This window comes from Streptococcus sp. oral taxon 431, assembly GCF_023115445.1.
Lineage (GTDB): Bacteria > Bacillota > Bacilli > Lactobacillales > Streptococcaceae > Streptococcus.
This window is the reverse complement of the sequence record NZ_JALDUI010000001.1, coordinates 312,238-369,908: the sequence shown is the minus strand read 5'-3', so window position 1 is coordinate 369,908 and position 57,671 is coordinate 312,238. Positions and strand designations below refer to the sequence as shown.

The following is a 57,671-nucleotide window of genomic DNA, read 5'->3' as shown; positions in this document are numbered from 1 at the left end:
CAAGTTATCTGAACGTCAAAGTCAAGCAATTCTCGATATGCGTCTTCGTCGTTTGACTGGTTTGGAACGTGATAAGATTCAGTCAGAGTATGATGAGCTTATTGCTTTGATTGCTGACTTGGCAGACATTCTTGCAAAACCAGAACGCGTAGCGCAAATCATCAAGGAAGAATTGGATGAGGTCAAACGTAAGTTTGGCGATCCACGTCGTACTGAGTTGATGGTTGGTGAAGTCTTGACTCTTGAAGATGAAGACTTGATTGAAGAGTCTGATGTTCTCATCACTCTATCAAATAAAGGTTACATCAAACGTTTGGACCAAGACGAATTTACAGCTCAAAAACGTGGTGGACGTGGCGTTCAAGGAACTGGAGTTAAGGACGATGACTTTGTGCGTGAATTGGTTTCAACCAGCACTCACGATCATTTGCTATTCTTCACCAATAAAGGACGTGTTTATCGTCTTAAGGGATATGAAATTCCAGAATACGGTCGTACAGCCAAAGGGTTGCCAGTTGTCAATCTTTTGAAACTGGATGAAGGTGAAAGCATTCAAACCATTATCAATGTTGAATCAGAACGTAGTGATGATGCCTATCTCTTCTTTACAACTAGAGCAGGTATTGTCAAAAGAACCAGTGTCAAAGAATTTGCCAACATTCGCCAAAATGGGCTTAAAGCCTTAAATCTGAAGGATGAGGATGAGTTGATTAATGTCTTACTAACTGAAAAAGACACAGATATCATCATCGGAACTAGATTAGGTTATGCAGTTCGTTTCAATCAGTCTTCAGTTCGTAGTATGAGTCGTATCGCCACTGGTGTTAAAGGGGTAAACCTTCGTGAAGGTGATGCTGTAGTTGGAGCAAGGGTGATTACTGACCAAGATGAAGTCCTTATCATTACTGAGAAAGGATACGGTAAGCGCACAGTTGCGACTGAATATCCAACAAAAGGGCGTGCCGGTAAGGGAATGAAAACAGCCAATGTTACTGAAAAAAATGGTCCTCTGGCTGGTCTCTTAACAGTAAAAGGGGATGAAGATCTGATGATTATCACTGACACAGGTGTCATGATTCGAACCAATGTTGCCAATATTTCACAAACGGGACGTTCAACTATGGGAGTAAAAGTGATGCGTCTAGATCAAGATGCTAAGATTGTGACTTTTACAAGTGTTGCAGCAGCAGAAAAAGAAGAAGTTGGGGCAGAACAGGAAACAGAAAGTGAAGCATAATGTCTAAAAAAATCAATAAAAAGAAAAATAAACGAAAAAATCTGTTGATCAATATATTGGCAGGATTTCTGATACTGCTATCAATCGCTTTGATTTTTAACGCTAAAATCCGTGATATTTTTATGGTTTGGAATACTAATAAGTACCAAGTAAGTCAGGTATCAAAAGAAAAATTAGAAGAAAATCAGGATACAGAAGGAAATTTTGATTTCGATTCAGTGAAGGCTATCTCATCTGAAGCGGTTTTATCTTCGCAGTGGGATGCCCAACAACTTCCTGTTATTGGTGGAATTGCCATTCCTGAAGTAGAGATTAACCTACCTATCTTTAAAGGTTTAGATAATGTGAACTTGTTCTATGGGGCAGGAACCATGAAACCAAATCAAAAAATGGGAGAGGGAAATTATTCTCTCGCTAGTCACCATATTTTTACAGCTGAAAATGCCAGTCAGATGCTCTTTTCACCTTTGGTCAATGCCAAAGAAGGGATGAAAATTTATTTGACTGATAAGGAAAAGGTTTATACCTATGTCATTCGTGAAGTCAAACACGTTACACCTGACCGCGTTGATGAAATAGAAGACCGTGAGGGAATCAAAGAAATTACCTTGGTAACCTGTGTAGACTACAATGCCACAGAACGGATTATCGTGAAGGGAGATTTCAAAGAAGTGAAACCTTATGCAGAAACTCCATCAGATATCTTAGAAGCCTTTAATAAGCCTTATAAACAAAGATATTAAGAGATAAGATTAATAAAAAAGGTTTGCTAGTATTAGCGAACCTTTTTCTTGTCAATTTCAGAAAATAGATAGGAAAAAGACTTTTCAATTTTGGTAAAAAGTAGTATAATGTTTCTATTATAGAAATTTTTAGAAAATTCCGAAAGAGGTTTGTTATGGGATACACAGTTGCTGTTGTCGGCGCTACAGGTGCCGTTGGTGCTCAAATGATCAAAATGTTGGAAGAATCAACTCTTCCTATCGATAAGATTCGTTACCTTGCGTCTGCACGTTCTGCAGGAAAGATTTTGCAATTCAAAGGTCAAGATGTGACCATCGAAGAAACAACAGAAGACGCTTTTGAAGGGGTTGATATTGCTCTTTTCTCAGCTGGTGGATCAACTTCTGCAAAATATGCACCTTATGCTGTTAAGGCAGGCGCAGTCGTCGTAGATAACACTTCTTATTTCCGTCAAAATCCAGATGTACCATTGGTTGTTCCTGAAGTGAATGCCCACGCCCTTGATGCTCACAACGGAATTATCTCTTGTCCTAACTGTTCAACAATTCAAATGATGGTGGCTCTTGAGCCCGTTCGTCAAAAATGGGGCTTGGACCGTATTATCGTTTCAACTTACCAAGCTGTTTCAGGTGCTGGTATGGGAGCAATTCTTGAAACTCAACGTGAGCTTCGTGAAGTCTTGAATGATGGCGTGAATCCACGTGATTTGCATGCGGAAATCTTGCCTTCAGGTGGCGATAAGAAACACTATCCAATTGCCTTCAACGCTCTTCCGCAAATTGACGTTTTCACTAATAATGATTACACTTACGAAGAGATGAAGATGACCAATGAAACCAAGAAAATCATGGAAGACGATAGCATTGCCGTATCAGCAACATGTGTACGTATTCCAGTTTTGTCAGCTCACTCTGAGTCAGTCTATATTGAAACAAAAGAAGTAGCACCAATTGAAGAAGTGAAAGCTGCTATTGCTGCATTCCCAGGTGCAGTTCTTGAAGATGATGTTGCTCACCAAATCTATCCTCAAGCAGTTAATGCTGTTGGTTCACGTGATACTTTCGTTGGACGTATCCGTAAAGATTTGGATGCAGAAAAAGGTATCCACATGTGGGTAGTATCTGATAACCTTCTTAAAGGTGCCGCTTGGAACTCAGTACAAATTGCAGAAACACTTCACGAACGTGGATTGGTTCGTCCAACAGCTGAATTAAAATTTGAATTGAAATAATGTGTAGGAGTTCTTTTGAACTCCTTCTTTAAAATAGAGAGGTGTTTTGTATGTCTTATCAAGATTTAAAAGATTGTAAAATTATCACGGCCTTTATTACTCCTTTTCATGAAGATGGCTCTATCAATTTCGATGCCATTCCAAAGTTGATTGAACATTTATTAGCACATCATACAGATGGAATTCTCCTAGCAGGAACAACTGCTGAGAGTCCGACTCTAACTCACGATGAGGAGTTGCAGTTGTTTGCGGCTGTTCAAAAGGTTGTCAACGGACGAGTTCCTTTAATCGCTGGTGTTGGTACCAATGATACACGTGACTCTATTGAGTTTGTCAAAGAGGTAGCAGAGTTTGGCGGTTTTGCGGCTGGTCTTGCGATTGTTCCTTACTATAATAAACCATCCCAAGAAGGTATGTATCAGCACTTTAAAGCCATTGCAGATGCCTCTGATTTGCCAATTATCATCTATAACATTCCAGGTCGTGTAGTTGTCGAAATGACTCCTGATACCTTACTTCGTTTGGCGGAACATCCAAACATTATCGGTGTCAAAGAATGTACCAGTCTTGCCAATATGGCTTACTTGATTGAGCATAAACCAGATGAATTCTTGGTGTACACTGGTGAGGATGGTGATGCTTTTCATGCTATGAACCTTGGTGCAGACGGAGTTATCTCTGTTGCTTCCCATACAAATGGAGATGAGATGCATGAAATGTTTACTGCAATCGAAGAAAGTGATATGAAGAAAGCGGCAGCTATTCAACGTAAATTTATTCCTAAAGTCAATGCTCTCTTCTCTTACCCAAGTCCGGCACCTGTTAAGGCGGTACTCAACTATATGGGATTTGAAGCTGGGCCAACTCGTCTACCTTTGGTTCCTACGCCTGAAGAGGATGCTAAACGCATTATCAAGGTTGTTATTGATGGGGACTACGAAGCAACCAAGGCAACTGTCACTGGAGTCCTTCGTCCTGATTACTAAGATAACTAATATAAAAAAACTTTCTAAACAAGTAAAATTGTTAGGAAGTTTTTTTCTTTTTCTACGAATAAATAGATAAAGAGAAAAACAAGGAGTCTATCATGAAAATTAAGATTGATAATTTTGAGATTTATAAGTTGAAACAAGCAGGTTTAAGTAATCAACAGGTTTTAAAGGTACTTCAATATGGAGAAATCTATGATCAAGAATTAACCCTAGAAACGATAGCAGAAGCATCTGAGTGTAGAAATCCAGTGGTTTTTATGGAACGTTACCATAAACTCACCTTTGAAAGTATGGAGCGACTACGAAGTGATTTTGAAAAATTTCCCTCTTTTTCCATCCTAGACGATGTCTATCCCTTTGCTCTCAGTGAAATCTATGATGCTCCAGTGTTGTTATTCTATAAGGGCGATTTAAATCTCTTAAAGTTGCCTAAGATTGCGGTTGTAGGCAGTCGCTCTTGTAGTCAAACAGGGACAAAATCAGTTCGTAAGGTTATTGAAGAATTAGAGAATGAGTTGGTGATTGTGAGTGGGCTTGCTAGAGGGATTGATACTGCAGCGCATATGTCTATACTTCAAGGTGGTGGAAAAACCATTGCAGTCATTGGGACTGGCTTAGATGTCTATTATCCGCGTTCTAATAAACGACTGCAGGACTACATCGGTGAATATCATTTGCTCCTGAGTGAGTATGGACCTGGTGAAGAACCCTTGAAATATCATTTTCCAGCGCGAAATAGGATTATTGCTGGTCTATGTATGGGTGTCATTGTTGCTGAGGCAAAGATGAGATCTGGTAGTTTGATTACCTGTGAGCGAGCTATGGAAGAAGGAAGAGATGTCTTTGCTATTCCAGGTAACATTTTAGATGGTCGTTCAGATGGTTGTCATCACTTGGTTCAGGAAGGTGCAAAACTTGTTTCAAGTGGTCAGGATGTGCTAGCAGAATTTGAATTTTAAGAACTAGCAAGGTTTTATCGGTTAAACTTTTCTTCTATATATAGGAGTTAAGTCTTGACAGGTTTTTAAAAATGGTTTACACTTTATAAAGTTTATTACTTTGAAAAGGTGTGATACTGTGGCTACGGCAACAAAGAAGAAAAAATCAACAGTTAAAAAAAATTTAGTAATCGTGGAATCGCCTGCAAAGGCTAAAACGATTGAAAAATACCTGGGTAGAAATTATAAGGTTTTAGCCAGTGTTGGTCATATCCGTGATTTGAAAAAATCCAGTATGTCAGTCGATATAGAAAATAATTATGAACCCCAATATATCAATATTCGTGGGAAAGGTCCTCTGATTAATGACTTGAAAAAAGAGGCTAAAAAAGCCAATAAAGTTTTCCTCGCAAGTGACCCGGACCGTGAAGGAGAAGCTATTTCTTGGCATTTGGCTCATATTTTGAATCTAGATGAGAATGATGCTAACCGTGTTGTTTTCAACGAGATTACAAAAGATGCGGTAAAAAATGCCTTTAAAGAACCTCGTAAGATTGACATGGATTTGGTGGATGCCCAACAAGCCCGTCGTGTCTTGGACCGCTTGGTAGGTTATTCTATTTCACCAATTTTATGGAAAAAGGTTAAGAAGGGCTTATCAGCAGGGCGCGTGCAATCTGTTGCCCTTAAACTCATCATTGACCGTGAAAATGAAATCAATGCCTTTCAACCAGAAGAATATTGGACGATTGATGGAGTCTTCAAAAAGGGGACTAAGCAATTCCAAGCATCCTTCTATGGAATGAATGGCAAGAAAATGAAATTGGCTACCAATGAAGAGGTCAAAGAAGTCTTGTCTCATCTGTCTAGCAAAGACTTTACAGTGGATCAGGTAGATAAAAAAGAGCGCAAGCGTAACGCTCCACTACCTTATACTACCTCAACTATGCAGATGGATGCAGCCAACAAGATCAATTTCCGTACTCGAAAGACCATGATGGTTGCCCAACAGCTCTACGAAGGAATCAATATTGGTACAGGTGTCCAAGGTTTGATTACTTATATGCGTACGGATTCTACTCGTATTAGTCCAATTGCACAAAATGAAGCTGCAAGCTACATCAATGAACGTTTTGGTAGTAAGTATTCTAAGCATGGTAGCAAGGTCAAAAATGCTACTGGTGCCCAAGATGCCCATGAGGCTATTCGCCCATCAAGTGTCTTTAACACGCCAGAAAAAATTGCTAAATACTTAGATAAAGACCAACTCAAACTCTATACCCTTATCTGGAACCGTTTTGTAGCGAGTCAGATGACTGGTGCCATCTTTGATACCATGGCTGTTAAGCTCTCTCAAAATGGAGTTCAATTTGTAGCAAATGGCAGTCAGGTTAAATTTGATGGTTACTTGGCCATTTACAATGACTCAGATAAGAATAAGATGTTGCCAGACATGGCAGTTGGTGATGTTGTCAAACAGGTCAATAGTAAACCTGAGCAACACTTTACTCAACCCCCAGCACGTTATTCTGAGGCTACTTTAATTAAGACCTTGGAAGAAAATGGGGTTGGACGTCCATCGACTTATGCACCCACTATTGAAACTATTCAAAAGCGCTATTATGTCCGCCTTGCAGCCAAGCGTTTTGAACCGACAGAGTTGGGAGAAATTGTTAACAAGCTCATCGTTGAATATTTCCCTGATATCGTCAATGTAACCTTTACAGCTGAAATGGAAGGTAAACTGGATGATGTCGAAGTCGGTAAAGAACAATGGCAACGAGTCATTGATGAATTTTACAAACCCTTCTCTAAAGAGGTTGCCAAAGCCGAAGAGGAAATGGAAAAAATCCAAATCAAGGATGAGCCAGCAGGATTTGATTGTGAAGAGTGTGGAAGTCCGATGGTCATTAAACTTGGTCGCTTTGGTAAGTTTTATGCTTGTAGCAATTTCCCAGATTGCCGTCATACACAAGCTATCGTGAAAGAAATTGGTGTTGAGTGCCCAAGCTGTCATCAAGGTCAAATCATTGAACGAAAAACTAAGCGTAATCGCATCTTCTATGGTTGTAATCGCTATCCAGAATGTGAATTTACTTCTTGGGACAAGCCTGTTGGACGAGATTGTCCAAAATGTGGCAACTTCCTCATGGAGAAAAAAATCCGTGGTGGCGGGAAACAGATCGTATGTAGCAATGGTGATTACGAAGAAGAAAAAATCAAATAAAAGAATGAGTCCTGAAAGTAAATTTCAGGCTCTTTTTAGTAAAGGCTTGACAAAATTCATTAAAATGTGGGAAACTAGTAAATGATTATTCTAAATAAGGAGAAGATATGCGTTTCATTTATCTCAGTATTGGTTTTATCTCGTTAGCTCTAGCTCTCGTAGGTGTAGTTTTACCACTTTTGCCAACAACTCCCTTTCTCTTGTTGTCTATTGCTTGTTTTTCGAGAAGTTCCAAGCGTTTTGAAGATTGGCTTTATCATACCAAACTTTATCAGACTTACGTAGCGGACTTTCGTGAGACCAAGTCTATTGCGCGTGAACGTAAGAAAAAGATTATTGTATCGATTTATATCTTGATGGGAATTTCTATTTACTTTGCGCCTCTTTTACCAGTCAAAATTGGTTTAGGATGTTTAACCATCTTTATTACCTACTATCTTTTTAAGGTGATTCCTGATAAAGAATAGCTTTAATAAGTAACGATTTTCCTTGATAAAAACAAAAACATATTCGAAATAATATGATATAATAAATTTAAACTAATCTTCAAGGAGAATCAAATGATTTACGAATTTTGTGCTGAAAATGTAACCTTGCTTGAAAAAGCTATGCAGGCAGGAGCTCGTCGCATCGAGCTCTGTGACAATCTAGCAGTTGGAGGAACAACTCCAAGCTACGGAGTAACCAAGGCAGCTGTGGAGCTGGCGGCCGACTACGATACGACCATTATGACTATGATTCGTCCACGTGGTGGTGACTTTGTATACAATGATCTAGAAATTGCCATCATGCTTGAGGACATCGCTCTAACTGCTCAAGCAGGAAGCCAAGGCATTGTCTTTGGTGCATTGACTGCTGATAAGAAGTTGGACAAGGCCAATCTTGAAAAATTAATTGCTGCATCTAAAGGTATGGAAATTGTTTTCCATATGGCATTTGATGAATTGAGCGATCAAGATCAGTTGGAAGCAATTGATTGGCTCAGCCATGCTGGTGTAACACGTATTTTGACTCGAGCAGGTGTATCTGGCGACTCGTTAGAAAAACGTTTTGCTCACTACCGCAGAATTCTAGAACACGCTGCAGGAAAAATTGAAATTTTACCTGGTGGAGGGATTGACATGGATAACCGTCAAACCTTTATTGACCAACTGGGTGTGACACAATTACATGGAACTAAGGTCGTCTTTTAATAAATAGAAAGGAACTGCTAGCTTTTGGTAGCAGTTTTCGCTTATGTTTGAAATTTTTAAAGCTTATCAGTTTAATAGTAAAAAGGCTAAAGAGTATGGATTTGTAGAAAATCAAGGCGTATGGAACCATAGTTCAACTATCTTGCACGGAGATTTTCTCATGATGGTTACAGTTGAGGATGGAGACTTAAGTTTTCAAGTTTATGACCAAGAAACTGGCGATCTTTATCCTCAAGTTCACATGGAAAGTATGAGAGGTACTTTTGTTGGAACTGTTCGAGAGGCTTGTTTAGAAGTTCTTTATGACATTCGAAAGGCCTGTTTTGACGTGCAGGGATTTCTCTGTCCTCAGACCAAGAGAATCATGGCACTCGTCCAAGAAAAGTACGGAAATCAATTGGAATATCTATGGGAGAAATCCCCTGATACTGCTGTTTTGCGCCATGAGGACAATCAAAAGTGGTATGCTGTTTTGATGAGAATCTCTTGGGATAAGCTTGAAAAGGGGAGAGAAGGACTAGTGGAAGCAGTCAATCTCAAACATGATCAAGTATCTGATTTGTTGGTAAAAAAAGGGATTTATCCAGCCTTTCATATGAATAAGCGCTATTGGATAAGTGTGCCACTTGATGACAGTTTATCAGATGAAGAGGTACTTGAATTGATCGAAAAAAGTTGGAACTTGACCTTGAAAAAGTAACTAGTTTTGCTTGATTTTTCAAATACTTTCAATTAGCAAAATATTCTTTACTGAAGAAATTTTCAGAAAATATTGGATTTTTTCTTGACATGTGTTTTTTCCTATGCTAAAATACTAAGCAAGATATCAAACGAAGGAGAAAGTCAAACATGAAAACAGCTAAGTTTAATCAATTTGCTTTGTTGTTGAGATACTCGGGCTAGTGCAAAAGCATTAGTCCTGTTTGGCTTACCAAGCGGGAGTAAATCAACATCTCGCTTGGAACTCCGAGCGAGATGTTTTTTTAAAACCGAATTTAGAAAAGGGGAAATCTTATGAGAACAGTTGAATTTCTAGATACTAGCCTTCGAGATGGTGAGCAGACACCAGGTGTTAATTTTTCAATCAAGGAAAAGATTGCCATTGCAAGACAACTGGAAAAATGGGGAATTTCGGCAATTGAAGCTGGTTTTCCAGCAGCTAGTCCAGACTCATTTACTGCAGTTCAGGAAATCGCAAAAGTCTTGAAGAAAACAGCGGTAACTGGTTTAGCTCGCTCTGTTAAATCAGATATTGACGCTTGTTATGAAGCACTTAAGGATGCTAAGTATCCACAAATCCATGTCTTTATTGCAACTAGTCCTATTCATCGTGAATTTAAGTTGAATAAGAGTAAAGAGGAAATATTGGAAGCTATTAAAGAGCATGTTTCCTATGCAAGGAGTAAGTTTGAAGTAGTAGAGTTCTCTCCAGAGGATGCGACAAGAACTGAGCTGGATTTCCTCTTACAAGTCGTTCAAACAGCGATAGACGCAGGTGCGACCTATATCAATATTCCTGACACGGTTGGTTTTACCACACCAGAGGAATATGGGAATATCTTCAAGTATCTGATTGACAATGTTAAAACTGACCGTCAGATTATCTATTCGCCTCACTGTCACGATGATCTTGGCATGGCAGTTGCAAATAGCCTTTCTGCTGTTAAGAATGGTGCAGGGCGTGTTGAAGGAACCATTAATGGTATTGGAGAACGAGCTGGGAATGCTGCTTTAGAAGAAATAGCGGTAGCCCTCAATATTCGACAAGATTATTACCAAGCAGAGACAAGTATTGTCCTAAATGAAACGATTAATACGTCCGAAATGGTTTCTCGCTTCTCAGGTATTCCTGTTCCTAAAAATAAAGCGGTGGTCGGTGGGAATGCCTTTTCTCACGAGTCTGGCATTCACCAAGATGGAGTTCTTAAAAATCCTCTTACCTATGAAATCATTACACCTGAATTGGTTGGTGTGAAGAGTAACAGTCTTCCGCTTGGAAAATTGTCCGGTCGCCATGCCTTTGTTGAAAAACTAAGAGAACTGGCCCTAGATTTTACAGAAGAGGATATCAAACCACTCTTCGCTAAGTTTAAGGCGCTGGCGGACAAAAAGCAAGAAATCACGGATGCAGATATTCGTGCGCTGGTCGCTGGAACCATGGTTGAAAATCCAGAAGGCTTCCACTTTGATGATTTACAACTTCAAACTCATGCGGATAATGACATCGAAGCGCTCGTTAGTCTAGCAAATATGGATGGTGAGAAAGTCGAATTTAATGCAACAGGGAAAGGTTCCGTTGAAGCAATCTTTAACGCTATTGATAAGTTCTTCAACCAATCTGTCCGCTTGGTGTCCTATACCATTGATGCGGTGACAGATGGGATTGATGCCCAGGCTCGGGTTTTGGTGACTGTTGAAAATAGAGATACAGAAACCATCTTTAACGCAGCAGGTCTTGATTTCGATGTGTTGAAAGCTTCGGCTATTGCTTATATCAATGCTAATACCTTTGTTCAAAAAGAGAATGCTGGTGAGATGGGGCGGAGCGTTTCTTACCGAGACATGCCTAGTGTGTAAAGGAGAAGGCTATGACAAAGAAAATAGTAGCTCTAGCAGGGGATGGAATCGGTCCAGAAATCATGGAGGCTGGTTTAGAGGTTCTGGAAGCTCTAGCTTCAAAAACAGGTTTTGACTATGTGATAGACAGGCGCCCCTTTGGAGGTGCAGGTATTGATGCTGCGGGGCATCCCTTACCTGATGAAACCCTCAAGGCAAGTAGAGAAGCAGATGCTATTCTCCTAGCGGCTATCGGTAGTCCTCAGTATGATGGGGCAGCGATTCGGCCTGAACAAGGCTTGCTAGCTCTTCGGAAGGAACTCAATCTCTATGCCAATATTCGGCCTGTTAAGATTTTTGACAGTCTTAAGCATTTGTCACCTCTCAAACCTGAACGAATTGCTGGTGTAGACTTTGTCGTGGTGCGTGAGTTGACAGGTGGTATCTACTTTGGGGATCATATCCTTGAAGAGCGCAAAGCGCGTGATATCAACGACTATAGCTATGAGGAAGTAGAGCGGATTATGCGCAAGGCCTTTGAAATTGCAAGAAATCGGAGAAAACTCGTTACTAATATCGATAAGCAAAACGTTCTAGCGACATCAAAACTCTGGCGAAAAGTAGCTGAGGAAGTTGCGCAGGATTTCCCAGATGTTACCTTGGAACACCAGTTGGTGGACTCAGCTGCTATGCTTATGATTACCAATCCTGCTAAGTTTGATGTCATCGTGACAGAGAATCTTTTCGGAGATATCTTATCTGATGAATCAAGCGTTCTATCAGGCACTCTGGGTGTTATGCCATCAGCCAGTCATTCTGAAAAGGGGCCAAGTCTTTATGAGCCTATTCATGGTTCAGCGCCTGATATTGCAGGTCAAGGAATTGCCAATCCTATTTCCATGATTTTATCTGTTGCTATGATGTTGAGAGATAGCTTTGGACGTTATGAGGATGCGGAGCGTATTGAGCGTGCTGTTGAAGCTAGTTTAGCGGCTGGTGTTTTAACGAGAGATATTGGAGGACAGGCTTCGACCAAGGAAATGACAGAAGCCATCATTGAAAGATTATGAAGATAAATGAAGGAATCACGCTTGCCCTCTTGGTTTGGAATTTGCTTGTTTTCTTGATTTATGGCATTGACAAATCCAAGGCAAGAAGAGGTGCTTGGCGCGTTCCAGAGAAAATCTTACTCATTTTAGCCTTTACTTGTGCTGGATTTGGTGCCTGGTTAGCAGGAATGACCTTTCACCACAAGACTAGAAAATGGTACTTTAAAACAGTTTGGTTTCTTGGGATGGTGACCACGTTAGTAGCTTTATATTTTGTATGGAGGTAATGAATGGAAGGAAAATCAATTTTTGATAAATTATGGGACCTCCATGTGATCACAGGAGAAGAGGGACAACCTCAGCTTATGTATGTGGATCAACACTATATTCACGAGGTGACCAGTCCTCAGGCTTTTCAAGGATTGCGAGACGCAGGACGCAGATTGAGACGACCAGACTTGACATTTGGGACCTTTGACCACAATGTACCGACAGTTAATATCTACGATATTCGAGATGTGATATCCAAGGCTCAAATTGATAAGTTGGCAGAAAATGTTGAGGAATTCGGGATTGAACATGCGGCCCATGGTTCTGAAAAACAGGGCATCGTTCACATGGTTGGTCCAGAAACAGGACGAACACAACCAGGAAAATTCATCGTCTGCGGAGATAGCCATACGGCTACTCATGGAGCTTTTGGAGCGATTGCATTTGGAATTGGAACCAGTGAGGTCGAGCACGTCTTTGCAACTCAAACCATTTGGCAGGTCAAACCCAAGAAAATGCTGGTAGAATTCACTGGAGTTCCTCAAAAGGGAGTTTATTCCAAGGATTTCATTCTAGCCTTGATTGCCAAGTATGGTGTTGCATGTGGTGTTGGCTATGTGGTGGAATATCGTGGTCAAGCGATTGATGTACTCAGTATGGAAGAGAGAATGACTATCTGCAATATGTCCATTGAATTTGGCTCTAAGATGGGAATCATGAATCCAGATCAGACCACCTATGACTATCTTGAGGGACGTGAGTGTGTTCCCAAGGATTTTGATGCAGCAGTTGCTGATTGGAAAAGGCTGGTTAGTGATGACGATGCCGTTTATGACAAGGTTATCCGAATGGATGTCTCTGAATTGGCTCCTATGGTGACTTGGGGAACCAATCCAGCTATGGGTGTTGATTTTGATAGTAGCTTCCCAGAAATAAAGGATATGAATGATGAACGTGCTTATCATTACATGGATTTACAACCAGGTCAGAAACCAGCAGATATCCAACTTGGCTATGTCTTTATCGGTTCTTGTACCAATGCTCGACTTAGCGATTTACAATTGGCTGCTCGATTTGTTGAAGGGAAGAAAATTGCCCCTAACTTAACAGCTATTGTGGTACCTGGTTCTCGACCAGTCAAGCGAGCTGCTGAAAAGTTGGGCTTGGATAAGGTTTTCCAAGATGCCGGCTTTGAGTGGAGAGACCCAGGTTGCTCCATGTGTCTAGGGATGAATCCTGACAAGGTACCAGATGGTGTTCACTGCGCCTCAACTAGCAATCGTAACTTTGAAGATCGCCAGGGATTTGGTGCTAAAACTCATCTTTGCAGTCCAGCCATGGCTGCTGCGGCAGCAATTGCAGGGCGCTTCGTAGATGTTCGGAAAATGCCTGAAGCCTAGTAAGGAGAGGATATGGAAAAATTTACAGTTTATACAGGAACAACGGTTCCTCTTATGAATGATAATATTGATACCGACCAAATCCTACCCAAGCAGTTTCTAAAGTTAATTGATAAAAAAGGCTTTGGTAAGTACCTCATGTATGCTTGGCGTTATCTGGATGACAAGTATACGGAGGATCCAGACTTTGTTTTTAACCGACCTGAATATCGCAAAGCTAGTATTCTCATCACAGGGGATAACTTTGGCGCAGGGTCTTCAAGGGAACACGCAGCTTGGGCGCTAGCAGACTATGGCTTTAAGGTCGTGATTGCAGGATCTTTTGGAGATATTCATTACAATAATGAGCTCAATAATGGAATGTTGCCTATTGTTCAGCCTAGGGAGGTTAGAGAAAAGATAGCCCGATTGAAACCAACTGACCAGGTAACTGTGGACTTGGAACAACAAACAATCATCACACCAGTTGGAGAATTCACTTTCGAAATTGATAGCGAGTGGAAACACAAGCTCTTAAATGGTTTGGATGATATCGGTATTACCTTGCAGTATGAAGACTTGATTGCTGCTTACGAAAAACAACGACCAGCCTACTGGCAAGAATAAAAAAATAGAAAAGGAACTAGAACTATGACAAAACACATTCAATGGAACGGAACACTTTCACAAGAAGGCTATGAAATCTTGAAAGGTGAGGGCGGATGTATCGTTTGCCCTACAAAAGTTGGTTACATTATCATGACTAGCGACAAGGCAGGACTTGAGCGCAAGTTTGAAGCCAAAGAACGTAATCGTAATAAACCAGGAGTAGTTCTCTGTGGTAGCATGGATGAGCTTCGCGCTTTAGCACAACTCAACCCAGAAATTGAAGCTTTTTACCAAAAACATTGGGACGAAGATATTCTTCTTGGTTGTATCCTTCCATGGAAACCAGAAGCCTTTGAAAAACTCAAAGCTTACGGTGATGGTCGTGAAGAACTCATGACCGATGTGCGTGGAACTAGCTGTTTTGTTATCAAGTTTGGGAAAGCTGGTGAACAATTAGCTGCCAAACTTTGGGAAGAAGGCAAAATGGTATATGCTTCATCTGCAAACCCATCAGGAAAAGGAAATCGTGGTAAGGTTGAAGGAATCGGAGAGCGTATCGAAGGAGCAGTGGACCTTGTCATTGAGGCAGACGACTACGTTGCTTCAATCCAACCAGACAAAACAGTTGAAACTCGCTACGAGCAAGGTGTGATGGTGTCTATGGTCGATAAAGACGGCAAACTCATTCCAGAACAAGGTGGAGCACGCTCAACTTCACCAGCGCCAGTTGTGATTCGTAAAGGGCTTGACATTGATAAAATAATGATGCACCTATCGGATACCTTTAACTCATGGGATTATCGTCAAGGTGAGTATTATTAGGATGTAGAAGAAGTGAGGCTTATACTCTTCGAAAATCTCTTCAAACCACGTCAGCGTCGCCTTACAGTAGATATATGTAACTGACTTCGTCAGTCTTATCTACAACCTCAAAGCAGTGCTTTGAGCAGCCTGCGGCTAGCTTCCTAGTTTGCTCTTTGATTTTAAATGAGTATTGAATTGAGATAAGTTGAGTTAATTGGATTAAGAACCTCAAAAAAACAAAAAGGAAAGCATCTCATGAAAAGATGTTTTCCTTTTATTGTATAAGTTATCGAATAGAGTTATCTTAAATTCAGAAAGGTTCAAAAATGATATTTGATGAATAATGATACTCTACATTTTAACGATTTTATTAGTTATTTTCAACTTGTTCACTATATTTTGGTCTTAGTGTGGTTCCTGAATTGATAATAGTGCGTTTTTGAACTAAAGGCAATTCTGTACGATTATAAACTGTTCTCCAAGGTTCCCAAGCAAGACCTGTTTTTTCTTGAATTTTTACGCGAAGATTGCGAACATTTCCTCTAAATTGTAGTTCAGTTTGGAAACCAGCAGTTCTATTTTTTCCATTATCTTCCCATTCACGAGAGCGGATGCTTTCAATTCCATTTTCGTCATATGTGACTTCGTCCCAGTAAACGTAGTAACGAGCGACATATCCACCCTTATGTTGCAAATTGAGATAGCCATTCTTGTAAGAGGTAATTTTAGTTTCAATATAATCAGTACTGTTTTGGATTGTTGCAACTTGATTATCTCTTAAAAAGGCAGTTTTATAAGAAATAGGGACTGCAGGATTTTGTGTACTAAAATTAGCTCCTTCTTGAATTAATTTCTTGAGATCTTCAGGTGTTCCAGTAACTACTCGAGCAGCGCCATCAGCGTTACCGCCAACAATAACAGCTGTTACAGAAGTATTTTTCAAAACACGAGCCCATTCAGATTCAGGGTTAATAGGCACACCTTTAATGACAGCATTTATAGCTGCTTTAAGTTCTGTACTTGTACTTGTTGTTTCAAATTTAACATACATTTGACGGCCATAAGACATACTAGAAACATAAACAGGAGGTGTTTGTTCATCCAAGCCACGATCTTGTAAATCGTTGACTGTTACATTATCACCAAAGACATCTCCAGGATTTTTTGGTGCATCAAAGTTAGCGGTAAAGTAAATTTGTTTAAAGTCGACAACTTCAATTTGTTTTTCACCTTTTTGTGCAGCTTCAAAGTCAATTTTTAAATCAACCCCAATTTTTTCAAAGTTGCTACCAAATTTTGCTTTTAGTTGATTCATACTATATGCTGAAGTAGAATCGTATTGCATACGAGCAGGTGCGGGATTACTTGATGCATAATTTGCATTCCATCTATTTACCAGAGTGTTAATTCCTTCCTGCATACCACTGACTGTTGTGTTTGCATCAGTATAGCTATCTGATCCAGCCATTCCTGGAAGGTCCACGCTGATTCTACCCTGTTTTCTATCAATACTAACAAGTTGAGGTTTATTTTCTAATAACCCTTGATCTGCTCGGAACAAAGCGCCTAAGAAGATGTCGCTATTACCGTTAATTGAAACATCAGCTGAATTATTAGAAATACTCTTTTTCACTTTTTCAATTACAACAAACTCATTCCCTTGTTGTTTTGAAGATGTATTTGAATAATTTTCGATTGCTTCACCTCTACGAGTTAAAATATCAATTTTGTTGTAGTTTAATCCGAAAAGATATTTATTCAAGTCCTTATCTGCCTGATTAGTAGATCTCATGAGGTTTTCCATAACATCTGCTTTTGGTGCTTCAGTTACAGTAGTGGCATCTTTTTCTTCGGTTTTTGAATTGAGGTTTGGAGTACTTTCTTGTTCGTTTACTGTAGGTTCTGTTTTTGGATTAGAACTACTTGAAATTGAGGGTTCAGTAGCTTTTACAGTATTATTTTGAATAATCGAAGCTGTACTTAATAAAAAAGTTGCAATAACTACACCACAGACACCAATGCTACGTTTTCGGATAGAATAACGAAAACCTTTTTCAAGATTATTTTGAATCATATAAAGCTCCTAGTTTATTATTTCATTTTATTATCTCTTGAATGCGCTTTCTCGGGATAAAAATATTCTAGCAGAAATAAAAATCTTATGCAATCGTTTTCTGCGGAAATTAGACATATCTTTATATATGTTTAATTTTGTTTCGAAGATTTTAGCTTTTTAGTGTAATTTTTCTTTACTTGAGAATTCACCTATGATAATCCACTCATGCAGCTGATCCGTCATACAATTGAATACATGAAGAATCAGAAAAGTATAGGGAGGGGAGTTCTTGATAATCTCTCTATTAGTCGTGAAAATGTGGCAGAAATCGTACGAGTAACGCCCTCTTATAAATTAGCTGCTCGTGCTAAGATTATCAGACTAAATCAAACCAAACCTCTTCGTCATGCATACTTTCGAGAGTACAGAAAATTGCAAGAGCTTTGCCTGATGATCCTAAATAGAGAAAAGCATGGTTTAGGATATCAAGAGCAAAAAATCCATGGTATTCTTTTTGATGCTGCTTGGCTTTGGTAAGAGTATGTTCATACTTTGTTGCTAAAAGAGTTCATCCATCCTAGAAATAAGGATAAGACGGACGGTATTTCAGTATTTTCTAATCGTGAAAGAAAAATATTTCCAGATTTTTATCATAAAGAGTTAAAAATCGTTTTAGATGCTAAATACAAAAAACTGGAATTGACTGAAAAGGGAATCAATCGTGAAGATCTATTTCAATTGATTTCTTATGCTTATATTTTACAAGCTGAGCAGGCTGGGATTGTTTTTCCAAGCGAGGACAAGGTTGTTGATAATGAGATAGGAAAGCTAGCAGGTTATGGAGCCCAGTTGAAAAAATGGTCTATTCAAATCCCTAGACAAGCCGAAAGTTATCAAGATTTTGTCAAGAGGATTGAATCCTTTGAAAGAGTCTTTATCGAAAATATTGGTAAAGATTTGAAAGGCAAGACAAATACAGGGTAAATGTCTACTTAGTTATCTAAATCAAAAATTATAAACACGAACATTATTTGTTTTCGGTCATTACAATTGACAAAAAACGGACAATATTGTAAACTTGTTAGAGTAATTGTCTGGAAAAGACGAGGCTATTCCTAACTTTAGGAAGGTCTAAACAAGAGAAATGAGAGAAATATGTTAAACGAATTTCCGATCTTTGACTATGAAGATATTCAGCTAATCCCAAATAAGTGTGTCCTTCAAAGTCGAGCAGAAGCTGATACACATGTGACCTTGGGAAAACATACCTTTAAGTTGCCAGTTGTTCCTTCCAATATGCAAACAATCCTAGATGAAGATGTTGCTGAACAACTTGCTAAGGGTGGATATTTCTATATTATGCATCGTTTTGATGAAGAAGGACGCATTCCTTTTGTCAAACGTATGCACGATCAGGGCTTGATTGCTTCAATCTCAGTAGGTGTTAAAGACTACGAGTATGATTTTGTGAGTCAATTAAAGGAAGATGCCCCAGAGTACATCACCATTGATATTGCTCATGGTCATGCGGATAGCGTCATTTCAATGATTCAGCACATCAAGAAAGAATTACCTGATACTTTTGTCATCGCTGGTAATGTTGGAACTCCAGAAGCTGTACGTGAACTTGAAAATGCTGGTGCAGATGCTACTAAGGTCGGAATCGGTCCAGGTAAGGTTTGTATTACTAAGGTCAAAACTGGTTTTGGTACTGGAGGTTGGCAGTTAGCAGCCCTTCGCTGGTGTGCTAAGGCTGCGCGTAAACCGATTATTGCCGATGGTGGTATTCGTACACATGGTGATATCGCCAAATCAATTCGCTTCGGTGCAAGTATGGTCATGATTGGTTCACTGTTTGCAGGGCATATCGAAAGTCCTGGTAAAACAATTGAAGTGGACGGTAAACAATTCAAAGAATACTACGGTTCAGCTTCAGAATACCAAAAAGGTGCCTATAAGAATGTCGAAGGTAAGAAAATTCTTCTTCCTGCAAAAGGTCATTTGCAAGACACTTTAACTGAGATGGAACAGGATTTGCAAAGTTCGATTTCTTATGCTGGAGGTCGTAAGGTTGCTGATCTTCGTCACGTTGACTATGTCATTGTGAAGAACTCTATCTGGAATGGTGACGCTCACTAAAAATATGATTACTTATTTATGCCGCGAATTGGCGTGGCGTTTCTACAAGGTACCGTAAATACCTAACAATGAGTAAGCTGCAGAGATATAAGGATAGGTGTTAAATCTATTTCTTTATTTACTAGAGGCTTACTTAGTAAGTCTCTTTTTATTTCGGAGGTTATTGTGAAATTATTAGAAGAACGAATTTTAAAGGACGGAAACGTTCTTGGTGAGAATATTCTTAAGGTGGATTCCTTCTTGACCCACCAAGTTGATTATTCCTTGATGCGCGAGATTGGTCGCACTTTTGCAGAACATTTTAAAAATGCTGGTATTACCAAAGTCGTGACGATTGAGGCGTCAGGTATTGCTCCTGCCCTTTATGTGGCTGAACAGTTAGATGTTCCCATGATTTTTGCTAAGAAGGCAAAAAATATTACTATGAATGAAGGAATTTTGACTGCTGAAGTTTATTCTTTCACTAAACAAGTAACAAGTACCGTATCTATTGCAGGTAAGTTCTTATCTCCTCAAGATAAAGTATTGATTATTGATGATTTTTTGGCTAATGGCCAAGCAGCTAAAGGTCTGATTCAGATTATCGAGCAAGCTGGAGCTACAGTTGAAGCCATCGGAATTGTGATTGAAAAATCCTTCCAAGATGGTCGTGAACTGCTAGAAAAATCAGGTCATCAAGTAGTATCACTCGCGCGATTAGAGCGTTTTGAAAATGGAAAAGTTATCTTCAAGGAGGCAGATATCTAATGAAGCAACAGGAAAACCACTCACAGGCAGCCGTTCTTGGTTTGCAACATTTGTTAGCCATGTACTCAGGTTCAATCCTGGTACCAATCATGATTGCAAGTGCTTTAGGGTATTCAGCTCAACAGTTGACCTACCTTATTTCAACAGATATCTTTATGTGTGGGGTGGCAACTCTTTTACAATTGCAACTCAATAAACATTTTGGTGTCGGTTTGCCTATTGTTCTTGGGGTAGCCTTCCAGTCTGTTGCTCCTCTTATCATGATTGGTCAGAGTCATGGTAGCGGTGCTATGTTCGGAGCTTTGATTGCTTCAGGGATTTATGTTATCCTGATTTCAGGTATCTTCTCTAAGGTTGCCAATCTTTTCCCTGCAATCGTAACTGGTTCTGTTATCACAACAATCGGATTGACCTTGATTCCAGTTGCCATCGGAAATATGGGAAATAACGTTGAAAAACCAACTGGTCAAAGTTTAGCCTTGGCAATGATTACTGTTCTCATTATTCTTTTAGTTAATATTCTTACAAAAGGATTTATCAAATCTATTTCCATTTTGATCGGTTTGATTGCAGGTACCATTATTGCTGCTACTATGGGCTTGGTTGACTTCTCTCCAGTAGCAGAAGCTCCACTCGTTCATATCCCAACTCCATTCTACTTCGGTGCTCCACAATTTGAGATTTCTTCTATTGTAATGATGTGTATCATCGCTACTGTATCTATGGTAGAATCAACTGGTGTGTATCTTGCCCTTTCTGATATTACTAAAGATCCAATCGATAGCACTCGTCTTCGTAATGGTTATCGCGCTGAAGGTCTTGCTGTCTTACTTGGTGGACTTTTCAATACCTTCCCTTATACAGGATTTTCACAAAACGTAGGCTTGGTGAAACTTTCAGGTATTCGTACTCGTTTGCCAATCTACTATGCAGCTGGTTTCCTTATCTTACTTGGTCTTTTGCCTAAGTTCGGTGCCTTGGCACAGATTATTCCAAGCCCTGTTCTTGGTGGAGCTATGCTCGTCATGTTTGGTTTTGTTTCGCTACAAGGGATGCAAATCTTGGCGCGTGTAGACTTCGAACACAATGAACACAACTTCCTCATTGCAGCAGTTTCTATTTCTGCTGGAGTGGGATTAAACGGAAGCAATCTCTTCAATACTTTACCGACTGAATTACAAATGTTCTTCTCAAATGGTATTGTCATTGCAAGTACAGTAGCCATCGTCTTGAATGCTATTTTGAATCGTAAAAAATAAAAATAAGTGAGAAGGATAGAAATATCCTTCTCATTTTCTTTTTTAGAGCTTGAGTATTGTTTATAGAGTCCTTTTTATGGTAAAATGGTTCTATGAATGAAAGAATGAAAGAGCTCGTTGAACTGCTCAATCGCTATGCGACAGAGTATTATACAAGTGATAATCCATCTGTATCTGATAGTGAGTATGACCGTCTTTATCGTGAATTGGTAGAGTTAGAAAAAGCTCATCCTGACCAAGTTTTACCAGAAAGTCCGACACATCGTGTTGGTGGAAAGATTCTTGATGGGTTTGAGAAATATAGTCATCAGTATCCTCTTTATAGTTTGCAGGATGCTTTTTCACGTGAAGAACTGGATGCCTTTGATGCGCGTGTTCGTAAAGAATTGGATGATGTCACTTATATTTGTGAGTTGAAGATTGATGGTTTATCGATTTCCTTGACTTATGAGCAGGGAATTTTTGTTGCTGGGGCAACTCGAGGTGATGGCTCCATCGGTGAAAACATCACTGAAAATCTTAAACGAGTGAAAGACATTCCTTTATCATTATCTGAAAAAATAGATATTACTGTTCGTGGTGAATGTTATATGCCGAGAGCTTCTTTTGACCAGGTCAATCAATCTCGTCAAGAAAATGGGGAGCCAGAATTTGCCAACCCAAGAAATGCTGCTGCAGGAACCCTTCGTCAGTTAGATACAGCAGTAGTATCCAAACGTAATCTTGCAACCTTCCTTTATCAGGAAGCTAGTCCTTCAACTCGGGATAGTCAAGAGAAGGTTTTGAAACATTTAGAACAATTAGGCTTTGTGGTTAATCAAAGACGTCTATTAGCTCATAGTATGGATGAGGTTTGGGCGTTTATTCAAGAAATTGGTCGAGAAAGAGATCAGTTGCCTTATGATATCGATGGAGTTGTGATTAAGGTCAATGATCTAGCTGGTCAGGAGCAACTAGGATTTACAGTCAAAGCACCTAAGTGGGCAGTCGCTTATAAATTCCCAGCAGAAGAAAAAGAAGCGAAACTTCTTTCTGTTGACTGGACAGTAGGACGTACAGGAGTTGTGACTCCGACTGCTAATCTTACTCCAGTGCAACTTGCAGGTACAACTGTAAGTCGTGCAACTCTTCATAATGTTGACTATATCGCTGAAAAGGATATCCGTAAGGATGACACAGTCATTGTCTATAAGGCAGGGGATATCATTCCAGCTGTTCTACGAGTGGTAGAATCCAAGCGAGTGTCAGAGGAAAGACTAGATATTCCAACAAACTGTCCAAGTTGTGACAGTAAGCTTTTGCATTTTGAAGATGAGGTTGCCCTTCGTTGTATCAATCCGCGATGCCCTGCTCAAATCAAGGAAGGCTTGACGCACTTCGCATCCCGTGATGCTATGAATATCTCTGGCCTTGGTCCATCAATCGTTGAGAAACTATTTGCAGCCGATTTGGTTAAGGATGTTGCAGATATTTATCATTTGACTGTGGAAGATTTGCTCTTGCTAGATGGTATCAAGGAAAAATCTGCTCAAAAGCTCTACCAGGCTATTCAAGCATCCAAAGAAAATTCTGCGGAAAAACTCTTGTTTGGTTTGGGGATTCGTCATGTAGGAAGTAAGGCAAGTCAGTTGCTTTTACAAAACTTCCACTCAATCGAATCGCTAGCACAAGCCAATCCTGAAGAAATTGCAAATATTGAAAGTTTGGGGAGTGTCATTGCTCAAAGCCTACAGACCTATTTTGCTACAGAGGGTTCTGCAATTCTTTTAAGGGAATTGAAAGAATCAGGTGTTAATCTAGACTACAAAGGACAGACAGTTGCAGCAAATGCAGCCTTGTCTGGTTTAACTGTCGTATTGACAGGAAAGCTAGATCGTTTGAATCGCTCAGAAGCTAAAAATAAATTAGAAAGTCTAGGAGCCAAGGTTACTGGTAGTGTGTCGAAAAAAACAGACCTTGTTGTAGCAGGAGCAGATGCAGGAAGCAAGCTCAAAAAAGCACAAGAACTGGGAATAGAGATTCGTGATGAAGCTTGGCTTGAGAGTTTGTAAGCTATGAAAGAAGTAAAAAAACGCGCACGTCTCATTTATAATCCGACCTCAGGCCAGGAAATTATCAAGCAAAATATCGCAGAAGTTCTAGAAGTGTTAGAGAGTATAGGCTATGAAACAAGTGCTTTTCAGACCAAACCTGAATACTTATCAGCCCAGAAAGAAGCAGAAAGAGCTGCAAAAGCTGGATTTGATTTGGTTTTGGTAGCTGGTGGCGATGGTACTATCAATGAAGTGGTTAATGGAATTGCACCTCTGGAACATCGTCCAAAGATAGCCATCATTCCTACTGGAACTACCAATGATTATGCAAGAGCATTGAAAATCCCTATGGGGGATCCAGTTGCTGCAGCGAAGATCATTGCTAAAAATGAAACCAAGCAAATTGATATTGGTCGTGCCTTTGGTGATAAGTATTTCATCAATATTGCTGCGGCAGGAGCTCTTACGGAGTTAACTTTTAGTGTTCCGAGTGAACTAAAGACGCGTTTGGGTTATCTGGCCTACGTTGCTAAAGGCTTCGAGATGTTTCCAAAATCCAAAGCCCGTCCTGTTCGTATTTACCATGATTGGGGAATTTTTACAGGAGAAGTTTCTCTTGTCTTTGTTGCCTTGACCAATTCTATCGGTGGATTTGAGCAATTCGCACCTGATACCAAGCTGGATGATGGCAATTTCACGCTTATTCTAGTAAAGACGGATAAAATCCTAGATATGTTGAGTCTGCTAGTTCAGGCTATGAACGGAGGCCAACACGTTTCAGATGTCAATGTTGAATATCTGAAAACTAGTAAACTCCGAATTGAAACTTTGGATCAGAAAGAGCCATTTATGCTTAATCTTGATGGAGAATACGGTGGCGACACACCAGTAGATTTGGAAGTGTGCCATAATCACATTGAGTTTTTTGTGAATCGTGAGGCGATTGATCAAGAAATTATGATTAACATATAAAATCAAATTTAATTTAGAAATTAGGGAGAAACATGTACAATTATCCTGTACTTATTCATTACCATCGTAAGGATGAAGCCTATGATGCTTGCAGTTTCAGTAAAAAGCCTGTGGATTCAGTAGAGCTTATCAAAGAAGAAGAATATTTTGGAGCTAAATTTTCACTGACTCAACCTGGTGAAGTGGTACTTGAGACCATGACTTTTACTGTTGAAAAAGATGGTGTCAGCAAAGAATATCCTATTCGCTTCAATTATTATCCGCTTTTGACAGAGGTTTGGATTTTGGATGGAGATGATACTGTTTATTATTCTGAAAATCCAGCCATTGCAAGTCCCCACTATAAAGACCAAAATCCTTTTGCCTTCGATAAGGCAATCAATAGTGCTAGTTTTGACCACCACTGGGGTTATCAAGGAGAGTTGGGATGTCAGGTTTCTGAAAATGAAACAAGTTTTAGCCTATGGGCACCAACAGCTACTTCTGTCCAAGTAGTAGTCTATGAATCAGCGAGCAATGACGCTCCTATCCTTAAAACATTTGAAATGGAGCGAGGAAATAGTTATTCCTATAGCCACAAGTATAATACAATTGGAGTTTGGAGTTTAACAGTTTCAGAAAACCTAGCAGGTCGTGCTTACCACTACCAAATTGACTTTCCTCATCACCAGTCATTAACTCGTGATCCATATACAATAGCGACAAGTCCTGATGGAAAACGTTCAGCTATTGTCTCAAATCAAGATCGTCAGGTCGAAGGTTTTGAGGTTAAGCATGGTACAGAAGCAACTTGGCGTTTGGAAAATCCTTGCCAAGCAGTCATTTATGAAATGCATATCCGTGATTTGACTAAGTCTGAAACATCTGGTGTTTTGCCAGAATTAAGAGGAACCTTCTTAGGTGCAGCTCAAACTGGAACAGTTAACCAATATGGTCAATCTACTGCGTTTGATTACATCAAAGAACTTGGTGTCAACTATGTTCAGTTGCAACCAATTGCTGACCGTCATAAAGAATACGACGCTGATGGAAATGTAACTTATAACTGGGGATATGATCCACAAAACTACAATTCTCCAGAAACTAGTATGTCTACAAATCCAAATGATCCAGGCCAAGCTATCCGTGATTTGAAAGCCATGGTCCAAGCTTATCATGATGCTGGTATCGGCGTTATTATGGATGTTGTTTACAATCATACCTTCTCAACGGTGGATGCGCCATTCCAAACAACGGTTCCTGATTATTATTATCGAATGAACCATGATGGAACCTACCAAAATGGAACAGGAGTCGGTAACGAAACTGCCAGTGAGCATGAAATGTTCCGTAAGTATATGATTGATTCGCTTCTCTACTGGGTAAAAGAGTACAATATTGACGGTTTCCGCTTTGACTTGATGGGAATTCACGATGTTAAAACCATGCAGATGATTCGTTGGGCTATGGACGAAGTCGATCCGAAAATCATCCTGTATGGAGAAGGTTGGGATATGGGAACAGGCCTTGCTCCTTATGACAAGGCTAAGAAAGATAATGCCTACCAGTTGCCAAACATTGGATTCTTTAATGATAATCAACGAGATGCCATCAAAGGTTGTGAAGTCTATGGTTCTATCAAATCTGGCTTCGTCAGTGGAGCAGGTACTGAGCCGATCCTCGCAAAGGCTATTCTTGGAAGTCGAGAGCTGGGTTCTTATCTCAGTCCAAACCAGGTTCTTAACTATGTAGAAGCACACGATAACTACAATTTGCATGATTTACTTAAAACTCTTCATCCGATGGAGAGTGATAAACGCATCATGAAGAAAGTAGAAACAGCAACGGCTATGAACCTCCTCATGCAAGGGATGGCCTTCATGGAATTGGGGCAAGAGTTTGGCCGTACTAAACTCGTAGCTACAGGCGAAAATGGAGAGTTGACTCACGCAGATCGTGAGCGAGCAATGAACAGTTATAATGCCCCTGACAGCGTCAACCAAGTCAACTGGGATTTGATCAATGAGCGTCAAGATAGCATCGAGTTTGTCCGTCAGATCATCCGTCTTAAAACCCAGACTAGTGCCTTTTCATACCCTACCTATGAAGAAGTCTACCGTCATGTCTTTGTTCACACAGCCATTGAAAATAGTGGTTGGATTGTCTACGAGATTCATGGTGGAGAAGAGCACTTCTTGGTTGTATTCAATGCCAAAGGGGCTTCATATTACTATGAAAATGCAGGGAACCTTGAAATGTTGGTAACTAATAGCCGTTCTAATCAAGAAAATGCTATTGACGATGTCAGTGTGGCAGTCTTGAATGTTTTAGCGTAAGTCTTAGATTGAAGACAGAGTCAGAGAAGTGTAGGACAAAACTATCTTGCAGAATCCAATGAATAAACAAAAATGTTTCAAAGACTCATTTCTACTAAAAAGCGAGGTTGGGATTTTTGATCCCGGCCTATACTTTTAGAAAGTCTCCGTTGAAGTTCAAAGTAAACCTAAAATTTTTCAGAAAAAGTAGTTTATTTTCAAGTTCTAGACAGATAGAAAAAGCAGAAGTTTCATTAATAATTGAATTAAAATTATTAAAGCTCATTATTTTTAGCGGGAGATAGCTATGGATATCAATACAATTACTCTGGAAAAATTCGTCACCTTAAATGAAGAGGAGAAACTTCAATGTCTCAAAGACATTAAGCATACCTACCAATTCGAAAAGATAAAGGAAATCCTCTCAGAGCTTGGCTTAGAAAATTTAAGTGGTCAAGTACTTAGTGAACTAGCCAAAGTCTATAATAATTGGAGTCAATTCGAAGAAGCCAAAAGAGTTTTAGAGATGGTTTCTGAAGAAGACAGGGATGCTATTTGGTATTATCGAAATGGTTTTACCCATTGGCGTTTATCTAGTAATCCGAACAAGGACTTTGAAACTGAAGCTAATCAGGCTCTAGATTTATTAGAAAATGCTATCAAAAATGCTGCCTCCCCAACAAGTCCAGTCATTGATTGGTGTATTGAGTTGGTTAAAGTAGGTTCTCTAAAGCAAGTTTTTGAAAACAGGCCAACAGCTTATCCCTTGTTACAAAAATACTATTTTGAAGATGTTAATGAAACTAATCAAGAAATAAAAATTGCACAGAATAAGAAATTATACAAGAATATTACGATAGAAGACGTCCAAAAGGCAAAAGACTCATGGGATATTATTAAACCAGTATACGAAACTGTTAACATCTATAACACCTATGAAGACTATCTCGATTCTGCAAAAATGTTTACTTTAGAACAAAGATACCTTCTGGCAATTATCTGGTATTTTATCGAAGTAAACAATGGAGGCCACTATCAATTTTTCGATAATTCGACAGGGATTGTCTGGGAAGATACTTTAAAGGGCTTCGAACTATTTGGAATGAAGGAGCATGCTTCTAATTTCAGAAATCTCCTTGCATACTTTGGCGGAACTATCTCCTTTGTTAGAGAAGAGAGATCTGAGCTGCTAGCACAGATGGAAGAAGAGTATGGTGATGCTTTTTATGAGAAATTGGAGCAAGCAGATGATTTTATCTATGATTATGATGGAAATGAGAATGAACTAAGTTTTATCAAAAAGTATCCAGAGAAATTTGTTTTTCAGGGAAGCGCAGATAAATCGTAAAGAATAGTAAATAAAGATGAGGCTGGGACAAAAGTCCTAGCCTCTCAATTGTCTTTGGAATGTCGAGCAAGACGCAGTGGTTGAGTGGGCTCTACTACGCTGATTTCATCAGCTTTTACAGCCCTACTCAACTGTGCGGAGGTGGGACAACGAAATCGAATTCTAACGAATTACCGATTTCTGTCCCACTCTCATTTTTTAGGGGGAAATTCTTGGTTTCTGAATAGTTGCAACCTATATTGAATGTTATAAACTCAATATTTACGGATTTTCAATATATTTTTCAAAAATATCAGGCTAAAAATTGCTTAAATCCGAATATTTTGTTACTATTATATAAAAATGTAAGAAAATGAAAAGAGGTGAAGACAAATCAGAAAATTAAAATGATTTTCCCAGGACGCATCAGAGAATTGTTTTCAGATTTTCAAAATAATTTTTTAAAATATAGTAATTTACTTGAAACTTCTCTAAAAAGGTAGTATAATAAAAAATAAGAAAACGCTTTCAAATAAAAGGGGGATTTAATGGATACATTAGAAGCTTTAAGAACTTTTACCAGTGGTGAAAATTTCCATCTTCAGCACTATCTGGGAGCACATCGTGAGGAAAGAGATGGGGAGTATGGCTATACTTTTCGTGTCTGGGCTCCAAATGCGCAAGCTGTCCATCTAGTTGGTGATTTTACTAACTGGATTGAAAATCAAATCCCCATGGTTCGTAATGAATCTGGAGTTTGGGAAGTTTTTACCACTTTAGCTCAAGAGGGACATATTTATAAATATCATATTACTCGTGCTAATGGGCATCAACTCATGAAAATTGATCCCTTGGCAGTTCGTTTTGAAGCTCGTCCAGGCACAGGGGCTGTTTTAACAGAAATTCCTGAGAAAAAATGGAAAGACGGTCTTTGGTTAGCTCGTAGAAAACGTTGGGGATTTTTCGAGAGACCAGTTAACATCTATGAGGCGCATGCAGGATCTTGGAAGAGAAATCCTGATGGAACACCTTATAGTTTTGCTCAACTAAAAGAGGAACTTATCCCATATCTTGTTGAGATGAACTATACTCATATCGAGTTTATGCCTTTGATGTCTCATCCTCTTGGATTGAGTTGGGGCTATCAGCTCATGGGTTATTTCGCTTTAGAACATGCCTATGGTCGTCCAGAAGAGTTTCAAGACTTTGTTGAGGAATGTCATATCAACAATATCGGTGTAATTGTGGATTGGGTTCCAGGTCACTTTACAATCAATGATGATGCTTTGGCATACTATGATGGCACACCGACTTTTGAATATCAAGATCATAATAAGGCTAACAATTACGGTTGGGGAGCGCTAAACTTCGACCTTGGTAAAAATGAAGTCCAATCTTTCTTGATTTCTAGCATTAAGTTTTGGATTGATTTCTATCACCTAGATGGTATTCGTGTAGATGCAGTAAGTAATATTCTCTATCTAGATTATGACAATGCTCCATGGACACCAAATAAAGACGGAGGCAATCTCAACTATGAAGGCTATTATTTCCTTCAACGTTTGAACGATGTTATTAAGCTAGCTCATCCGGATGTTATGATGATTGCAGAGGAGTCTTCTTCAGGTACCAAGATTACTGGCATGAAGGAAATGGGTGGACTTGGATTTGACTACAAGTGGAACATGGGCTGGATGAACGATATCCTACGTTTCTACGAAGAAGATCCAATTTACCGCAAGTATGATTTTAACCTTGTAACTTTCAGTTTTATGTATGTCTTTAATGAAAATTATCTCCTACCATTCTCACATGATGAGGTTGTACATGGTAAGAAGAGTATGATGCATAAGATGTGGGGGGATCGTTATAATCAATTTGCAGGCCTTAGAAATCTTTATACTTATCAAATTTGTCACCCTGGTAAGAAATTGCTCTTTATGGGTAGCGAATTCGGTCAATTCTTAGAGTGGAAATCTGAAGAGCAATTAGAATGGTCAAACCTTGAAGATCCAATGAATGCCAAGATGAAATACTTCACATCTCAGTTGAATCAACTTTATAAGGACCACCGTTGTCTTTGGGAAATTGATACAAGCTATGATGGAATTGAAATTATCGATGCAGATAATAGAGATCAGAGTGTTCTTTCCTTTATTCGTAAAGGAAAGAAAGGCGAGATGCTAGTCTGTGTCTTTAATATGGCACCAGTCGAACGTCCTGATTTCACAATTGGACTGCCAGTTGCAGGTGTGTATGAAGAAATTTGGAATACAGAGTTGGAACAATGGGGAGGTGTTTGGAAAGAACACAATCAAACCGTTCAAACTCAAGAAGGATTATGGAAGGATTATGAGCAGACTTTGACCTTTACTTTGCCAGCTTTGGGGGCAAGTATCTGGAAAATCAAACGTCGCTTGAAACCCGCTAAAAAAGAATCAAATAAATCTCAAAAAGGAGTAGAAAATGAAGAATGAAATGCTAGCTTTAATCCTTGCCGGTGGGCAAGGAACTCGTCTCGGTAAACTCACTCAAAGCATTGCAAAACCTGCTGTGCAATTTGGTGGGCGCTATCGTATCATTGACTTTGCTCTTTCTAACTGTGCCAACTCTGGTATCCACAATGTTGGGGTTATCACACAGTATCAACCTCTTGCTCTTAACAATCACATCGGGAACGGTTCGAGCTGGGGTCTAGATGTAATTGATTCAGGTGTTTCTATCCTTCAACCTTACTCTGCAAGTGAAGGAAATCGTTGGTTCGAAGGTACAAGTCACGCTATTTACCAAAACATCGACTATATCGACAGCATTAATCCTGAGTATGTTTTAATTCTTTCAGGAGATCATATCTACAAAATGGACTATGATGATATGCTCCAATCACACAAGGACAATAATGCCAGCTTGACAGTTGCTGTCTTAGATGTGCCACTTAAAGAAGCTAGCCGTTTTGGTATTATGAATACAGATGCTAATAATCGTATTGTCGAATTTGAAGAAAAACCAGCTGAACCAAAATCAACTAAGGCGTCAATGGGTATTTATATCTTTGATTGGAAACGACTTCGCAATATGCTAGTTGCAGCTGAAAAGGCTAATATTGATATGTCAGATTTTGGTAAAAACGTTATTCCAAACTATCTTGAAACTGGTGAAAGTGTCTATGCTTATGAGTTCAATGGATACTGGAAGGACGTTGGTACTATCGAATCACTCTGGGAAGCAAATATGGAATACATCTCTCCAGAGAATGCTCTCGATAGCCGTAACCGTCAATGGAAAATTTATTCTCGTAACCTTATCGCTCCACCAAACTTCCTTGGAGAATATGCTCAGGTAGAAGACTCTCTTGTAGTAGATGGATGTTATGTAAATGGTACGGTGAAGCATTCAATCCTATCTACAGCTGCTCAAGTTCGTAAGGGAGCGGAAGTTGTTGATTCTGTTATCATGAGTGGAGCAGTTATTGGTAGAGGTGCTAAAATTACACGTGCAATCATCGGTGAAGGCGCAGTCATCGCTGATGGTGTTGAAATTGATGGTACAGAAGAAGTACAAGTAGTCGGATATAACGAAGTAGTGGGGGTAGCAACAGATGAAGATTGATAAATATTCAGCGATTTTAGGAAATACCGTTGGTTTCCATGATATGTCAACCTTGACAAGTAACCGTCCAGTGGCAACTTTACCATTTGGAGGAAAGTATCGTTTGATTGACTTCCCGCTTTCAAGTTTAGCTAATGCAGGCGTTCGTAGTATCTTTGGAATTTTCCAACAAGATAACATCAGCTCTGTATTTGACCATATTCGTTCAGGACGTGAGTGGGGCTTGAATACACTTCTTAGCCACTACTATCTTGGAATCTACAATACTCGTGTAGAGAGCAGTACAGTTGGTAAAGAATACTACCAACAACTCTTAACTTACTTAAAACGTTCAGGTTCAGATCAAACAGTTTCCTTGAACTGTGATGTTTTAGTGAATATCGATCTCAATCAAGTTTTCCATTTGCATAATACAACAAAATCACCAATTACAGTTGTTTATAAGAAATTACCTAAGAAAGATATTTCAGAAGTGAATGCAATCCTTGATATTGATGAAACTGACCATGTAGTTTCTCACAAACTCTTTGATAAAAAATCAAACCAAGAATACTACAACATGTCGACAGATATCTTTGTTGTAGACACTCAATGGTTGATTAAACGTTTGGAAGAAGAAGCTCAAAAAGAATATCCAGAAAAATTACGTTATGTTCTTCGTGATTTGGCAGCCAAAGAAGGTGCTTTTGCATATGAATATACAGGTTACCTAGCAAATATTCATTCAGTAGAAACATACTATCAAGCTAATTTAGATATGCTTGATCAGCATAAATTCTACTCATTGTTCTCTCCAAATCAAAAGATTCATACTAAAGTTAAAAACGAAGAACCTACCTACTACGCCTCTGGTTCAAAAGTGAACACCTCTCAATTTGCTTCTGGTAGTATCATTGAAGGTGAAGTGGATAAATCTATTATTTCGCGTAATGTTCGTATCAATAAAGACAGCTTGGTTAAAGAGTCTCTTATCTTCCCTCGTGTTGTCGTTGGAAAAGGTGCACAAGTTGAGTATGCAATTATCGATAAGGGTGCTGAAATATCTGAGGGAGTTGTTATTCGAGGTACAGCAGAAAACCCTGTTGTCATCAAAAAAGGCGAAAAAGTAACAGAGGATGTCCTTTCATGAAAATTTTATTTGTAGCAGCAGAGGGCGCTCCCTTTTCAAAAACAGGTGGATTGGGAGACGTTATCGGAGCACTTCCAAAATCATTAGTAAAAGCTGGGCATGAGGTTGCTGTTATCTTACCTTACTATGACATGGTAGAAGCCAAGTTTGGTGATCAGATTGAAGATGTCCTTCAATTCGAAGTCTATGTTGGTTGGCGGAGACAATTTTGTGGAATTAAGAAAACAGTTCTAAATGGTGTTACCTTCTACTTCATTGACAATCAATATTATTTCTTCCGTGGACATGTTTATGGAGACTTCGATGATGGTGAACGCTTTGCCTTCTTCCAACTTGCTGCCCTTGAAGCTATGGAGCGTATTGGATTCATACCTGACGTCCTCCATGCTCATGATTACCATACAGCAATGATTCCGTTCTTGTTAAAAGAAAAATACAGATGGATTCAAGCTTACCAAGGAATCAAGACTGTTTTGACCATTCATAACTTGGAATTTCAGGGTCAATTCTCTGAAAGCATGCTTTGGGACTTGTTCAGGGTTGGATTTGAGCGCTATGCTGATGGAACAGTTCGTTGGAATGACTGCCTCAACTGGATGAAGGCAGGTATTCTATACGCTGATCGTGTATCAACTGTGTCACCGAGCTATGCTTATGAGATTATGACTACAGAGTTTGGTTGTGGTATCGATCAGATTCTTCGTATGGAATCTGGTAAAGTTTCTGGTATTGTAAACGGAATTGATACTGATTTATACAATCCAGAGACGGATGCTTTACTTGAGTATCATTTTAATAAAACTGATCTGTCAGGAAAAGCTCAAAATAAAGCGAAACTTCAAGAAAGAGTTGGTCTTCCAGTACGTCCTGATGTGCCAATGATTGGTATCGTGTCACGTTTGACTCGTCAGAAGGGCTTTGATGTGGTGGTTGAAAGCCTGCATCGTATGCTTCAAGAGGATATTCAAATTGTTCTCTTGGGAACTGGAGATCCAGGATTTGAACAAGCTTTCTCTTGGTTTAGTCAAGTGTTCCCAGAAAAACTTTCTGCCAATATTACTTTCGATGTGAAATTAGCTCAAGAGATTTATGCAGCATGTGATATTTTCCTCATGCCAAGTCGCTTTGAACCGTGTGGACTTTCACAAATGATGGCCATGAGATATGGTACGCTTCCTTTAGTAAACGAGGTGGGTGGACTTAGAGATACTGTTCAAGCCTTTAATCCAATTGAAGGAACAGGTACAGGCTTTAGCTTTAACAACCTAACTCCATACTGGCTCAACTGGGCCTTGCAAACAGCTTTGGATGTTTATCACAACCATCCTGATGTTTGGAAAAATATGCAAGTTCAAGCTATGGAATGTGATTTCTCTTGGGATACAGCTTGCAAGTCATATCTTGATTTGTATCACAGTTTAGCAAACTAAATAGTTAAAATCGTATGATACCTTCATACGATTTTTTGAGATTCTGAAAGTAAGGCAATTATATGAAAAAAATTAAAGGACTCTGTGTACTGGATGTAGATGGGACACTGATAGAAGAGGAAGTTATTGATTTGTTGGGGAAAGAAGCAGAATGTGAAGAAGAAGTAGCTCTAATGACTGCCCAAGCTATGAGAGGAGAACTTGATTTTGAAGAAAGCCTGAGAAAACGTGTTTCTTTATTACAAGGACTATCTGTAGATACTTTTGATAAGATTTATCATGAACTACACCTTAGTAAAAATGCTGCGAAATTTATTAACACTCTGCAAAAAAATCAGATAGAAGTGGGTTTAGTTTCGGGTGGATTTACACCTGTGGTTGAAAGAATAGTAAAAGATTTAGGGATTTCATTATTTGCTGCTAATCAACTGGAAATCAGAGATGGTCATTTAACTGGAAATCTTATTGGTTCTATTATCAGCAGAGAAGTTAAAAAAGAAACCCTAGTAAGATGGGCTGATGAATTAGAGGTACCAATCGATAGAACAATTGCTATTGGAGATGGAGCTAATGATTTAGCAATGTTGAAGAGAGCTGGAATCGGGATTGGCTTTTGTGCCAAAGAAATCGTGAAAGGAGAAATTCCCCTTCAAATTGAAGATAGAGATTTAACAAAAGTATTGCATCTGATAGATTTCCTTTGATTAGAAAGATGAGTGTATGAAAATTGTTATAGCACCGGACTCTTTTAAGGAGAGTCTCCCTGCAAGTGAAGTAGCTAAAGCTATTAAACGAGGCCTTAAAAAGGCTCTACCTGAATCGAAATGTTTGCTCTTACCTGTTGGCGATGGAGGGGAAGGAACAGTGGATGCCATTAAAAATTCACTTGGTCTTGTAGAAAAAACTGCTTTAGTGACAGGTCCCTTTGGAGATGAGATTCAAATGACTTATGTTCAAAAAGGAGAACTTGCTCTGTTCGAGGTGGCTTATCTAGTTGGGCTTGCTAAAATTCCTATTGAAAAACGAAATCCACTGAAGATTCAAACAAAGGGGATTGGTCAACTAATCCTATATTTAATCGAACAAGGAATGAAAGAAATCTATATAGGAGTTGGTGGGACATCCAGTAACGATGGTGGGATTGGTATTGCTTCAGGACTTGGTTACCAGTTCTATGACAAAAATGGAGATGAACTTCTAGCTATTGGTCAGTCTTTGTTTGAAATTACTGATATCTCAAAGGAGAAAGTTATATCTATTCCTTCTGATGTACGAATTAAAATCTTAGCAGATGTTACCAATCCACTCTGTGGAATTAACGGTGCTACCTATACATTTGGGAAGCAAAAAGGGTTGGAACCAGCTAAATTCCAAGACGTTGATATTGCTATTGAAAACTTTTACCGCAAAGTTGCACCTGAAATGTTAAAATTGGATGGTGCTGGAGCAGGTGGTGGCATTGCGGCTGGTTTGTGTGCCTTTGCAGGAGCAGAGATTGTATCTGGTATTCAAACCTGTTTAGATTTAATAAACTTCGATGAACAGGTTGCAGATGCAGATCTAGTTATTGTCGGTGAAGGTAGGTTAGATTCTCAAAGTTTATCTGGTAAGGCTCCAATCGGAGTAGCAAAAAGAACACCAAATGGTGTTCCAGTTATTGCTATTTGTGGGAGTCTGTCAGAGGATTTACCGCCCTTGCCATATGAAAATCTCGTTGCTGCCTTTTCAATACTAGAAAAAAGCGAACCGCTTGAGGATAGTCTAAAAAATGCAGCTATCTATTTAGAAGATACAGCTGCAAACATTGGTCAAATTTTAGCTTTGAAGAAAAATTAACCAAACCACTTTTTCCAAAGAGAAGTAGGAGCTTTTTTCATCTCTTTTTCCTGCCATAAGTCTGAAAAGGCCTTTCTGAGGTCTTTTTCACTTGTTTGAACAGGGGCATCGCTATGGATAACTAGGCCAAAAGGAGAAGAGTTATGATCTTCAGAAACGATGGTCGCTTGGCAGTCAGCATCTTTGGATTGTTTTAGATAAAAAACTTGTTTATCAAACTCTACCTGAGGAGAAATTTTGACAAATAGAGGTTGAGTCTCTTTTTTAAAGGTTTCTATAATTGTTAAAAATCCATTTTTAAATTTATCATCATCAGCTGTTTCAAGGTCCGCGTAGCCAAGGACACGTTCCTCAAATGTTCCGAGAAAACGTCTTTGTTCATCAGGATTTAGTTTAAGACCACCATTGGCCTTTTCTAGGATTTGTTTAGATAGATCAGTCATAAAAATAGTATATCATAAAATAAAGGAGAAAACAGATGAAAGAAAGCGATTACTTTATAAACTTAAGGAAAATTTGCACAAAGATAACGTTTTTCCTTGAAAAAGGTGTCTTTTTAAGGTATCATAGAGGTGTAAAAAATTTAACTCAATAAGGAGAGTAAAAAATGTCAATTATTACTGATGTTTACGCTCGCGAAGTCCTAGACTCACGCGGTAACCCAACACTTGAAGTAGAAGTTTACACTGAATCAGGTGCTTTCGGACGTGGTATGGTTCCATCTGGAGCTTCTACTGGTGAACACGAAGCAGTTGAACTTCGTGATGGTGACAAATCTCGTTACGGTGGTCTTGGTACACAAAAAGCTGTTGACAACGTAAACAACATCATCGCTGAAGCAATCATCGGCTACGATGTACGTGACCAACAAGCTATCGACCGTGCTATGATCGCACTTGACGGAACTCCTAACAAAGGTAAATTGGGTGCTAACGCAATCCTTGGTGTGTCTATCGCTGTAGCTCGTGCTGCTGCTGACTACCTTGAAATCCCACTTTACAGCTACCTTGGTGGATTCAACACTAAAGTTCTTCCAACTCCTATGATGAACATCATCAACGGTGGATCTCACTCAGATGCTCCAATCGCTTTCCAAGAATTCATGATCGTACCTGCTGGTGCACCAACATTCAAAGAAGCTCTTCGTTGGGGTGCTGAAATCTTCCACGCTCTTAAGAAAATCCTTAAATCTCGTGGTCTTGAAACAGCCGTAGGTGACGAAGGTGGATTCGCTCCTCGTTTCGAAGGAACTGAAGACGGTGTTGAAACTATCCTTGCTGCTATCGAAGCTGCTGGTTATGTTCCAGGTAAAGACGTATTTATCGGATTTGACTGTGCATCATCAGAATTCTACGATAAAGAACGTAAAGTTTACGACTACACTAAATTCGAAGGTGAAGGAGCAGCTGTTCGTACTTCTGCAGAACAAATCGACTACCTTGAAGAATTGGTAAACAAATACCCAATCATCACTATCGAAGATGGTATGGACGAAAACGACTGGGATGGATGGAAAGCTCTTACTGAACGTCTTGGTGGTAAAGTTCAATTGGTTGGTGACGACTTCTTCGTAACAAACACTGCTTACCTTGAAAGAGGTATCGCTGAAGGCGCTGCTAACTCAATCCTTATCAAAGTTAACCAAATCGGTACTCTTACTGAAACATTCGACGCTATCGAAATGGCTAAAGAAGCTGGTTACACTGCCGTTGTATCACACCGTTCAGGTGAAACTGAAGATTCAACAATCGCTGACATCGCAGTTGCAACTAACGCAGGACAAATCAAGACTGGTTCACTTTCACGTACTGACCGTATCGCTAAATACAACCAATTGCTTCGTATCGAAGATCAACTTGGTGAAGTAGCTGAATACCGTGGATTGAAATCATTCTACAACCTTAAAAAATAAAATAGTTCAGTGAACTATTTTATCCCGAACCTTGAAACTCAAAAGTTCGGCTCTTGATTAAACAAGATTTAAGCCCCTCGGATTTTATCCGAAGGGCTTTTTTTTCTGTTCAGGGGGCAAAAAAGGGGCAAAAATATTAAGAAATTAATTCACACATAAATTCCCTGTATTTTCACTATTCTAGGTGGAAATTCAAGATTTTTAAACGTTTTTTTGGTATAATAATACCCAGGAAAAACTAGAGAAAAGAAGGAGGTAGAGATGGAAAAGTATTTATCGGTAGCAACGTTGACCAAGTATTTAAAAATGAAATTCGATAAAGACCCCTACTTGGAACGGGTCTATTTAACTGGTCAAGTCTCTAACTTCCGCAAGCGACCAACTCATCAGTATTTTTCTCTTAAGGATGATCGAGCGGTTATTCAGGCAACCATTTGGTCAGGTATTTATCAGAAACTAGGTTTTGATTTAGAAGAAGGGATGAAGATCAATGTGGTTGGTCGTGTTCAAGTCTATGAGCCAAGCGGAAGTTATTCGATTATCATTGAAAAAGCTGAACCAGATGGTGTTGGTGCTTTAGCTATCCAATTTGAACAACTTAAGAAGAAACTGGCAGAAGAAGGTTTGTTTCAAGAGCGATTTAAACAATCTTTACCACAATTTTCAAAAAAAATAGGTGTGGTGACCAGCCGTAGCGGAGCTGTCATTCAGGATATTATTACGACAGTTAGCAGACGCTTCCCTGGTGTGGAAATTGTCTTATATCCTACTAAAGTTCAAGGTGAGGGTGCTGCAGAGGAAATTGCTCGTAATATAACTCGAGCCAATGAACGTGAGGATTTAGATGTTCTGATTATTGGACGTGGTGGTGGATCCATTGAAGATCTTTGGGCCTTTAACGAAGAGATTGTAGTTCGCTCTATCTTTGAATCACCGTTACCCATCATTTCAAGTGTGGGTCACGAAACAGATGTCACTTTGGCTGATTTTGTTGCTGACAAGAGAGCGGCAACGCCGACAGCTGCTGCTGAACTCGCTACACCAGTAACTAAGTTAGATCTTTTGGCCTATCTTCAGAATCAAGAAAAACGAATGACTACAGCAGTTAAGCATACCTTGTCAAAGAAAAAAGAAGCTTTGAGAATCCTCAGTCAATCGGTCATCTTCAGACAACCAGAGCGTTTATATGACGGTTATCTACAACGCTTGGATCAGTTACAGCTGCGACTGAAGCAAGGATTGAATGCTGAATTGGTTCGTAATCAACAAAAGGTGCAAGAACAAGTCCACCGTTTGGAACAATTATCACCAATCATCAAAATCCAGCGTTATCAGGATCATATCCAGCAATTAAAGAAACTGCTGCGAAGCCAGATGGCTGTGACCTATGATGCAAAAGTAGCAGAAGTAAAACGTCTATCAGAAGCTCTCCTTATGCTAGATACTAGTCGAATTGTAGCCAGAGGTTATGCAATTGTCAAAAAAGGAGAAGTCGTAGTCGCTTCTGCGAAAGATTTGAAAGAAAATGACCAAGTATCACTGTTGATGCGGGACGGTCAAGTAGAATTAGAGGTTAAAGATGTCAAAACAAAAGAAATTTGAGGAAAATCTAGCAGAACTTGAAACGATTGTTCAAAGCTTAGAAAATGGTGAAATTGCTTTGGAAGATGCTATTTCTGCATTTCAAAAAGGAATGCTCTTATCCAAAGAATTGCAGGCGACACTTGATAAGGCTGAAAAGACCTTGGTCAAGGTGATGCAAGAAGATGGAACAGAAAGTGAACTGGTATGAACAAGCAGGAAAAACTAGCTTTGGTCGAGTCAGCTCTTGAAGACTTTTATGGCAACCAACAATTTTCATCCAATTTAAGAGAGGCTGTTCTCTATTCCGTCCATGCTGGTGGTAAACGGATTCGTCCATATTTACTTTTAGAAGTTTTGGACTCCTTGCAAGTGCCTATCACTCAGGAACATGCTCAAGTTGCAGCGGCACTAGAAATGATTCATACAGGAAGTTTGATCCATGATGATCTTCCTGCTATGGATAATGATGATTTTCGTCGGGGGCGTTTGACCAACCATAAGGTGTATGGTGAAGCTCTAGCTATTTTAGCAGGGGATGCGCTTTTTTTGGATCCCTATGCTTTAATTGCTCAAGCTGATTTACCTAGTCAAACCAAGGTAGATTTAATATCTAATTTATCCCTTGCTTCTGGAAGTATGGGAATGGTAGCTGGTCAAGTATTGGATATGGAAGGTGAAGGAAAACACTTGAATTTAGAGGAACTTCAGACCATTCATGCTAATAAAACGGGTAAACTTTTAGCCTTTCCTTTCCAAGCGGCTGGCATCATTGCTGGATTGGATGAAAATCTTCAGAAACAGCTTAAAACAGTTGGCGAGTTGATTGGGCTTGCTTTCCAAGTGAGAGATGATGTGCTTGATGTTACTGCTAGCTTTGAGGAAATTGGGAAAACACCCCAGAAAGACTTGCAGGCCGAAAAGTCAACTTATCCTGCATTGTTGGGATTAGACCAGGCGATAGCGTTTTGCAATCAAACTTTGGATCAAGCTAATGCGAAACTTGAAGAGATTAGCCAAGTTGTGAGCTTTGACAAGGAACCAATTGTAAAAATAGTAGAAAGTTTGAGAATCAATGGCTAAGGAAAGAGTAGATGTTCTAGCTTATAAACAAGGTTTATTTGAAACTAGAGAACAAGCTAAACGTGGAGTTATGGCAGGTTTAGTGGTCGCTGTGCTTAATGGCGAACGATTCGATAAGCCTGGAGAAAAAATTCCTGATGATACAGAGTTGAAGCTCAAGGGTGAGAAGCTCAAGTATGTTAGTCGTGGTGGTTTGAAGCTAGAGAAGGCTTTAGAAAAATTTGATTTAACTGTTGAAGATAAAACGACCATTGATATCGGAGCTTCTACAGGAGGATTTACTGATGTCATGTTACAAAACGGTGCTAAACTAGTTTTTGCAGTTGATGTCGGGACTAACCAGCTTGCTTGGAAATTAAGACAAGACTCACGTGTTATCAGTATGGAACAGTTTAACTTCCGTTATGCTGAAAAGACTGACTTTGAACAAGAACCGAGTTTTGCAAGTATCGATGTTAGTTTTATTTCCCTAGGCCTCATTTTACCAGCATTACACCGAGTTTTAGCTGACCAAGGACAAGTTGTCGCACTCATCAAGCCTCAGTTTGAGGCTGGCCGTGAGCAGATTGGTAAGAATGGGATTATCAGAGATGCCAAGGTTCACCAACATGTCTTGGAATCAGTAACGGAAATGGCTGTCAAAGAAGGATTTTCCGTTTTAGGATTGGATTTTTCTCCGATACAAGGAGGACACGGAAATATAGAGTTTCTTGCTTATTTGCGTAAAGAGGAACAAGCAAGCAATCAGGTTGTTACTGAAATAGAAAAAGTTGTAGAGAGAGCACATAGAGAGTTTAAAGATGAATAAAAAAGAGAGACTTGAAAAGATTAGAAGATTTGTTACAGATTATCAAATCGGCACACAGGAAGAAATCGTTGAACACTTGAGAGAAGCTGGTATCTCTGCTACTCAAGCAACAGTCTCCCGAGATATTAAAGAATTAGGTATTGTAAAAATTCCATTGAAAGACAATACTTACATCTATGAATTACCAAAATCAATCGTTAGAAGCTTGCAGTTGGCAGAAAATAATATTATTCATGCTGAACGCATGGGGCATATGATCAATTTGCAAGTTATTCCAGGGAATACTATTTTCGTCAAGAGTCAGTTGATGACTGTTTTTTCTGACCAAATTTTTAGCTGTATTGCTGATGATAATTCCATCTTGATGGTATTGAGAAGTGAAGAAACAGCCAAAGATATTTTTGAGCAAGTTAAAAATTGGTAGGATTATATGTTACTGGAAATTTCGATTAAAAATTTTGCTATCATCGAATCAATTTCTTTGAACTTTGAACAAGGGATGACAGTTTTAACTGGTGAAACAGGTGCGGGTAAATCAATCATCATCGATGCTATGAATATGATGTTGGGAGCCAGAGCTACAACAGAAGTTATTCGTCATGGGGCTCCAAAAGCGGAAATTGAAGGTCTTTTTTCAATTGAAAGTAATCGCGCACTAGAAGAAATTTTTGATGAACAAGGATTAGAATTGAGTGATGAAATCATTATTCGTCGCGAAATTTTACAAAACGGTCGGAGCATCAGTCGTGTCAATGGACAGATGGTTAATCTTTCAGTATTAAGGACGATTGGTCAACAGCTAGTTGATATCCATGGTCAACATGACCAAGAGGAGTTAATGCGCCCACATCGACATATCCAGATGTTGGATGAGTTTGGGGATGCCTCTTTCTTCGAATTAAAAGAAGCCTATCAGACGAGCTTCGATAACTACCGCCGTATGCGCAAGCAAGTGCTTGACATCAAAAAAAATCAGCAGGAACACAAGGCTCGAATTGAAATGTTGGAATTTCAGATGGCTGAGATTGAATCAGCTAATTTGAAAGCTGGTGAAGATATTTTCCTTAATCAAGAAAGAGACAAACTACTGAACCATAAACATATCGCTGATACTTTGACTAATGCTTATAGTATGCTTGATAATGAAGAATTTTCAAGCCTTGCAAATGTTCGTTCGGCCATGAATGATATGGAAAGTCTTGAAGAGTTCGATTCAGAGTATCGTGAGATTTCAAGTTCCCTTTCTGAATCCTATTATGTCCTAGAAGATATCACCAAGCGATTGGAATCCATTATCGATGATTTAGATTTTGATGGTAATCGTCTGATGCAGGTTGAAAGCCGACTAGATTTGATTCACACTATTACCCGTAAGTATGGTGGTGGTGTAGATGATGTCCTAGAATACTTTGCCAAGATTACAGACGAATACAATCTTCTAACAGGAAATAATCTCTCTTCTGAAGATATGGAAATCGAACTCAAGAAACTTGAAAAAAATCTTGTGGACCTAGCAGGTCAAGTTGCTCAAGCTCGCCATAAAATAGCGCAGGACTTAGAAGCTGAAATCAAGCAAGAATTGCAAGACCTTTACATGGAGAAAGCACAATTTCAAGTTCGTTTTAGTCAAGGAAAATTCAGTCGTGAAGGTAATGAGAGTGTTGAATTTTACATTTCAACCAATCCTGGAGAAGATTTTAAACCATTGGTAAAAGTAGCTTCTGGTGGAGAGTTGTCTCGTTTGATGTTAGCTATCAAGTCCGCTTTTTCTCGTAAGGAAGGCAAGACCAGTATCGTATTTGATGAGGTGGATACGGGAGTCTCAGGGCGTGTAGCTCAAGCCATCGCACAAAAAATTCACAAAATTGGACAGCACGGTCAAGTATTAGCTATTTCTCACCTTCCGCAAGTTATTGCGATTGCAGATTATCAGTTCTTCATCGAAAAGATTAGCAATGAACATTCGACTATTTCAACAGTTCGCTTGCTAACAGTTGATGAAAGGATTGAAGAAGTCGCTAAGATGTTGGCTGGGGAGAATGTGACAGAAGCAGCATTGACTCAAGCGAGAGAATTATTACAAAGTAAGGAGAAATAAATGACAGACTATTATGTAATTGGTGATGTCCACGGAAAAGCTGGAATGTTAGAAGACTTACTTAAAACATGGGATGGTAAGACTCAATTACTCTTTCTTGGAGATTTGATTGATAGAGGAGAAGATAGTCGCCGAGTTCTAGAAATGGTCAAAGACTTGGTCGACAATCAGGGAGCTATCTGCTTATCAGGAAATCATGAGTATATGTTTTTAACTTGGTTGGATAATCCTGAAGAAAGTTATGACCACTATCGTCGAAATGGTGGGGATACAACTATTAATTCTATTTTGGGACGCCCACTGGATGCACCAGTAGATGGAGTAGCAGATGCAAAGCGTGTTGAAACAGAAGCAGCCGACTTAGTGGAATTTATTCGTCAGATGCCTTTTGTCATTGAAACAGATAAGTATATCTTTGTTCATGCCGGTATTGATTTGACTTTGGATGATTGGCATGATACTACTGATTATAAGAAGGTATGGCTCAGAAAACCATTTCACGAAGCAGCCAATCATACTGGAAAAACCATTGTCTTTGGACATACACCAGTCTATGGTTTGTTGGATCAAAAACCTGGTACATCTGAACTTTGGATGACAGAAGACGGTAAGATTGGAATGGATGGAGGAGCTGTTTACGGCGGTGTCCTTCACGGTATTGTCTTTACCGACCAAGGTATGACTGAGCACTATTTCATCGAAAATGATGGCTTTGTTGCTGAAGATTAGTACTCCTAACAGGGTATGGTCTTGTCAAAATGTTAAAAACAATTTATAATTAATAGATACCCTGAAAGGAAGAGAATGATGAACTTAGAAGAATTGAAAAAACGACAGGAGAAGATTCGTAACTTCTCTATTATCGCCCATATTGACCATGGAAAGTCAACACTAGCTGACCGTATTTTGGAAAAGACAGAGACAGTTTCCAGTCGTGAAATGCAGGCCCAACTTCTTGATAGTATGGATTTAGAGCGTGAGCGTGGAATTACGATCAAGCTTAATGCTATCGAGCTTAATTATACGGCTAAAGATGGTGAGACTTATATCTTCCACTTGATTGACACACCTGGACACGTGGACTTTACCTATGAGGTTTCACGTTCCCTAGCTGCCTGTGAAGGTGCTATTTTGGTCGTTGATGCTGCCCAAGGGATTGAGGCTCAAACCCTTGCCAATGTTTATCTGGCCTTGGATAATGATTTGGAAATCATGCCAGTTATTAACAAGATTGACCTGCCAGCTGCAGATCCAGAGCGCGTGCGTACAGAAATCGAAGATGTCATTGGTCTAGATGCTAGCGAGGCTGTATTGGCTTCAGCCAAGGCAGGTATCGGTATCGAAGAAATTCTCGAACAAATTGTCGAAAAAGTGCCAGCACCAACTGGTGACGTGTCTGGACCATTGAAAGCTTTGATTTTTGACTCAGTATACGATGCCTATCGTGGAGTTATCCTCCAAGTTCGTGTCATGGATGGAGTAGTCAAACCTGGTGATAAAATTCAGCTCATGAGCAATGGTAAAACCTTCGATGTAACTGAAGTCGGAATTTTCACACCTAAAGCTGTAGGACGTGATTTCCTTGCGACGGGTGACGTTGGTTATATCGCGGCTTCTATCAAGACTGTTCAGGACACACGTGTCGGTGATACAGTAACCTTGGCGACAAATCCAGCGACTGAACCACTTTCAGGATACAAACAGATGAATCCGATGGTTTTCGCAGGTCTCTATCCAATCGAGTCTAATAAATACAATGACCTTCGTGAAGCTCTTGAAAAATTGCAACTGAATGATGCCAGCTTGCAGTTTGAACCAGAAACATCCCAGGCTCTTGGATTTGGTTTCCGTTGTGGTTTCCTTGGACTTCTTCATATGGATGTTATTCAGGAACGTTTGGAACGTGAGTTTAACATCGACCTTATTATGACTGCGCCATCTGTTATCTACAAGGTTAATCAGACTGATGGTGAGTCTATGGATGTGTCAAACCCGTCTGAATTCCCAGACCCAACCAAAATTGCTACCATTGAAGAACCTTATGTTAAAGCTCAAATCATGGTACCGCAGGAGTTTGTCGGAGCAGTAATGGAATTGGCTCAACGCAAACGTGGGGATTTTGTAACTATGGACTATATTGATGATAACCGAGTCAATGTTATCTATCAAATTCCACTTGCTGAAATCGTCTTTGACTTCTTTGATAAGCTCAAATCTTCAACACGTGGTTATGCAAGTTTTGACTACGAGTTGTCAGAGTATCGTCCATCTAAGCTGGTGAAAATGGATATCCTTCTTAATGGTGATAAGGTGGATGCTCTTAGCTTTATTGTTCACAAAGACTTTGCTTATGAACGTGGGAAACTCATTGTTGATAAGCTCAAGAAAATCATCCCTCGTCAACAATTTGAAGTGCCGATTCAAGCAGCTATTGGGCACAAGATTGTGGCTCGTACTGATATCAAGGCTCTTCGTAAGAACGTACTTGCTAAGTGTTACGGTGGTGACGTTTCTCGTAAACGCAAACTCCTTGAAAAACAAAAAGCTGGTAAGAAACGCATGAAAGCCATCGGTTCTGTAGAAGTACCACAAGAAGCCTTCCTCAGCGTATTGAGTATGGATGAAGAATAGTTGAGATCTCAAGAAAAAATAAGATAAATATAAAATAATGATTTTTTAAGAGACTGGGTAAAAAGTCAATTTTCTCCGAAAATGGAAAAAATATAACGCATAGTATCAAGGTTTTCAACACCTGATATTATGCGTTTTTCTGATTTTAAAGATTTTTTGCCCAGCCTCTTTTCTTAATGTTTGACAAACGCGCCAACCTCAAGTATAGCAGATTGAACTTAGAATAGTATACTACAGATTCTAAAACATTTTTAGAAATTGATTTGACTTTCCTAATCTCTTTGTTCATATCTTATTTCAATCAACTATACAAGTTTGGGAATCGACATTTCTGGGCGGAAGGTTATTATGTGAGTACAGTAGGGCTTAATGAAGCCACAATTAAGAAATATATTCAAGAGTGAATAAATTATCCAGTGGATGATTTCTAAACGAGTATGAAAATTTGAAAATAAGTAAAGCATGATCTATCACTAGATAAATTGAGTGTAAAAGAATATGAGGATCCCTTTAGGGGATAGTAGCAAGTAATACTCACGCCTTTTTAAGAGGCAAGTGACGAGTCAAGAGCAATGAGGATTGAACAAGGTGAAAGCCAGCGTCTTTAGGCGCTGGCTGGTAATTTGGGATTATAGCGTTCTGGTGCAAACCAGCCGTTAGATGGATGGTTATGTTTTTTTGATTTTTTTCAACTTTTATTATACAATAAAACCAAATAAAAAGAAAGCGGTAACAATATGCTTAATGTGAAAATTTTTTATATATTTTTATTTTTGATCGTTGTCGAAACTACAGGCTTGTTGTTGTTGAAAAACGGTCTTGAAAGAGGTTATTTAGATACAGGAGCTATCATCCTTGCAGTTTTTTCATTTGCTTTCTACAACCTATGTTCATTCGGTTGGGTCTGCTCTACAATAAAAAACAATAAAAAATAAATAGACGTATTTTTAGTCAGAACTTCTCAAAAAACGCATTTTCTTGCACCTGCTCCGTAAATGTGTTATACGGATTCTGCGAAAAAGTGATAGTTTTCTAAGCCATGAGCAATGGAAAAGCACCAGCAGTGCGAATACTGAGGCTTTTTTTACGTGGTTGCAAATCACGTCCGGCCCAGTGGCACTTAATCATCGCCTTTCTTATCTAGCCAGACATAAGAAACTCAAATAGTAGGTTCAGATGATTATGGCTATGTGAAAATTCCTAAATCATGGGTTCGTTCCAAAGAAATTGAAGGTGGAGGTGACATTCAGTACTGTGATGGGACGGATGTCAATATTGTAACTTTCAATACCTTTAAACCTTAGCAGTTTGGTATTAGTGAAAGTGAGTACGCTGCACTTGAAACTGTTCAAATTTCAACTAGCATTTATGAATCTAAACAGAAAAGTCAAGAATTTTCCAAGGTATGGGGGGCAAAATCAACTATCGGTGGCTATGAGGCCTACGTAGTAAACTGTATTGCTAAGAATGGTAAATATTTAATTATCTGGGTTTTTAAATCCGATGATGGTAAGTTTAGATATGTTTCTCTTGAAGGTGTTCCATAGGTATTAAAAAATCTCCTTCCAATGGTGGAAGAAAGTTGGACCAATAAAAAAGTTAAAATCGTGAAAACAGGAGTCATTCCTGTTTTTTTATTATACTTATTAAGAAATTTATAAAAAATATGTTTGAAATTAGCAAATGTTTAATTCGTAAACAAAAAAAATAAAAATCAAACAAAATGCAACAAAAAATATTGACAACGGTTTCATATAGTGTTATACTTATACCATAAAAGTTAAATATGAAGGGAGAAGGTCATGGGATTAGATCATTTCTTTGACAAAGACCTAGTCTTTTGCTTAGAAGCAGATAATCAAGAGCAACTTTTCGATCAAGTTGCAACCCTATTGGAAGAAAAGAAAGTTGTTACAGAGACCTATCGATCGGCCTTGATTGAACGTGAAAAATCGTTCCCAACTGGTTTGGATATGGAGTTTTTAGGGAAGGATTTGCCTAACGTAGCTATCCCCCATACTGATACAATTCATAATCTAACTGAAAATGTTGTCGTGGTTCGTCTGGAAAAACCAGTAACGTTCCACAATATGATTGCTCCTGATAAGGAAGTAGAAGTTTCATTGTTGTTCTTTATCATCAACAATTCAAGCTCAAGTCAAACAAATATTCTTGCGCAGTTGATGGACTTCTTTACAGGCAATGGTCATCTTGAAGCGCTGTCTAAGATTAAGGAACCTGAAGCTTTGTTCCAATACATCTCAGAAGCGACTGCTTAATTTGTTAATAATTTTTATATAAAAACGGAGGAAATCCAAATGATTAAAATTCTTGCTGCTTGTGGTGCAGGTGTTAACTCAAGCCACCAAATTAAAAGTGCTCTTGAAGAAGAACTTTCTAACCGTGGGTACGATGTTCAATGTGATGCTGTTATGGTAAAAGATGTCAATGAAGACTTGATTAAAGGTTATGATATCTTCACACCAATCGCTGCTACTGATTTAGGTTTTGAACCAGGTATCCCAGTTGTTGAAGCAGGACCAATCTTGTTCCGTATTCCAGCTATGAGCGCTCCAGTCTATGATAATATTGAAGCAGCTATCAAAGAACATGGTCTAAGCTAATTATTAATTTGTAAATATTCCATAAAAATAAAGGGAGGAAAATTATGGATATCATTATCGAACTAGCCAATAAGGTGTTCAAGCCTATCTTGGAAATGGGTGGACCGATCATCATGCTGATCATTTTGACACTATTGGCTCTACTTTTTGGAGTGAAATTCTCCAAGGCGCTTGAAGGTGGTATCAAACTTGCCATCGCTCTTACTGGTATCGGTGCTATCATCGGTATGTTAAATGGTGCTTTCTCAGCGTCTCTTGCAAAATTCGTTGAAAACACTGGTATTCAATTGAATATTACCGACGTTGGTTGGGCACCACTTGCTACAATCACTTGGGGTTCAGCTTGGACACTTTACTTCTTGCTTGTGATGTTGATCGTCAACATTGTGATGCTTGCAATGAAGAAAACTGATACACTTGACGTCGATATCTTTGATATCTGGCACTTGTCTATCACAGGTCTTTTGATTAAATGGTACGCTGACAACAATGGAGTTAGCCAAGGAGTTTCACTCTTCATCGCGACTGCAGCAGTTGTTCTTGTTGGGGTTCTTAAAATCATCAACTCTGACTTGATGAAACCAACATTTGATGACCTTCTTAACGCACCAAGTTCATCACCAATGACTTCAACTCACATGAACTACATGATGAACCCAGTTATCATGGTTTTGGATAAGATTTTTGATAAACTCTTCCCAGGTCTTGATAAATACGACTTTGACGCTGCTAAATTGAATAAACGAATCGGTTTCTGGGGATCTAAATTCTTCATCGGTTTCATCCTTGGTATCGTTATCGGTTTGATGGGAACTCCACATCCAGTTCCTGGTGTTGAAGGTGCTGATAAATGGGAACTTGTTATTAAAGGTTGGTTGTCACTTGGTTTGACTGCCGGTGTCTGCTTGGAGCTCTTCTCATTGATCGGTTCATGGTTTATCGCAGCCGTAGAACCACTTTCACAAGGTATTACAAACGTTGCTACTAAACGTCTTCAAGGACGTAAATTCAACATCGGTCTTGACTGGCCATTTATCGCTGGTCGTGCTGAAATCTGGGCTTGTGCCAACGTACTTGCACCAATCATGTTGGTTGAAGCAGTGCTTCTTTCAAATGTCGGAAATGGTATCTTGCCACTTGCTGGTATCATCGCAATGGGTGTAACTCCAGCTCTCTTGGTAGTTACTCGTGGTAAATTGCTCCGTATGATTATCTTCGGAACACTCTTGTTGCCACTCTTCCTTCTTTCAGGTACACTTATCGCACCATTTGCAACAGAACTTGCTAAAGGTGTAGGTGCCTTCCCAGAAGGTGTAAGCCAAACTCAATTGATTACTCACTCAACTCTTGAAGGACCAATCGAAAAACTATTTGGTTGGGCAATTGGTAACGCTACAACTGGTGATATCAAAGCAATCCTTGGCGCATTAGTATTCCTAGTATTCTACGTTGGTATCTTTGCATGGTACAGAAAACAAATGATCAAACGTAATGAAGAATACGCAGCAAACGCAAAATAATTCGCTCCTAAAAATGTAAATTGTAAAAACTAGGTTGTCAGTTTCCAAATCTGGAGTCGACAGCCTAGTTTTTTTAGGCCTTAAATAAATGGAGGTAATTCTAATGATTGAATTAAAAACAGAACAGCTAAGTGTACAGTTTCAAACTTTTGGTGGTGCACTTTCTTCAATAAAAGATAAAGATGGAATTGAGTATTTGTGGCAGGGAGATCCAACTTACTGGAGTGGACAAGCACCTGTTTTATTTCCAATCTGTGGATCCGTTAGAAATGATACTGTCTTGTATGATCAAGAAGATGGTAGTCAAGTAAAAGGTAAAATTCCACGTCATGGATTGGTTCGAAAAAAAGAATTTGAATTAGTGGAACAAACAGAGAATTCTGTCACCTTTGCGATCGAAGATGACCAAGAAATGTATGAGAATTATCCCTATCATTTTCGTCTAGAAATAACTTATACTGTTACGGGAAAGACTATTCGAACACAGTATCAAGTTACCAATAAGGAAACAGATAAGAAAATGCCTTACTTTATTGGTGGACATCCTGGCTTTAACTGTCCTTTATTTGATGATGAAGCTTATGAAGACTACTATCTTGAATTTGAAAAGTCAGAAACTTGTACAGTTCCTAAACCATTCCCAGAAACAGGGATGTTAGATTTTCAAGATAGAAGTAGCTGGTTAAAAGACCAAAAAGAATTGGATCTAAACTATGATTTCTTTAGCTATGATGCTGTGACTTTAGACGAGTTAGCCTCTCGCTCTGTTTCCTTACGGTCACGTAAGCATGATAAAGGGTTGAAACTAGACTTTAAGGAGTTTCCAAACCTCATCGTTTGGTCAACGCTTAATAAAGGTCCCTTCCTTGCTCTGGAACCTTGGTCAGGTTTGTCAACTTCACTCGAAGAGGGCGATCATCTAGAAGATAAGAAAAATGTTCGAATCTTAAATCCAGGTCAAAGTGATCAAATTGGTTTTGATATAGAAATTTTCTAAAAAATAAACAAAAACAAACATAAACTGTTGACTTTTTTAAACAATAGTAGTATATTATGTTTAGAAAGAACAATTTGTGTTTGTTTTAACAAGTTATTCTTCCAATTTCTCCAAGGAGAAGTTACAAAGAGTGATTAGATAAATCATTCTTAAACTAAAATAGTCAACAAAAACTACCAGTAACTACTTGGTAATGGTCATTTTCTTTCCAGAACCCAAAAATTTTTACTGGTCTATTATAAAAAAGGAGTATACAATATGTCTATTGTTATTGGTGCAGATGCTGCAGGTTTGAGATTGAAAGAAGTCGTTAAAGATTTCTTGGAAAAAGAAAACTTCCACGTTGTGGATGTTACAGCTGAAGGTCAAGACTTCGTTGATGTAACTCTTGCAGTTGCTGAAGAAGTTAAAAAAGAAGAACAAAACCTTGGTATTGTCATTGATGCTTATGGTGCAGGTCCATTTATGGTTGCTACTAAAATCAAGGGAATGGTTGCAGCAGAAGTATCTGACGAACGTTCAGCCTATATGACTCGTGGTCACAACAACTCACGTATGATTACTATGGGTGCTCAACTCGTTGGTGACGAATTGGCTAAAAACATTGCTAAAGGCTTTGTAAATGGTAAGTATGACGGCGGTCGTCACCAAATTCGTGTCGATATGTTGAATAAAATGTGCTAATTTTTATAACGAAAGAAAGGTAAGATAAAAATGAGAATTGCAATTGGATGTGACCACATCGTAACTAATGAAAAAATGGCGGTTTCAGAATTTTTGAAATCAAAAGGACATGAAGTCATCGACTTTGGTACTTATGACCACGCTCGTACTCACTACCCAATCTTTGGTAAAAAAGTTGGTGAAGCAGTAGTTAGTGGCCAAGCTGATCTTGGTGTCTGTATCTGTGGTACTGGTGTAGGTATCAATAACGCTGTTAACAAAGTTCCAGGTGTTCGTTCTGCTTTGGTTCGTGATATGACAACAGCTCTATATGCAAAAGAACAATTGAATGCCAACGTTATCGGATTTGGTGGAAAAATCACTGGTGAATTGCTCATGTGTGATATCATTGAAGCTTTTATCAACGCTGAATACAAACCATCTGAAGAAAATAAAAAATTGATTGCTAAAATCCAACACGTTGAAACTCATAACGATCATCAAACGGATGCAAACTTCTTTACAGAATTCCTTGAAAAATGGGATCGCGGTGAATACCACGACTAAGAGGTGACTCATGATTTTAACAGTCACAATGAACCCATCCATTGATATATCCTATCCTTTGGATGAATTGAAAATTGACACTGTCAACCGTGTTGTCGATGTTACGAAAACAGCTGGTGGTAAAGGTCTAAATGTTACACGAGTTCTATCAGAATTTGGTGATTCTGTAGTCGCAACTGGACTTGTTGGTGGTAAACTAGGTGATTTTCTAGTTGAAAATATTGATGATCAAGTTTCGAAACGTTTCTTTTCTATCCAAGGGGAAACTCGTAACTGTATCGCAATTCTACATGGAGAAAATCAAACAGAAATCCTAGAAAAAGGTCCTGAAGTTCAAGAAAAAGAAGGACAAGATTTCTTGGCTCATTTCAAAGAACTTTTAGAAACTGTAGAGGTAGTAGCCATTTCAGGTAGTCTACCAGCAGGACTTCCTGTTGACTATTATGCTAGTCTAGTTGAACTTGCTAACCAAGCTGGTAAACCTGTTGTCTTGGACTGTTCAGGAGCTGCACTTCAGGCTGTTCTTGAATCTCCACATAAACCAACGGTTATCAAACCAAATAATGAAGAATTATCTCAACTTTTAGGAAGAGAAATTTCTAAAGACTTGGATGAATTAAAAGAGGTTCTTCAAGAGCCCCTATTTGATGGAATTGAGTGGATTATCGTTTCGTTAGGTGCTAACGGTGCCTTTGCAAAACACGGGGACACTTTCTATAAAGTGGATATTCCAAAAATTCAAGTTGTAAACCCAGTTGGATCTGGTGATTCTACAGTAGCAGGTATTGCTTCAGGATTGTTCCATAAAGAATCTGATCAAGAACTGTTGATCAAGGCAAATGTCCTTGGTATGCTTAATGCTCAAGAAAAAATGACCGGTCATGTCAATATGGCTAACTATCAAGGTCTATATGACCAATTAATCGTAAAAGAGGTATAAAATGGTTTTAACAGAAAATAAACGCGCTTGTATGCAAAAACTCTCTGATGAAAATGGTATCATCTCAGCTCTTGCTTTTGACCAACGTGGTGCTTTGAAACGCCTTATGGCTCAGTACCAAACAGAAGAGCCAACAGTAGCTCAAATGGAAGAACTTAAAGTATTGGTAGCGGATGAATTGACTAAATACGCTTCATCAATGCTTCTTGACCCTGAGTATGGACTTCCTGCTACAAAAGCACTTGCACCAAATGCAGGTCTTCTCCTCGCTTATGAAAAAACAGGATACGACACAACAAGCACAAAACGCTTGCCAGACTGCTTGGATGTTTGGTCTGCAAAACGTATCAAAGAACAAGGTGCAGATGCTGTTAAGTTCTTGCTTTACTATGACGTAGATAGCTCTGACGAACTCAACCAACAAAAACAAGCCTACATCGAACGTATTGGTTCTGAGTGTGTGGCTGAAGATATTCCATTCTTCCTTGAAATCTTGGCTTACGATGAAAAGATTGCTGATGCAGGTTCTGCAGAATACGCTAAAGTAAAACCACACAAAGTTATCGGTGCCATGAAAGTCTTCTCAGACCCACGTTTCAACATCGATGTCTTGAAAGTAGAAGTTCCAGTTAACGTGAAATACGTTGAAGGTTTTGGTGATGGCGAAATCGTTCATACACGTGAAGAAGCAGCTGCTTTCTTCAAAGCGCAAGACGAAGCAACTAACCTTCCTTACATCTACTTGAGTGCAGGTGTATCTGCTAAACTCTTCCAAGAAACACTTGTCTTTGCCCACGAATCAGGTGCAAACTTCAATGGTGTTCTTTGCGGACGTGCAACATGGGCTGGATCAGTTGAAGCTTACATCAAAGACGGTGAAGCGGCAGCTCGCGAATGGCTTCGTACAACTGGATTTGAGAACATTGACGAACTCAACAAGGTTCTTAAAACAACTGCAACTTCATGGACCGAACGTGTCTAAATTTCCCCCCTTTTATGTCCTAAAACCTAGCTAAAAAACTTTTAAAAAAAGTTGTATGTAAAGGTTTACAAAATAAAAATCTTGTGCTATACTTAAGTCACAAGTTAATACAAAGTGAGTGTTACTAAGTAATATTAGGCATGATCACAGATGACTCAGAGGTATATTTTCTGAACTCATTTGTGGTCATTTTTTATGCTCACAAAACTTAAATAATAGGGCAAGGAGGTTGCCATGTATCGGATATTAAATCCAATGAATAACAATGTTTCTCTCGTGCGGAATAGCAAAGGAGAGGAGTTGATCGTAATTGGTAAGGGTATTTCATTCGGTAAGAAGAAGGGAGATTTGATTTCTGAGGATCAGGTTGAAAAAGTTTTTCGGATGAAAACAGAAGAGTCGCGAGAAAATTTTATGGCTCTTCTCAAGGATGTACCGCTTGATTTTATTACGGTCACTTATGAGATTATTGATAATCTTTCTAAAAAATATCAATATCCTGTCCAAGAGTATCTATACGTCACTCTGACAGACCATATCTATTGTTCTTATCAGGCTATTAGCCAAGGACGCTATAAGGATAGTAACTTGCCTGACATTTCTGCAAAATATCCTATCGCTTTTCAAATTGCACAAGAAGCTTTTGAAATTTATCGTCAAAAACTGACAGAAAATTTTCCTGAAGACGAAATCATTCGTATCGCTTATCACTTCATTAACGCCGAAGGTGAGAATGCAGTCGAAGTTGTTGAGTCAATTGACAAGAGAAAAGAAATATTAAAGAAGGTCGAAAGCGTTTTGAAGAGTTATAAAATCCAGCGAACACCTGAAAATAATAATTTCTACGACCGCTTTATGATTCATCTAAATTATTTTTTGGATTATCTGGATCGTAGTCGCGATGATAATCAATCCTTGCTTGATATGGAAGAACATATAAAGAATACCTATCCAGAAGCATTCGAGATTGGTAGTAAAATTTATGAGGTCATTGCTCAGGAAACTGGTCTTGACCTCTACAAGAGTGAACGAGTTTATCTTGTTCTACACATTCAACGTTTATTGTCATAACATCTACTAAAAAATATATAAGGAGAATTCTATCATGAATAGAGAAGAAGTAACATTGTTAGGTTTTGAAATCGTAGCCTATGCTGGCGATGCTCGTTCAAAATTATTGGAAGCTTTGAAGGCTGCTGAAGCTGGTGATTTTGCTAAAGCGGATAGCTTAGTTGAGGAAGCTAGTAGCTGTATCGCTGAAGCACACCACGCGCAAACGAGTCTTTTAACCAAGGAAGCTGCTGGTGACGATTTGGCTTATAGCGTGACCATGATGCATGGCCAAGATCACTTGATGACAACTATTTTGCTAAAAGATTTGATGCATCATTTAATTGAACTTTATAAAAGAGGAGCTAAATAATGAATAAGTTAATTGCCTATATCGAGAAAGGGAAGCCTTTCTTTGAAAAACTATCTCGAAATATCTATCTTCGTGCTATTCGGGATGGATTTATCGCAGGAATGCCAGTCATTCTCTTCTCAAGTATTTTTATCTTGATTGCTTTTGTTCCAAACTCTTGGGGCTTTAAATGGTCTGATGAAGTAGTAGCACTTTTGATGAAACCTTACAGCTACTCTATGGGGATTCTAGCAGTCTTGGTAGCTGGTACCACTGCTAAATCTTTAACAGACTCCGTCAATCGTAGTATGGAGAAAACCAATCAAATCAACTATATGTCAACGCTCTTAGCAGCTATTGTTGGTTTGCTGATGTTAGCAGCTGACCCAATCGAGGGTGGCTTTGCAACTGGTTTCCTTGGAACAAAAGGGTTGCTTTCAGCCTTCCTGGCAGCTTTTGTAACTGTAGCTATCTATAAGGTTTGTGTGAAGAACAACGTTACTATTCGCATGCCTGACGAAGTTCCACCCAATATCTCACAAGTCTTTAAAGATGTTATTCCGTTTACGCTTTCAGTTGTTTCTCTCTATGCTCTTGACTTGCTCGCTCGTCAATTTGTTGGTGCAAGCGTTGCAGAATCAATCGGTAAATTCTTTGCACCATTATTCTCTGCAGCTGATGGCTATCTTGGTATTACCATTATCTTTGGTGCATTTGCCTTCTTCTGGTTTGTCGGTATTCACGGCCCATCTATCGTTGAACCTGCCATTGCAGCGATTACTTATGCAAATGCCGAAGTCAACTTGAACCTTCTTCAACAAGGTATGCACGCTGATAAGATCCTTACATCTGGTACACAAATGTTTATCGTCACTATGGGTGGTACAGGAGCAACTCTTGTAGTTCCATTCATGTTTATGTGGTTGTGTAAGTCTAAGCGTAATCGTGCAATCGGACGTGCTTCAGTAGTTCCTACATTCTTCGGTGTAAACGAACCAATCTTGTTTGGTGCACCACTTGTTTTGAACCCAATCTTCTTTATTCCATTTATCTTCGCACCTATTGCAAACGTATGGATCTTTAAGTTCTTTATCGAAACTCTCGGCATGAACTCATTCACTGCCAACCTTCCATGGACTACGCCTGGGCCTCTAGGTATTGTTCTTGGTACAAACTTCCAGTTCTTGTCATTTGCTCTTGCAGCATTGTTAATCGTAGTAGATATTGTTATCTACTATCCATTCCTCAAGGTTTATGACGAACAAATTCTTGAAGAAGAACGTTCTGGTAAAGCCAACGATGAATTAAAAGAAAAAGTAGCCGCAAACTTCAATACTGCTAAAGCTGATGCTATCCTTGAAAAAGCTGGAGTAGAATCAGCACAAAATACAATTACTGAAGAAACAAACGTGCTCGTTCTTTGTGCGGGTGGAGGAACAAGTGGACTTCTTGCAAATGCTTTGAATAAAGCTGCTGCAGAATACAATGTTCCTGTGAAGGCCGCTGCTGGTGGTTACGGTGCTCACCGTGAAATGTTGCCAGAATTTGACCTTGTTATCCTTGCTCCTCAAGTAGCATCAAACTATGAGGACATGAAGGCTGAAACAGATAAACTTGGAATCAAATTGTCTAAGACTGAAGGAGCTCAATACATTAAATTGACACGCGATGGACAAGGTGCTCTTGCATTTGTTCAAGCTCAATTCGATTGATGATAGGGACTGTAAAACAGTCTCCTATCGTTACGGAAATCGCTATGGCGAATTTCCTAATCGACTTGTTAACTCGTCGGTAAAAATATAT

At 39.1% G+C, this 57,671-nt stretch carries 51 protein-coding genes, 3 pseudogenes and 1 riboswitch (1 of these 55 running past the window's edge); of the genes and pseudogenes, 52 read left to right on the top strand and 2 right to left on the bottom strand.

The annotated features are described in order from the left end of the window. The 15 genes from gyrA to M1R56_RS01735 form a co-directional block, all read left to right on the top strand. Positions 1-1,237 carry the 3' portion of a DNA gyrase subunit A gene (gene gyrA / locus M1R56_RS01805; protein ID WP_248034385.1) on the top strand. The gene continues 1,232 nt to the left of window position 1, outside the view, so 1,237 of the gene's 2,469 nt are visible here — the last part of the coding sequence; the start codon falls outside the window, past its left edge; the stop codon is at positions 1,235-1,237. Further along, on the top strand, positions 1,237-1,980 hold the full coding sequence (locus tag M1R56_RS01800; RefSeq protein WP_153225724.1) for a class A sortase: 744 nt from the start codon (positions 1,237-1,239) through the stop codon (positions 1,978-1,980). The genes gyrA and M1R56_RS01800 overlap by 1 nt, the downstream gene beginning before the upstream one ends. Positions 1,981-2,135: 155 nt before the next feature. Beyond that, positions 2,136-3,212 carry an aspartate-semialdehyde dehydrogenase gene (locus tag M1R56_RS01795; protein ID WP_153225725.1) on the top strand — a complete coding sequence of 359 codons (1,077 nt, stop codon included), beginning with the start codon at positions 2,136-2,138 and terminating at the stop codon, positions 3,210-3,212. Between the two features lie 50 nt (positions 3,213-3,262). Beyond that, positions 3,263-4,198, top strand: coding sequence for a 4-hydroxy-tetrahydrodipicolinate synthase (dapA, locus tag M1R56_RS01790; protein WP_153225726.1), 936 nt, complete (start codon positions 3,263-3,265; stop codon positions 4,196-4,198). A 107-nt stretch (positions 4,199-4,305) separates the two neighbouring features. Beyond that, positions 4,306-5,163, top strand: a complete 858-nt coding sequence (gene dprA, locus M1R56_RS01785) for a DNA-processing protein DprA (RefSeq protein WP_348982762.1) — start codon at positions 4,306-4,308, stop codon at positions 5,161-5,163. A 118-nt stretch (positions 5,164-5,281) separates the two neighbouring features. Then, positions 5,282-7,369 carry a type I DNA topoisomerase gene (topA, locus tag M1R56_RS01780; RefSeq protein ID WP_248034384.1) on the top strand — a complete coding sequence of 696 codons (2,088 nt, stop codon included), beginning with the start codon at positions 5,282-5,284 and terminating at the stop codon, positions 7,367-7,369. 107 nt (positions 7,370-7,476) lie between these two features. Beyond that, complete coding sequence (locus tag M1R56_RS01775) at positions 7,477-7,836, top strand: YbaN family protein (RefSeq protein ID WP_248034383.1); 360 nt, start codon at positions 7,477-7,479, stop codon at positions 7,834-7,836. Between the two features lie 93 nt (positions 7,837-7,929). Then, positions 7,930-8,562 (top strand): copper homeostasis protein CutC, encoded by a 633-nt coding sequence (locus M1R56_RS01770; protein ID WP_248034382.1) that lies wholly within the window; start codon positions 7,930-7,932, stop codon positions 8,560-8,562. Between the two features lie 43 nt (positions 8,563-8,605). Further along, positions 8,606-9,262 (top strand): MmcQ/YjbR family DNA-binding protein, encoded by a 657-nt coding sequence (locus tag M1R56_RS01765; protein ID WP_248034381.1) that lies wholly within the window; start codon positions 8,606-8,608, stop codon positions 9,260-9,262. A 314-nt stretch (positions 9,263-9,576) separates the two neighbouring features. Further along, positions 9,577-11,139 carry a 2-isopropylmalate synthase gene (locus tag M1R56_RS01760; RefSeq protein WP_248034380.1) on the top strand — a complete coding sequence of 521 codons (1,563 nt, stop codon included), beginning with the start codon at positions 9,577-9,579 and terminating at the stop codon, positions 11,137-11,139. A gap of 11 nt (positions 11,140-11,150) precedes the next feature. Then, complete coding sequence (gene leuB, locus M1R56_RS01755) at positions 11,151-12,188, top strand: 3-isopropylmalate dehydrogenase (protein ID WP_248034379.1); 1,038 nt, start codon at positions 11,151-11,153, stop codon at positions 12,186-12,188. After that, positions 12,185-12,454, top strand: coding sequence for a DUF1294 domain-containing protein (locus M1R56_RS01750; protein ID WP_075231611.1), 270 nt, complete (start codon positions 12,185-12,187; stop codon positions 12,452-12,454). The genes leuB and M1R56_RS01750 overlap by 4 nt, the downstream gene beginning before the upstream one ends. A gap of 3 nt (positions 12,455-12,457) precedes the next feature. Beyond that, positions 12,458-13,837: a 3-isopropylmalate dehydratase large subunit gene (gene leuC, locus M1R56_RS01745; RefSeq protein WP_248034378.1), complete on the top strand. Its 1,380-nt coding sequence runs from the start codon at positions 12,458-12,460 to the stop codon at positions 13,835-13,837. Positions 13,838-13,849: 12 nt separating this feature from the next. After that, complete coding sequence (leuD, locus tag M1R56_RS01740) at positions 13,850-14,443, top strand: 3-isopropylmalate dehydratase small subunit (protein ID WP_248034377.1); 594 nt, start codon at positions 13,850-13,852, stop codon at positions 14,441-14,443. 24 nt (positions 14,444-14,467) lie between these two features. Further along, entirely contained in the window at positions 14,468-15,247 is a 780-nt protein-coding gene (locus M1R56_RS01735; protein ID WP_248034376.1) for a Sua5/YciO/YrdC/YwlC family protein, read from the top strand. A gap of 352 nt (positions 15,248-15,599) precedes the next feature. Here M1R56_RS01735 and M1R56_RS01730 read toward each other — a convergent pair whose 3' ends face one another. Then, positions 15,600-17,303: a thiol-activated cytolysin family protein gene (locus M1R56_RS01730; protein ID WP_153225765.1), complete on the bottom strand. Its 1,704-nt coding sequence runs from the start codon at positions 17,301-17,303 to the stop codon at positions 15,600-15,602. Between the two features lie 183 nt (positions 17,304-17,486). Here M1R56_RS01730 and M1R56_RS01725 point away from each other — a divergent pair. From M1R56_RS01725 to M1R56_RS01660, 14 genes and pseudogenes are all read left to right on the top strand, one after another. After that, a pseudogene (locus tag M1R56_RS01725) lies at positions 17,487-18,269 on the top strand (3-isopropylmalate dehydrogenase); the annotation flags it as partial. A gap of 171 nt (positions 18,270-18,440) precedes the next feature. Further along, positions 18,441-19,424: a GMP reductase gene (gene guaC / locus M1R56_RS01720; RefSeq protein WP_248034375.1), complete on the top strand. Its 984-nt coding sequence runs from the start codon at positions 18,441-18,443 to the stop codon at positions 19,422-19,424. Continuing rightward, positions 19,417-19,513: riboswitch (purine riboswitch) on the top strand. Its footprint overlaps the gene before it by 8 nt. Positions 19,514-19,589: 76 nt before the next feature. Next, a complete protein-coding gene (locus tag M1R56_RS01715; protein ID WP_248034374.1) occupies positions 19,590-20,171 on the top strand; it encodes a xanthine phosphoribosyltransferase in 582 nt (193 codons plus the stop codon). Further along, on the top strand, positions 20,171-21,430 hold the full coding sequence (locus M1R56_RS01710) for a nucleobase:cation symporter-2 family protein (protein ID WP_049504130.1): 1,260 nt from the start codon (positions 20,171-20,173) through the stop codon (positions 21,428-21,430). Before M1R56_RS01715 ends, M1R56_RS01710 begins: the two co-directional genes overlap by 1 nt. 92 nt (positions 21,431-21,522) lie before the next feature. Then, complete coding sequence (ligA, locus tag M1R56_RS01705) at positions 21,523-23,481, top strand: NAD-dependent DNA ligase LigA (RefSeq protein WP_248034373.1); 1,959 nt, start codon at positions 21,523-21,525, stop codon at positions 23,479-23,481. A 3-nt stretch (positions 23,482-23,484) separates the two neighbouring features. Further along, positions 23,485-24,435 carry a diacylglycerol kinase family lipid kinase gene (locus M1R56_RS01700; RefSeq protein ID WP_248034372.1) on the top strand — a complete coding sequence of 317 codons (951 nt, stop codon included), beginning with the start codon at positions 23,485-23,487 and terminating at the stop codon, positions 24,433-24,435. A gap of 32 nt (positions 24,436-24,467) precedes the next feature. Continuing rightward, on the top strand, positions 24,468-26,750 hold the full coding sequence (pulA, locus tag M1R56_RS01695; protein ID WP_248034371.1) for a type I pullulanase: 2,283 nt from the start codon (positions 24,468-24,470) through the stop codon (positions 26,748-26,750). 286 nt (positions 26,751-27,036) lie between these two features. Then, positions 27,037-28,077 (top strand): DMP19 family protein, encoded by a 1,041-nt coding sequence (locus M1R56_RS01690; protein WP_248034370.1) that lies wholly within the window; start codon positions 27,037-27,039, stop codon positions 28,075-28,077. A gap of 527 nt (positions 28,078-28,604) precedes the next feature. Then, complete coding sequence (glgB, locus tag M1R56_RS01685; RefSeq protein WP_248034369.1) at positions 28,605-30,533, top strand: 1,4-alpha-glucan branching protein GlgB; 1,929 nt, start codon at positions 28,605-28,607, stop codon at positions 30,531-30,533. Next, entirely contained in the window at positions 30,523-31,665 is a 1,143-nt protein-coding gene (locus M1R56_RS01680; RefSeq protein WP_248034368.1) for a glucose-1-phosphate adenylyltransferase, read from the top strand. Before glgB ends, M1R56_RS01680 begins: the two co-directional genes overlap by 11 nt. Then, on the top strand, positions 31,655-32,794 hold the full coding sequence (gene glgD / locus M1R56_RS01675) for a glucose-1-phosphate adenylyltransferase subunit GlgD (RefSeq protein WP_248034367.1): 1,140 nt from the start codon (positions 31,655-31,657) through the stop codon (positions 32,792-32,794). The genes M1R56_RS01680 and glgD overlap by 11 nt, the downstream gene beginning before the upstream one ends. Next, a complete protein-coding gene (gene glgA, locus M1R56_RS01670) occupies positions 32,791-34,224 on the top strand; it encodes a glycogen synthase GlgA (RefSeq protein WP_045763411.1) in 1,434 nt (477 codons plus the stop codon). The genes glgD and glgA overlap by 4 nt, the downstream gene beginning before the upstream one ends. Positions 34,225-34,286: 62 nt before the next feature. Continuing rightward, complete coding sequence (serB, locus tag M1R56_RS01665) at positions 34,287-34,928, top strand: phosphoserine phosphatase SerB (protein WP_248034366.1); 642 nt, start codon at positions 34,287-34,289, stop codon at positions 34,926-34,928. Positions 34,929-34,944: 16 nt separating this feature from the next. After that, positions 34,945-36,060 carry a glycerate kinase gene (locus M1R56_RS01660; RefSeq protein WP_248034365.1) on the top strand — a complete coding sequence of 372 codons (1,116 nt, stop codon included), beginning with the start codon at positions 34,945-34,947 and terminating at the stop codon, positions 36,058-36,060. Here the strand turns inward: M1R56_RS01660 and M1R56_RS01655 are convergent. After that, a complete protein-coding gene (locus tag M1R56_RS01655) occupies positions 36,057-36,503 on the bottom strand; it encodes a DUF1694 domain-containing protein (protein WP_248034364.1) in 447 nt (148 codons plus the stop codon). The genes M1R56_RS01660 and M1R56_RS01655 overlap by 4 nt on opposite strands. A gap of 164 nt (positions 36,504-36,667) precedes the next feature. Between M1R56_RS01655 and eno the strand changes: the two genes are divergently transcribed. From eno to M1R56_RS01545, 23 genes and pseudogenes are all read left to right on the top strand, one after another. Then, positions 36,668-37,972, top strand: a complete 1,305-nt coding sequence (gene eno / locus M1R56_RS01650; RefSeq protein WP_000022825.1) for a surface-displayed alpha-enolase — start codon at positions 36,668-36,670, stop codon at positions 37,970-37,972. Positions 37,973-38,233: 261 nt separating this feature from the next. Further along, complete coding sequence (gene xseA / locus M1R56_RS01645) at positions 38,234-39,574, top strand: exodeoxyribonuclease VII large subunit (protein WP_248034363.1); 1,341 nt, start codon at positions 38,234-38,236, stop codon at positions 39,572-39,574. After that, entirely contained in the window at positions 39,552-39,764 is a 213-nt protein-coding gene (locus tag M1R56_RS01640) for an exodeoxyribonuclease VII small subunit (RefSeq protein ID WP_000043228.1), read from the top strand. The genes xseA and M1R56_RS01640 overlap by 23 nt, the downstream gene beginning before the upstream one ends. After that, positions 39,761-40,636, top strand: coding sequence for a polyprenyl synthetase family protein (locus M1R56_RS01635; RefSeq protein ID WP_248034362.1), 876 nt, complete (start codon positions 39,761-39,763; stop codon positions 40,634-40,636). Before M1R56_RS01640 ends, M1R56_RS01635 begins: the two co-directional genes overlap by 4 nt. Continuing rightward, positions 40,629-41,444, top strand: a complete 816-nt coding sequence (locus M1R56_RS01630; protein ID WP_248034361.1) for a TlyA family RNA methyltransferase — start codon at positions 40,629-40,631, stop codon at positions 41,442-41,444. Before M1R56_RS01635 ends, M1R56_RS01630 begins: the two co-directional genes overlap by 8 nt. Beyond that, positions 41,437-41,868 carry an arginine repressor gene (locus M1R56_RS01625; RefSeq protein ID WP_049526273.1) on the top strand — a complete coding sequence of 144 codons (432 nt, stop codon included), beginning with the start codon at positions 41,437-41,439 and terminating at the stop codon, positions 41,866-41,868. Before M1R56_RS01630 ends, M1R56_RS01625 begins: the two co-directional genes overlap by 8 nt. Before the next feature lie 6 nt (positions 41,869-41,874). After that, complete coding sequence (gene recN, locus M1R56_RS01620) at positions 41,875-43,542, top strand: DNA repair protein RecN (protein WP_248034360.1); 1,668 nt, start codon at positions 41,875-41,877, stop codon at positions 43,540-43,542. Further along, positions 43,543-44,271 carry a metallophosphoesterase family protein gene (locus M1R56_RS01615; RefSeq protein WP_248034359.1) on the top strand — a complete coding sequence of 243 codons (729 nt, stop codon included), beginning with the start codon at positions 43,543-43,545 and terminating at the stop codon, positions 44,269-44,271. Between the two features lie 78 nt (positions 44,272-44,349). After that, positions 44,350-46,173: a translation elongation factor 4 gene (lepA, locus tag M1R56_RS01610; RefSeq protein WP_248034358.1), complete on the top strand. Its 1,824-nt coding sequence runs from the start codon at positions 44,350-44,352 to the stop codon at positions 46,171-46,173. A 308-nt stretch (positions 46,174-46,481) separates the two neighbouring features. Then, positions 46,482-46,694: pseudogene (locus tag M1R56_RS01605) on the top strand (transposase); the annotation flags it as partial. Positions 46,695-46,910: 216 nt separating this feature from the next. Then, the gene (locus M1R56_RS10080; RefSeq protein WP_348982761.1) at positions 46,911-47,108 is read left to right on the top strand and encodes a hypothetical protein; all 198 of its coding nucleotides are present in this window, start codon (positions 46,911-46,913) and stop codon (positions 47,106-47,108) included. 207 nt (positions 47,109-47,315) lie between these two features. Beyond that, positions 47,316-47,720 (top strand): annotated as a pseudogene (locus M1R56_RS01600) (hypothetical protein); the annotation flags it as partial. Between the two features lie 255 nt (positions 47,721-47,975). Beyond that, entirely contained in the window at positions 47,976-48,452 is a 477-nt protein-coding gene (locus M1R56_RS01595) for a PTS sugar transporter subunit IIA (RefSeq protein WP_061863128.1), read from the top strand. Positions 48,453-48,491: 39 nt separating this feature from the next. Continuing rightward, positions 48,492-48,797 (top strand): PTS sugar transporter subunit IIB, encoded by a 306-nt coding sequence (locus M1R56_RS01590; RefSeq protein ID WP_000590576.1) that lies wholly within the window; start codon positions 48,492-48,494, stop codon positions 48,795-48,797. Positions 48,798-48,841: 44 nt separating this feature from the next. Next, the gene (locus tag M1R56_RS01585) at positions 48,842-50,317 is read left to right on the top strand and encodes a PTS galactitol transporter subunit IIC (RefSeq protein WP_248034357.1); all 1,476 of its coding nucleotides are present in this window, start codon (positions 48,842-48,844) and stop codon (positions 50,315-50,317) included. Between the two features lie 103 nt (positions 50,318-50,420). Then, positions 50,421-51,314 carry an aldose 1-epimerase family protein gene (locus M1R56_RS01580; RefSeq protein ID WP_248034356.1) on the top strand — a complete coding sequence of 298 codons (894 nt, stop codon included), beginning with the start codon at positions 50,421-50,423 and terminating at the stop codon, positions 51,312-51,314. Between the two features lie 258 nt (positions 51,315-51,572). After that, complete coding sequence (gene lacA / locus M1R56_RS01575) at positions 51,573-51,998, top strand: galactose-6-phosphate isomerase subunit LacA (protein ID WP_000029280.1); 426 nt, start codon at positions 51,573-51,575, stop codon at positions 51,996-51,998. A 30-nt stretch (positions 51,999-52,028) separates the two neighbouring features. Further along, positions 52,029-52,544: a galactose-6-phosphate isomerase subunit LacB gene (gene lacB, locus M1R56_RS01570; protein WP_001216925.1), complete on the top strand. Its 516-nt coding sequence runs from the start codon at positions 52,029-52,031 to the stop codon at positions 52,542-52,544. 10 nt (positions 52,545-52,554) lie between these two features. Further along, positions 52,555-53,484: a tagatose-6-phosphate kinase gene (locus M1R56_RS01565; protein ID WP_248034355.1), complete on the top strand. Its 930-nt coding sequence runs from the start codon at positions 52,555-52,557 to the stop codon at positions 53,482-53,484. A 1-nt stretch (position 53,485) separates the two neighbouring features. Further along, entirely contained in the window at positions 53,486-54,466 is a 981-nt protein-coding gene (lacD, locus tag M1R56_RS01560; RefSeq protein ID WP_248034354.1) for a tagatose-bisphosphate aldolase, read from the top strand. Between the two features lie 234 nt (positions 54,467-54,700). Next, positions 54,701-55,537, top strand: coding sequence for a transcription antiterminator (locus M1R56_RS01555; RefSeq protein WP_248034353.1), 837 nt, complete (start codon positions 54,701-54,703; stop codon positions 55,535-55,537). A gap of 34 nt (positions 55,538-55,571) precedes the next feature. Then, entirely contained in the window at positions 55,572-55,889 is a 318-nt protein-coding gene (locus M1R56_RS01550) for a PTS lactose/cellobiose transporter subunit IIA (protein WP_248034352.1), read from the top strand. Next, on the top strand, positions 55,889-57,580 hold the full coding sequence (locus M1R56_RS01545) for a lactose-specific PTS transporter subunit EIIC (RefSeq protein ID WP_248034351.1): 1,692 nt from the start codon (positions 55,889-55,891) through the stop codon (positions 57,578-57,580). The genes M1R56_RS01550 and M1R56_RS01545 overlap by 1 nt, the downstream gene beginning before the upstream one ends. Positions 57,581-57,671 lie beyond the last annotated feature (91 nt).

Bases quoted from the DNA above. Each gene is read 5' to 3' on its own strand.
- M1R56_RS01775 (WP_248034383.1), top strand. From the start codon at position 7,477: ATGCGTTTCATTTATCTCAGTATTGGTTTTATCTCGTTAGCTCTAGCT.
- M1R56_RS01630 (WP_248034361.1), top strand. From the start codon at position 40,629: ATGGCTAAGGAAAGAGTAGATGTTCTAGCTTATAAACAAGGTTTATTT.
- M1R56_RS01680 (WP_248034368.1), top strand. From the start codon at position 30,523: ATGAAGAATGAAATGCTAGCTTTAATCCTTGCCGGTGGGCAAGGAACT.
- M1R56_RS01590 (WP_000590576.1), top strand. From the start codon at position 48,492: ATGATTAAAATTCTTGCTGCTTGTGGTGCAGGTGTTAACTCAAGCCAC.
- serB (WP_248034366.1), top strand. From the start codon at position 34,287: ATGAAAAAAATTAAAGGACTCTGTGTACTGGATGTAGATGGGACACTG.
- M1R56_RS01585 (WP_248034357.1), top strand. From the start codon at position 48,842: ATGGATATCATTATCGAACTAGCCAATAAGGTGTTCAAGCCTATCTTG.
- lacB (WP_001216925.1), top strand. From the start codon at position 52,029: ATGAGAATTGCAATTGGATGTGACCACATCGTAACTAATGAAAAAATG.
- M1R56_RS01730 (WP_153225765.1), bottom strand. From the start codon at position 17,303: ATGATTCAAAATAATCTTGAAAAAGGTTTTCGTTATTCTATCCGAAAA.
- pulA (WP_248034371.1), top strand. From the start codon at position 24,468: ATGTACAATTATCCTGTACTTATTCATTACCATCGTAAGGATGAAGCC.
- M1R56_RS01655 (WP_248034364.1), bottom strand. From the start codon at position 36,503: ATGACTGATCTATCTAAACAAATCCTAGAAAAGGCCAATGGTGGTCTT.
- xseA (WP_248034363.1), top strand. From the start codon at position 38,234: ATGGAAAAGTATTTATCGGTAGCAACGTTGACCAAGTATTTAAAAATG.
- M1R56_RS01800 (WP_153225724.1), top strand. From the start codon at position 1,237: ATGTCTAAAAAAATCAATAAAAAGAAAAATAAACGAAAAAATCTGTTG.
- lacD (WP_248034354.1), top strand. From the start codon at position 53,486: ATGGTTTTAACAGAAAATAAACGCGCTTGTATGCAAAAACTCTCTGAT.
- M1R56_RS01760 (WP_248034380.1), top strand. From the start codon at position 9,577: ATGAGAACAGTTGAATTTCTAGATACTAGCCTTCGAGATGGTGAGCAG.
- eno (WP_000022825.1), top strand. From the start codon at position 36,668: ATGTCAATTATTACTGATGTTTACGCTCGCGAAGTCCTAGACTCACGC.
- M1R56_RS01550 (WP_248034352.1), top strand. From the start codon at position 55,572: ATGAATAGAGAAGAAGTAACATTGTTAGGTTTTGAAATCGTAGCCTAT.
- M1R56_RS01565 (WP_248034355.1), top strand. From the start codon at position 52,555: ATGATTTTAACAGTCACAATGAACCCATCCATTGATATATCCTATCCT.
- M1R56_RS01580 (WP_248034356.1), top strand. From the start codon at position 50,421: ATGATTGAATTAAAAACAGAACAGCTAAGTGTACAGTTTCAAACTTTT.
- dapA (WP_153225726.1), top strand. From the start codon at position 3,263: ATGTCTTATCAAGATTTAAAAGATTGTAAAATTATCACGGCCTTTATT.
- M1R56_RS01595 (WP_061863128.1), top strand. From the start codon at position 47,976: ATGGGATTAGATCATTTCTTTGACAAAGACCTAGTCTTTTGCTTAGAA.
- leuC (WP_248034378.1), top strand. From the start codon at position 12,458: ATGGAAGGAAAATCAATTTTTGATAAATTATGGGACCTCCATGTGATC.
- M1R56_RS01770 (WP_248034382.1), top strand. From the start codon at position 7,930: ATGATTTACGAATTTTGTGCTGAAAATGTAACCTTGCTTGAAAAAGCT.
- M1R56_RS01710 (WP_049504130.1), top strand. From the start codon at position 20,171: ATGAAGCAACAGGAAAACCACTCACAGGCAGCCGTTCTTGGTTTGCAA.
- M1R56_RS01750 (WP_075231611.1), top strand. From the start codon at position 12,185: ATGAAGATAAATGAAGGAATCACGCTTGCCCTCTTGGTTTGGAATTTG.
- M1R56_RS01690 (WP_248034370.1), top strand. From the start codon at position 27,037: ATGGATATCAATACAATTACTCTGGAAAAATTCGTCACCTTAAATGAA.
- leuB (WP_248034379.1), top strand. From the start codon at position 11,151: ATGACAAAGAAAATAGTAGCTCTAGCAGGGGATGGAATCGGTCCAGAA.
- glgD (WP_248034367.1), top strand. From the start codon at position 31,655: ATGAAGATTGATAAATATTCAGCGATTTTAGGAAATACCGTTGGTTTC.
- M1R56_RS01555 (WP_248034353.1), top strand. From the start codon at position 54,701: ATGTATCGGATATTAAATCCAATGAATAACAATGTTTCTCTCGTGCGG.
- M1R56_RS10080 (WP_348982761.1), top strand. From the start codon at position 46,911: ATGCTTAATGTGAAAATTTTTTATATATTTTTATTTTTGATCGTTGTC.
- lacA (WP_000029280.1), top strand. From the start codon at position 51,573: ATGTCTATTGTTATTGGTGCAGATGCTGCAGGTTTGAGATTGAAAGAA.
- recN (WP_248034360.1), top strand. From the start codon at position 41,875: ATGTTACTGGAAATTTCGATTAAAAATTTTGCTATCATCGAATCAATT.
- M1R56_RS01635 (WP_248034362.1), top strand. From the start codon at position 39,761: ATGAACAAGCAGGAAAAACTAGCTTTGGTCGAGTCAGCTCTTGAAGAC.
- M1R56_RS01545 (WP_248034351.1), top strand. From the start codon at position 55,889: ATGAATAAGTTAATTGCCTATATCGAGAAAGGGAAGCCTTTCTTTGAA.
- M1R56_RS01795 (WP_153225725.1), top strand. From the start codon at position 2,136: ATGGGATACACAGTTGCTGTTGTCGGCGCTACAGGTGCCGTTGGTGCT.
- M1R56_RS01625 (WP_049526273.1), top strand. From the start codon at position 41,437: ATGAATAAAAAAGAGAGACTTGAAAAGATTAGAAGATTTGTTACAGAT.
- M1R56_RS01660 (WP_248034365.1), top strand. From the start codon at position 34,945: ATGAAAATTGTTATAGCACCGGACTCTTTTAAGGAGAGTCTCCCTGCA.
- guaC (WP_248034375.1), top strand. From the start codon at position 18,441: ATGTTAAACGAATTTCCGATCTTTGACTATGAAGATATTCAGCTAATC.
- lepA (WP_248034358.1), top strand. From the start codon at position 44,350: ATGAACTTAGAAGAATTGAAAAAACGACAGGAGAAGATTCGTAACTTC.
- M1R56_RS01615 (WP_248034359.1), top strand. From the start codon at position 43,543: ATGACAGACTATTATGTAATTGGTGATGTCCACGGAAAAGCTGGAATG.
- M1R56_RS01640 (WP_000043228.1), top strand. From the start codon at position 39,552: ATGTCAAAACAAAAGAAATTTGAGGAAAATCTAGCAGAACTTGAAACG.
- glgB (WP_248034369.1), top strand. From the start codon at position 28,605: ATGGATACATTAGAAGCTTTAAGAACTTTTACCAGTGGTGAAAATTTC.
- ligA (WP_248034373.1), top strand. From the start codon at position 21,523: ATGAATGAAAGAATGAAAGAGCTCGTTGAACTGCTCAATCGCTATGCG.
- leuD (WP_248034377.1), top strand. From the start codon at position 13,850: ATGGAAAAATTTACAGTTTATACAGGAACAACGGTTCCTCTTATGAAT.
- glgA (WP_045763411.1), top strand. From the start codon at position 32,791: ATGAAAATTTTATTTGTAGCAGCAGAGGGCGCTCCCTTTTCAAAAACA.
- M1R56_RS01735 (WP_248034376.1), top strand. From the start codon at position 14,468: ATGACAAAACACATTCAATGGAACGGAACACTTTCACAAGAAGGCTAT.
- M1R56_RS01765 (WP_248034381.1), top strand. From the start codon at position 8,606: ATGTTTGAAATTTTTAAAGCTTATCAGTTTAATAGTAAAAAGGCTAAA.
- M1R56_RS01700 (WP_248034372.1), top strand. From the start codon at position 23,485: ATGAAAGAAGTAAAAAAACGCGCACGTCTCATTTATAATCCGACCTCA.